This window comes from Sandaracinaceae bacterium, from assembly GCA_016706685.1.
Classification (GTDB): domain Bacteria; phylum Myxococcota_A; class Polyangia; order Polyangiales; family Houyiibacteriaceae; genus JADJJE01.
Genome location: JADJJE010000056.1, coordinates 110,700 through 168,126 on the forward strand (window position 1 = coordinate 110,700; position 57,427 = coordinate 168,126).

The 57,427-nt window shown below is 70.4% G+C and carries 49 protein-coding genes and 1 pseudogene (2 of these 50 only partly in view); 19 read left to right on the top strand and 31 right to left on the bottom strand.

The annotated features are described in order from the left end of the window. From typA to IPI43_33160, 9 genes and pseudogenes are all read right to left on the bottom strand, one after another. Window positions 1-1,789: pseudogene (gene typA / locus IPI43_33120) on the bottom strand (translational GTPase TypA) (it extends 45 nt beyond the left edge of the window). A 214-nt stretch (window positions 1,790-2,003) separates the two neighbouring features. Further along, window positions 2,004-2,759 (bottom strand): helix-turn-helix transcriptional regulator, encoded by a 756-nt coding sequence (locus IPI43_33125; GenBank protein ID MBK7778903.1) that lies wholly within the window; start codon window positions 2,757-2,759, stop codon window positions 2,004-2,006. Window positions 2,760-2,974: 215 nt separating this feature from the next. After that, window positions 2,975-4,966, bottom strand: a complete 1,992-nt coding sequence (locus IPI43_33130; protein MBK7778904.1) for a fatty acyl-AMP ligase — start codon at window positions 4,964-4,966, stop codon at window positions 2,975-2,977. Continuing rightward, window positions 4,963-6,558 (bottom strand): hypothetical protein, encoded by a 1,596-nt coding sequence (locus IPI43_33135; GenBank protein MBK7778905.1) that lies wholly within the window; start codon window positions 6,556-6,558, stop codon window positions 4,963-4,965. The genes IPI43_33130 and IPI43_33135 overlap by 4 nt, the downstream gene beginning before the upstream one ends. A gap of 2 nt (window positions 6,559-6,560) precedes the next feature. Then, window positions 6,561-7,199: an isoprenylcysteine carboxylmethyltransferase family protein gene (locus tag IPI43_33140; GenBank protein MBK7778906.1), complete on the bottom strand. Its 639-nt coding sequence runs from the start codon at window positions 7,197-7,199 to the stop codon at window positions 6,561-6,563. Further along, a complete protein-coding gene (locus tag IPI43_33145) occupies window positions 7,196-8,743 on the bottom strand; it encodes a GH3 auxin-responsive promoter family protein (protein ID MBK7778907.1) in 1,548 nt (515 codons plus the stop codon). The genes IPI43_33140 and IPI43_33145 overlap by 4 nt, the downstream gene beginning before the upstream one ends. Beyond that, window positions 8,740-9,546 carry a hypothetical protein gene (locus tag IPI43_33150; protein ID MBK7778908.1) on the bottom strand — a complete coding sequence of 269 codons (807 nt, stop codon included), beginning with the start codon at window positions 9,544-9,546 and terminating at the stop codon, window positions 8,740-8,742. Before IPI43_33150 ends, IPI43_33145 begins: the two co-directional genes overlap by 4 nt. Window positions 9,547-9,595: 49 nt before the next feature. Next, entirely contained in the window at window positions 9,596-10,678 is a 1,083-nt protein-coding gene (locus IPI43_33155) for a hypothetical protein (GenBank protein MBK7778909.1), read from the bottom strand. A 7-nt stretch (window positions 10,679-10,685) separates the two neighbouring features. Beyond that, window positions 10,686-12,203, bottom strand: coding sequence for an amidase (locus IPI43_33160; GenBank protein ID MBK7778910.1), 1,518 nt, complete (start codon window positions 12,201-12,203; stop codon window positions 10,686-10,688). 289 nt (window positions 12,204-12,492) lie between these two features. Here IPI43_33160 and IPI43_33165 point away from each other — a divergent pair, with 289 nt between their 5' ends. Then, window positions 12,493-13,851, top strand: coding sequence for a sigma-70 family RNA polymerase sigma factor (locus IPI43_33165; protein MBK7778911.1), 1,359 nt, complete (start codon window positions 12,493-12,495; stop codon window positions 13,849-13,851). Window positions 13,852-14,016: 165 nt separating this feature from the next. Here the strand turns inward: IPI43_33165 and IPI43_33170 are convergent, their stop codons facing one another. From IPI43_33170 to IPI43_33180, 3 genes are read right to left on the bottom strand one after another with little or no spacing between them, the layout of a single operon-like run. Next, the gene (locus IPI43_33170; GenBank protein MBK7778912.1) at window positions 14,017-14,868 is read right to left on the bottom strand and encodes a radical SAM protein; all 852 of its coding nucleotides are present in this window, start codon (window positions 14,866-14,868) and stop codon (window positions 14,017-14,019) included. After that, window positions 14,865-15,932: a tRNA-dihydrouridine synthase family protein gene (locus tag IPI43_33175; GenBank protein ID MBK7778913.1), complete on the bottom strand. Its 1,068-nt coding sequence runs from the start codon at window positions 15,930-15,932 to the stop codon at window positions 14,865-14,867. Before IPI43_33175 ends, IPI43_33170 begins: the two co-directional genes overlap by 4 nt. Next, on the bottom strand, window positions 15,929-16,570 hold the full coding sequence (locus IPI43_33180) for a TetR/AcrR family transcriptional regulator (protein ID MBK7778914.1): 642 nt from the start codon (window positions 16,568-16,570) through the stop codon (window positions 15,929-15,931). The genes IPI43_33175 and IPI43_33180 overlap by 4 nt, the downstream gene beginning before the upstream one ends. 103 nt (window positions 16,571-16,673) lie before the next feature. Here IPI43_33180 and IPI43_33185 point away from each other — a divergent pair, with 103 nt between their 5' ends. From IPI43_33185 to IPI43_33195, 3 genes are all read left to right on the top strand, one after another. Beyond that, entirely contained in the window at window positions 16,674-18,068 is a 1,395-nt protein-coding gene (locus IPI43_33185; GenBank protein MBK7778915.1) for a cytochrome P450, read from the top strand. Between the two features lie 152 nt (window positions 18,069-18,220). Next, a complete protein-coding gene (locus tag IPI43_33190) occupies window positions 18,221-18,982 on the top strand; it encodes a hypothetical protein (GenBank protein MBK7778916.1) in 762 nt (253 codons plus the stop codon). Window positions 18,983-19,098: 116 nt separating this feature from the next. Further along, window positions 19,099-19,410, top strand: coding sequence for a polyhydroxyalkanoic acid system family protein (locus tag IPI43_33195; GenBank protein ID MBK7778917.1), 312 nt, complete (start codon window positions 19,099-19,101; stop codon window positions 19,408-19,410). A 36-nt stretch (window positions 19,411-19,446) separates the two neighbouring features. On the opposite strand, the gene IPI43_33200 is transcribed toward IPI43_33195, so the two are convergent. Genes IPI43_33200 through IPI43_33210 form a run of 3 tightly spaced genes read right to left on the bottom strand, consistent with a single transcriptional unit; the run spans window position 19,447 to window position 21,395 of the window. After that, entirely contained in the window at window positions 19,447-20,211 is a 765-nt protein-coding gene (locus IPI43_33200; GenBank protein ID MBK7778918.1) for a type III pantothenate kinase, read from the bottom strand. Window positions 20,212-20,220: 9 nt separating this feature from the next. Continuing rightward, the gene (locus IPI43_33205) at window positions 20,221-20,853 is read right to left on the bottom strand and encodes a hypothetical protein (protein MBK7778919.1); all 633 of its coding nucleotides are present in this window, start codon (window positions 20,851-20,853) and stop codon (window positions 20,221-20,223) included. Further along, a complete protein-coding gene (locus IPI43_33210; GenBank protein ID MBK7778920.1) occupies window positions 20,850-21,395 on the bottom strand; it encodes a hypothetical protein in 546 nt (181 codons plus the stop codon). Before IPI43_33210 ends, IPI43_33205 begins: the two co-directional genes overlap by 4 nt. Before the next feature lie 55 nt (window positions 21,396-21,450). Here IPI43_33210 and IPI43_33215 point away from each other — a divergent pair, with 55 nt between their 5' ends. Beyond that, the gene (locus tag IPI43_33215; GenBank protein MBK7778921.1) at window positions 21,451-22,887 is read left to right on the top strand and encodes a hypothetical protein; all 1,437 of its coding nucleotides are present in this window, start codon (window positions 21,451-21,453) and stop codon (window positions 22,885-22,887) included. 27 nt (window positions 22,888-22,914) lie between these two features. Here IPI43_33215 and IPI43_33220 read toward each other — a convergent pair whose 3' ends face one another. Beyond that, a complete protein-coding gene (locus IPI43_33220) occupies window positions 22,915-24,657 on the bottom strand; it encodes a hypothetical protein (protein MBK7778922.1) in 1,743 nt (580 codons plus the stop codon). Window positions 24,658-24,751: 94 nt separating this feature from the next. On the opposite strand from IPI43_33220, the gene IPI43_33225 reads away from it, so the two are divergent. After that, entirely contained in the window at window positions 24,752-25,423 is a 672-nt protein-coding gene (locus IPI43_33225; protein ID MBK7778923.1) for a hypothetical protein, read from the top strand. On the opposite strand, the gene IPI43_33230 is transcribed toward IPI43_33225, so the two are convergent. From IPI43_33230 to IPI43_33245, 4 genes are all read right to left on the bottom strand, one after another. Next, window positions 25,417-26,220 (bottom strand): hypothetical protein, encoded by an 804-nt coding sequence (locus IPI43_33230; GenBank protein MBK7778924.1) that lies wholly within the window; start codon window positions 26,218-26,220, stop codon window positions 25,417-25,419. The genes IPI43_33225 and IPI43_33230 overlap by 7 nt on opposite strands. Further along, complete coding sequence (locus tag IPI43_33235; protein MBK7778925.1) at window positions 26,217-27,785, bottom strand: TRAP transporter large permease; 1,569 nt, start codon at window positions 27,783-27,785, stop codon at window positions 26,217-26,219. Before IPI43_33235 ends, IPI43_33230 begins: the two co-directional genes overlap by 4 nt. 1 nt (window position 27,786) lies before the next feature. Next, on the bottom strand, window positions 27,787-28,512 hold the full coding sequence (locus IPI43_33240) for a TRAP transporter small permease subunit (protein ID MBK7778926.1): 726 nt from the start codon (window positions 28,510-28,512) through the stop codon (window positions 27,787-27,789). 103 nt (window positions 28,513-28,615) lie between these two features. After that, window positions 28,616-30,013 carry a hypothetical protein gene (locus IPI43_33245; protein ID MBK7778927.1) on the bottom strand — a complete coding sequence of 466 codons (1,398 nt, stop codon included), beginning with the start codon at window positions 30,011-30,013 and terminating at the stop codon, window positions 28,616-28,618. Between the two features lie 113 nt (window positions 30,014-30,126). Between IPI43_33245 and IPI43_33250 the strand changes: the two genes are divergently transcribed. The 6 genes from IPI43_33250 to IPI43_33275 all read left to right on the top strand — a co-directional run bounded on the left by IPI43_33250 (window position 30,127) and on the right by IPI43_33275 (window position 35,013). Continuing rightward, a complete protein-coding gene (locus IPI43_33250; protein ID MBK7778928.1) occupies window positions 30,127-31,275 on the top strand; it encodes an acyl-CoA dehydrogenase family protein in 1,149 nt (382 codons plus the stop codon). 29 nt (window positions 31,276-31,304) lie between these two features. After that, window positions 31,305-32,276, top strand: a complete 972-nt coding sequence (locus tag IPI43_33255; protein ID MBK7778929.1) for a hypothetical protein — start codon at window positions 31,305-31,307, stop codon at window positions 32,274-32,276. Window positions 32,277-32,671: 395 nt separating this feature from the next. Further along, window positions 32,672-33,028, top strand: coding sequence for a hypothetical protein (locus IPI43_33260; GenBank protein MBK7778930.1), 357 nt, complete (start codon window positions 32,672-32,674; stop codon window positions 33,026-33,028). A 24-nt stretch (window positions 33,029-33,052) separates the two neighbouring features. Then, window positions 33,053-33,463, top strand: a complete 411-nt coding sequence (locus IPI43_33265) for a YbjN domain-containing protein (GenBank protein ID MBK7778931.1) — start codon at window positions 33,053-33,055, stop codon at window positions 33,461-33,463. Between the two features lie 53 nt (window positions 33,464-33,516). After that, on the top strand, window positions 33,517-34,047 hold the full coding sequence (locus IPI43_33270) for a hypothetical protein (protein ID MBK7778932.1): 531 nt from the start codon (window positions 33,517-33,519) through the stop codon (window positions 34,045-34,047). Between the two features lie 45 nt (window positions 34,048-34,092). Further along, window positions 34,093-35,013: an acyl-CoA dehydrogenase family protein gene (locus tag IPI43_33275; GenBank protein ID MBK7778933.1), complete on the top strand. Its 921-nt coding sequence runs from the start codon at window positions 34,093-34,095 to the stop codon at window positions 35,011-35,013. On the opposite strand, the gene IPI43_33280 is transcribed toward IPI43_33275, so the two are convergent. Then, the gene (locus IPI43_33280) at window positions 34,982-36,595 is read right to left on the bottom strand and encodes a serine/threonine protein kinase (protein MBK7778934.1); all 1,614 of its coding nucleotides are present in this window, start codon (window positions 36,593-36,595) and stop codon (window positions 34,982-34,984) included. The genes IPI43_33275 and IPI43_33280 overlap by 32 nt on opposite strands. 177 nt (window positions 36,596-36,772) lie before the next feature. Here IPI43_33280 and IPI43_33285 point away from each other — a divergent pair, with 177 nt between their 5' ends. After that, window positions 36,773-38,206, top strand: coding sequence for a protein kinase (locus IPI43_33285; GenBank protein MBK7778935.1), 1,434 nt, complete (start codon window positions 36,773-36,775; stop codon window positions 38,204-38,206). A gap of 25 nt (window positions 38,207-38,231) precedes the next feature. Here IPI43_33285 and IPI43_33290 read toward each other — a convergent pair whose 3' ends face one another. Together IPI43_33290 and IPI43_33295 are read right to left on the bottom strand one after the other, a co-directional pair. Further along, a complete protein-coding gene (locus tag IPI43_33290; GenBank protein ID MBK7778936.1) occupies window positions 38,232-41,216 on the bottom strand; it encodes a lamin tail domain-containing protein in 2,985 nt (994 codons plus the stop codon). Between the two features lie 72 nt (window positions 41,217-41,288). Then, window positions 41,289-42,188 (bottom strand): SDR family oxidoreductase, encoded by a 900-nt coding sequence (locus IPI43_33295; GenBank protein ID MBK7778937.1) that lies wholly within the window; start codon window positions 42,186-42,188, stop codon window positions 41,289-41,291. Window positions 42,189-42,248: 60 nt separating this feature from the next. Here IPI43_33295 and IPI43_33300 point away from each other — a divergent pair, with 60 nt between their 5' ends. Continuing rightward, window positions 42,249-42,917, top strand: coding sequence for a hypothetical protein (locus IPI43_33300; protein ID MBK7778938.1), 669 nt, complete (start codon window positions 42,249-42,251; stop codon window positions 42,915-42,917). Window positions 42,918-42,923: 6 nt separating this feature from the next. Here IPI43_33300 and IPI43_33305 read toward each other — a convergent pair whose 3' ends face one another. Together IPI43_33305 and IPI43_33310 are read right to left on the bottom strand one after the other, a co-directional pair. Beyond that, window positions 42,924-43,424 carry a GreA/GreB family elongation factor gene (locus IPI43_33305; protein MBK7778939.1) on the bottom strand — a complete coding sequence of 167 codons (501 nt, stop codon included), beginning with the start codon at window positions 43,422-43,424 and terminating at the stop codon, window positions 42,924-42,926. 16 nt (window positions 43,425-43,440) lie between these two features. Further along, window positions 43,441-44,619 carry an acyl-CoA dehydrogenase family protein gene (locus tag IPI43_33310; protein MBK7778940.1) on the bottom strand — a complete coding sequence of 393 codons (1,179 nt, stop codon included), beginning with the start codon at window positions 44,617-44,619 and terminating at the stop codon, window positions 43,441-43,443. A 193-nt stretch (window positions 44,620-44,812) separates the two neighbouring features. Between IPI43_33310 and IPI43_33315 the strand changes: the two genes are divergently transcribed. Together IPI43_33315 and IPI43_33320 are read left to right on the top strand one after the other, a co-directional pair. After that, window positions 44,813-45,565, top strand: coding sequence for a hypothetical protein (locus IPI43_33315; GenBank protein MBK7778941.1), 753 nt, complete (start codon window positions 44,813-44,815; stop codon window positions 45,563-45,565). After that, the gene (locus tag IPI43_33320; GenBank protein MBK7778942.1) at window positions 45,562-46,038 is read left to right on the top strand and encodes a PIN domain-containing protein; all 477 of its coding nucleotides are present in this window, start codon (window positions 45,562-45,564) and stop codon (window positions 46,036-46,038) included. The genes IPI43_33315 and IPI43_33320 overlap by 4 nt, the downstream gene beginning before the upstream one ends. 51 nt (window positions 46,039-46,089) lie before the next feature. Here IPI43_33320 and IPI43_33325 read toward each other — a convergent pair whose 3' ends face one another. The 3 genes from IPI43_33325 to IPI43_33335 form a co-directional block, all read right to left on the bottom strand. Further along, entirely contained in the window at window positions 46,090-46,932 is an 843-nt protein-coding gene (locus tag IPI43_33325) for an alpha/beta fold hydrolase (protein MBK7778943.1), read from the bottom strand. Window positions 46,933-46,975: 43 nt separating this feature from the next. Beyond that, window positions 46,976-48,292 carry a penicillin-insensitive murein endopeptidase gene (locus IPI43_33330; GenBank protein MBK7778944.1) on the bottom strand — a complete coding sequence of 439 codons (1,317 nt, stop codon included), beginning with the start codon at window positions 48,290-48,292 and terminating at the stop codon, window positions 46,976-46,978. A gap of 74 nt (window positions 48,293-48,366) precedes the next feature. After that, window positions 48,367-49,008, bottom strand: a complete 642-nt coding sequence (locus IPI43_33335; GenBank protein ID MBK7778945.1) for a non-canonical purine NTP pyrophosphatase — start codon at window positions 49,006-49,008, stop codon at window positions 48,367-48,369. 106 nt (window positions 49,009-49,114) lie between these two features. On the opposite strand from IPI43_33335, the gene IPI43_33340 reads away from it, so the two are divergent. From IPI43_33340 to IPI43_33350, 3 genes are read left to right on the top strand one after another with little or no spacing between them, the layout of a single operon-like run. Further along, window positions 49,115-51,073, top strand: coding sequence for a DUF3604 domain-containing protein (locus IPI43_33340; protein ID MBK7778946.1), 1,959 nt, complete (start codon window positions 49,115-49,117; stop codon window positions 51,071-51,073). Between the two features lie 47 nt (window positions 51,074-51,120). Further along, entirely contained in the window at window positions 51,121-52,038 is a 918-nt protein-coding gene (locus IPI43_33345; GenBank protein MBK7778947.1) for a peptidyl-prolyl cis-trans isomerase, read from the top strand. Continuing rightward, window positions 52,035-53,111 carry a HupE/UreJ family protein gene (locus IPI43_33350; protein ID MBK7778948.1) on the top strand — a complete coding sequence of 359 codons (1,077 nt, stop codon included), beginning with the start codon at window positions 52,035-52,037 and terminating at the stop codon, window positions 53,109-53,111. The genes IPI43_33345 and IPI43_33350 overlap by 4 nt, the downstream gene beginning before the upstream one ends. 7 nt (window positions 53,112-53,118) lie before the next feature. Here the strand turns inward: IPI43_33350 and lon are convergent, their stop codons facing one another. The 3 genes in view from lon to IPI43_33365 are tightly spaced (at most 43 nt apart) and all read right to left on the bottom strand, a layout consistent with a single transcriptional unit that may run on beyond the window. Then, window positions 53,119-55,524, bottom strand: a complete 2,406-nt coding sequence (gene lon / locus IPI43_33355; protein MBK7778949.1) for an endopeptidase La — start codon at window positions 55,522-55,524, stop codon at window positions 53,119-53,121. Window positions 55,525-55,562: 38 nt separating this feature from the next. Then, on the bottom strand, window positions 55,563-56,954 hold the full coding sequence (locus tag IPI43_33360; protein ID MBK7778950.1) for an MFS transporter: 1,392 nt from the start codon (window positions 56,952-56,954) through the stop codon (window positions 55,563-55,565). Between the two features lie 43 nt (window positions 56,955-56,997). Beyond that, on the bottom strand, window positions 56,998-57,427 hold the final stretch of the coding sequence (locus tag IPI43_33365) for a cation:proton antiporter (GenBank protein ID MBK7778951.1). 1,589 nt of this gene lie beyond the right edge of the window; the window shows 430 of its 2,019 coding nt (coding positions 1,590-2,019); its start codon lies beyond the right edge, outside the window; the stop codon is at window positions 56,998-57,000.

The following is a 57,427-nucleotide window of genomic DNA, read 5'->3' on the forward strand; positions in this document are numbered from 1 at the left end:
GTCGAGGATGCGCTTCCGCAGGCGGATGGCGTCCGGCGTGATCTCCAACAGCTCATCGGAGTCGAGCCAGTCGAGGCCGGTGTCGATGCTGAGGACCCGCGGCGGCGTGAGCACCACGTTCTCGTCCTTGCCCGCCGCGCGGATGTTGGTGAGCTTCTTCTCGCGGACCGCGTTCACGTCCAGGTCGTTGTTGCGCGCGTGCTCGCCCACGATCATGCCTTCGTACACGTCGGTGGCCGACCCGATGAAGAGCTCGCCGTGGGTCTGGAGGCCGAAGAGCGCGTACGGGGTGGTGACTCCCTTGCGGTCCGAGACGATGGCGCCGTTCTTGCGGCGCATCATGGCGCCCGCGTAGGGTTCCCAGCCGGCGTGCAGCGTGTTCAAGAGGCCGGTGCCGCGCGTGTCCGTGAGGAACTGCGAGCGGAAGCCGATCAGGCCGCGCGAAGGCACCGTGAACTCCATGCGCGTGCGCCCGGGCCCGAGGGCGGCGAGCTTGCTCATGCGACCGCGGCGCTCACCCAGGATGGACTGGGTGACCGTTCCCACGTGTTCGTCCTGCACGTCCACGACCACGTTCTCGAGCGGCTCGGAGAGCACGCCGTCGATCTCCTTGGTCACGACCTCCGGGCATGCCGAGCGCCAGCTCGTAGCCCTCGCGGCGCATGGTCTCGGCCAGGATGGAGAGCATCAGCTCGCCACGGCCGTAGACGTCGAACGACTCGGTGTCGTCGGTATCCTGCACGCGCAGGGCGATGTTGCGCTGGGCCTCCTTGTAGAGGCGCTCACGCAAGTGGCGCGAGGTGACGAACTTGCCCGACTGGCCCGCGAATGGCGAGGTGTTGATGAGGAAGCGCACCCGAATGGTGGGCTCCTCCACGGCGATGCGGGCGAGCGCCACCGGATTGGCCGGATCCGCGAGGGTGTCGCCGATCTCGACCTGATCGATGCCCGAGAGCGCGATGATGTCGCCGGCGTAGGCGCCGTCGCTGACCACGCGGTCCGTCTTCTCGAAGGTGAAGAGGTTGCTCACCTTGGCGAGCATCGACTTCTCGGCGCCGATCAGCATGACCTGCTGGTTGCGCTCCACGCGGCCGGCGCGGACGCGCCCGATGGCCACCTTGCCGATGTACTCGTCGTGGATGGTGTTGTGCACCAGGATCTGGAGCGGCGCGTCCACCGGCTCGGAGGGCGCCGGGATGCGCTCCACGATGGTCTCGAACAGAGCGCTCAGGTCGGTGGCCGTGTCGGCCAGCTGGCGCTTCGCGATGCCTTCCTTGCCGATCGCGTAGATCGTGGGGAAGTCGGTCTGCTCGTCGGAGGCGCCGAGGTCGCAGAAGAGGTCGAAGGTCTCGGTGAGGGCCTCGTCCGGGCGGGCGTCCTTACGGTCGATCTTGTTGATGACCACGATGACCGGCATGCCCAGCTCGATGCTCTTGCCGAGCACGAACCGGGTCTGCGGGAGCGCGCCCTCGGCGGCATCCACCAGCAGCAGGGCGCCGTCGGCCATGCGCAGGATGCGCTCGACCTCGCCGCCGAAGTCCGCGTGGCCCGGCGTGTCGATGATGTTGATCTTGTAGTCGCCCCAGCGCACCGATGCATGCTTCGCCAGGATCGTGATGCCGCGTTCGCGCTCGAGGTCACCGCTGTCCATCACGCGGTCCTTGATGACCTCGTGGGCGTGGAAGACGCCCGTCTGCTTGAGCATGGCGTCGACCAGGGTGGTCTTGCCGTGGTCGACGTGCGCGATGATGGCGATGTTGCGAAGTTTGTCGCGAGAAGTAGCGGTCATGTTGGGAGGATCCTGGGGGCCTCGCGGCCGGCACCGTGCGCTCTGCGCGGTGGGCTCGGACAGCGAGCCAGACGAAAACCGCCCGCCAAGAGGAATCCGTGGCCGGGCGGGCGAGCCTTTGAAAGCGGCAAGCTCGGCCTGCTGCTAGCACACCCCCGCGCGCTCGGCACACGTACGGGGTCCCGCTGGCCGGGAACCCCGCCTGGGAGGCCCGTCAGTTGTCGTCGTCGTCGTCGTCGTCGTCGTTGGCCTGTCCGCGCAGCAGCTCGGCTTCGATCATCTCGGGGGTGATGCCCGCCTGGGGCGTGAGCTCCGCCAGGGGCATGCCCTCCACGCAGGCAGCCTGAGCGATGTGCAGCGCCCGGACCATGAGCTGACGCGCCCGGCTGACGCCCGTCTTGCGCAGGATGCTGCTGACGTGGTGCTGAGCGGTCTTCTCGGAGATGGTGAAACGGTCGCCGATGCGCCCCACGTCAGCGCCTTCCAGCATGAGCTCCAGCACCTCGGCTTCGCGGGGGGTCAGCTCGTGGCGCTCGGCCAGGGTGCGGGCGGCCCACTTGCGCGCGATGCCCGGCGTGGGCTGGCGCCGCAGGTGACACTGCTCCCGGAACGCGGTCATGGAGGCCTCGTTCACGGGCTGGAACACGATGGTGATGGCGTGCTGGGACGCCTCACGCAGCTGCGTGAGGGTGGGCTCGCTGGTCACGAGGGCGGCGGCCACGTCGGCGCTGCTGTGGCTCACCAGCCGCTTCAGCAATTCCAGCCCGGCGGTGTCGCCGATGGTCGGCCCCACCACCACGCCCAGCCAGCGGTGCGAGCGGTCGTTCTCGAGGGCCTCGGCCTCGTCACGCGCCCACCGCACGGGAATTCCGGGGTCGAGCGCAGCGCGAATCTCGTCGATCACGGACTCGTTGGGGTCCACGGCGAGGATGAAGACACGCTGAACGTCGAGAGGCTGACCCCTGGCCACGCGGCAGCCTACCCCAGCGGAACGGCGAGCCCCCCCACAATTCGTCCCTCAGGGAGTAATCTCACTAACACGTTGTCTGGGTAGAATTGCCCATGGACCCCAGGGGGGCGTGCCACCACACTGGGGACTCCTACCGGTCAAACAGTGCGAGGGACTGACGGGACGCCAAGAGCCATAAAAAGCCCAAAGCGTCCCGTTTTCTATTTAACTCGCCGTCAGTCATCGGTGAGCAGGCGGCGCAGCCGGCGCGTGCCCATCCGCACCGCCCCGGCCTGGCTGCGCACGAAGGCCATGCCGAGGGCCAGCTTGCCCTCACGGTGCGCTCGGAGCGTCCCGTTTAGGTATTGTAGCTTACATGCCTGCCGCTGGCGCTTGCCGCTCGAAGTCTTCGGGATGGTGGAGGGGGCCACCATCACCACCTCGTCCACGGGCAGCCCGGTGCCCTCGACCACGGCCTCGCTGACGCGCTGGGCGATGAGCTGACGGGCCGCCTCGTCCTCCTCCTTGGTCTCGGCCACCACGATGACCCGGTCGGTGGCCGCCTGCTCGTCGAAGACCCCGAAAGCCACGACCGCGCCGCGCCGCACGCCGACCACGTCCTCGGCACACTGCTCGAGGTCCTCGGCGTGGTAGTTCTTGCCGCGCACGATGATGAGGTCCTTGGCGCGGCCGCACAGGTAGAGCTCGCCGCCCGTGACGAAGCCGAGGTCGCCGGTCCAGAGCCAGCCCTGTCGCAAGCAGTCTTCGGTGGCGCCCGGGTTCATGAAGTAGCCGTTCATGACCGAGTCCCCCGTGACGATGACGTGTCCGACGATGTCCTCGCCCACCTCGCTGTTCTGGTCGCTGACCACGCGCACGCTGTGCCCCGGGATGGCGCGCCCCACGCAGGTCAGCGTGGTCCCGCTGGGCGCGTTGGCCGCCACCTGCACGGCGAGGCCGTCCGCCAGCTTGGCGCGGTCCACGGTCATGTACCGCACAGGCGTCCCGAGGTCCGGGAAGCTCACGGCCAGCGACGACTCGGCCAGTCCGTAGACCGGGAACATGGCCGTGGGCCGGAACCCGTAGGGGGCGTAGGTGTCCTGGAACTCGCGCACTACGCCCTCGGTGACCGGCTCGGCCCCGTTGAGCGCCACGCGCCAGCGGGACAGATCGAGCCCCGCGCGGTCGGCCTCCTTCACGCGCTTCACGGCCAGCGCGTAGCCGAAGTTGGGCGCCGGCGAGATGGTGCCGCCGTAGTCCGACATGGCGCGCAGCCAGCGCCGCGGCTTGGTCAAGAACGCGCTGGGCGACAGCAGCACCAGCGGCAGGCGCCAGTAGACGGCCGAGAGGAACGTCCCGATGAGCCCCATGTCGTGATAGAGCGGGCACCACCCGACCAGCACGTCGTTGTGGTCGATGTGCAGCGCCTGCCCCATGCCGTGGATGTTGGTGATGAGGTTGCGGTGGCTGAGCAGCACCCCCTTGGGGTTGCCCGTGGAGCCGGACGTGTACTGGATGAACGCGGGTTCGTCGCGTCGCGTGGCGTGCAGCTCGGGCAGGCGGCCACCGCGCAGGTCCTGCACGTTCACCACGCGCTCGAGGCTCTTGGCGGTGTGCGCGATCTCGCTGATGAGCGGGCCGACCGTGCCCCACGTCACGCACAGGCGCGAGCCCGAGTGCTGGGCAATGTGCGCCAGGCGCTTGAGCCCCGTCTCGATGCGGAAGCCGCTGGGCGGGTACGCCGGCACGGGAATGGCGCCCACCATCTGGCACGCGAAGAAGACGGCCAGGAAGTCCATGCAGGTGGGCAGCACGATCAGGATGCGGTCGCCACGCCCCGTCCCCAGCTCGCGCAGGCCGTTGGCGATGCTGCGCGCGTCTTCGTAGAGCTCGCGGTAGGTCATGACCTCGGGCGCGTCGCGCTCACGCTCCGGCAGCACGGTCACGCCGAAGTCACCCTCGAGCTTGGCCGCCGCCACGAGCGCGTGCACCAGCGTGGGGTGCAGGCGCTTGCTGAGCACGTCCTGGCGGTCGAGCGCGCCGGCCTTCCACGCCGACGTACGGAAGTCGGGGGCCCAGAACTCGCTCGAGTAGTTGAGCGGAAGGGAGCCGCTCACCGTCGGGTCGAAGTGGTCGACGCTGTCACGGCTCATCACGTCGTTGGCGGACGTCTGCACCGCGCTCTTGGCGGGCGGCAGCTCCGAGTCTCGGCGTTGGTCGTGGCTCATGACGCGGGGCGGCTCTCGGGGACAGAGGATTGAAGGTCGGGCGGGAGGACCGTGGCGCTGATCGCGTTCAGCTTGCCACCCTCACGATTGAAGTGCTCGGCGCTCACGACGTGGATCTCCACGCGCGGCAAGAGCTCGGTCACGGCGCTGCCTTGGTCACGGGTGAGCTCGGCCACCGCTCGGCTCGCGGCCTCGCGCAACGCCGCCTCGCCGCCCTCGCGCGACACCACCAGCGTGAGCTCGAGCCGGCCCACCTCGGCGTAGCGCACGCGGAAGCCCAACACGTCGGGCAGGCCCACCAGCGACTCCTTCAGCATGCGCGCGTTGAGCGGCACCCAAGCTCCGGTGTGCTGGTGCTGCGCCCACACGAACGCGGGCTCGCGGCCCGCCACGCGGATGCGGCGCGTGCGCCAGGCGCAGCCGATGTCCCCCAAGAGCTGGATGCGGTCGGTCATGGCGTAGCGCACCACCGGCGTCACGCGGTTCCACATGCCGGTGCAGTAGACCTCGTGCGCGAACTCCCCCTCTTCTAGCGGGCGCCCACCCTCGCCGTACAGCTCGAGGTGTACGATGTCCTCGAGCACGTGCAGCTCGCCACACTCCCCGCAAGCGGTGGCGATGGCCTTGGTCTCGGTGGCGCCGTAGGTGTTGATCACCACGCTGCGGGGCCAGGCCTTACGGAAGAGGTCCAGCAGCTCGGCGTGCAGCGTCTCGCCGCCCACGTAGACGGCCACGGGGTCGATGGCCAGGCGCCCCTCGAGCTGCGCGCGCGCCAGCCACTCGATGCGCGACGGAAGCCCGAACATGAACTCGGGCTGCTGCCAGCCGGCACCCGCCAGGATGGACTCGAGGCTCTCCTCGTGAGACAGCACGCGCACGTGCAGCAGCAGGCGCGCCCAGAGAGGCTGCGAGTGCGAGGTGGTGCCGCGGTACACCGAGCGGTTGCCGCGGTGCACGAAGACCAGGATGGACGGCCGGAAGAAGCGCGTGACGCGCTCCAGCAGCCCGGGCGCTCGCGGCGGGACGGGTGCACTGCCAGGCGCACCGTGGGCCACGGGAGCCCCGCGCAGCACACGCCGGAAGAAGCGGTACCAGGGCCGCATGAGCGGGAGCAGCACCGGCCACATGCGCGCCGTGACGAGCACGCGCACCAGCGCGCGGTAGAGCAGCAGCGACATCACCTGCTTGATGGTGTCCACGCGGTCCACGATGTAGACCAGCGTCCCGGACGTGCCGCTGGTCTTCAGCACCTGGTGAGCGCCGCGCGCGGTCTCGAGCACGCCCAGGCCGTCGGTGTGCTCCCCATCGAAGCCCTGCACGCGCGCGAGCGTGATCTCCGGGTCGGTGACCACGCGCTCGAAGTCGCGCACCAGCGTGTCCTTGGTGAGCGGCGGCAGCGCGGCGAAGCCCTCGAAGAAGCGCGCGTCGTCCAGCTCGCTCAGCAGCGGCTCGATCTGGCTGCGCAGGTCGCCGTAGTGGCGGCTCTCGGCCACGCAGTGCGCGAGGAAGGGCTGCAGGCGCTCGCGCACCAAGGTCCTTCGCGCGGGGGCCTCGAGGCGGTCGAAGCTGCGGGCGTCGAAGAGGCGGCCCACGCTCAGCCCTCCCCTGCCGTTTTGGACAGCCGCCCCACGCCCGGCAGGAAGCGCCCCACCCGCGCGGCGAAGGCCCGGTACGCGGCGCCGTGCAGCCGGATCAGGTGGGCCTCCTCGAGCCGCGCCTGGATGCTCACGAACATGGTCCCGCTGAAGATCAGGCCCGCCGACCAGGGGCTCGGCGCCAGCAGGAAGACGCCCCACAGCAGGATCAGCGTGCCCAGGTAGATGGGGTTGCGCACCACCCCGAACAGCCCGCTGGTGACGAGCTGCGTGTGCCCCTCGTCGATGCACATGCGCCAGCTGCGCCCCATCTGCGCCTGCGCCGTGACGATGAGCGCGATGGCGAAGAGCAAGAGCCCGAGACCGAGCGGGCCCAGCCACGCGGGCACTCCCGCGAACACGTCCATGCGCTCGGCGCCGAAGGCCGCGAAGGCCAGCGCATAGGCGCCCACGAAGTTGCTCTGCGTGGTCATGGCCACACCCACCGCCTTGCCCACCGGGTCGCGCACGTCGGCGATGACGAAGCCGGTGCCCTGACCATGCCGCAGGCGGTGGCGGATCATGGGCAGGATCAGCCCGGCGAGCGCGAAGCCCATGACCCCAGCGGGCAGCGCCACGCGGCAAAACAGCTCGTTCATGACTCGGACTCCGGCGAGGCGCTCGCGAGGCGGTCGGCGAGGGCGAAGATCTGCTCGGGCACGGCGCGCGAGCTGTAGAGATGCACCACCTTGCCCTGCCCGAAGGTGAGGTGCTCGAGCACGTAGCGCTCGATGGTGCCGCGCGGCATCACGCGCAACACCGGCGGCCGCATGATGGCGTCTCCGCGGCGGCTGGTCTGGTACATCTTGTTCCCGGCGGCCAAGCGGGCGTCCACCTTGGCCACGAAGCGCTGCGCGTCGAAGCCGGCCGGCGCAGGGGTACCGAGCTCGATGGCGTATTCGTGCGTGAGCAGTTGCTGTGTGGAGGGCGCCGTGGGGCACACCAGGAATTGGTGGATGACCAAGCCTTCGTCCGCGGCGCACCCCATGAGGGCCGCGCGCACGTCGGTCAGCGCGAGACGCTCCACGCCGATGTTGATCTCCTCGCGGTCACGGCCGGCGAAGCGAATCACGTACGGGTCGCGCGAGAGCACCTCCACACGGTCGCCCAGCTTGTAGGCGAAGATGCCGCCGGGCCCGGTGACCACGATGTCGTAGAGGCCGCCCACCTCGAGGTCGGACACCCCGACGCGCACTCCCGCCGGCCCGCCCACGGGCTCGAACTCGTGGTAGCCGGTGAGCAGGTCCAGCAGCAGCCCGGGCTCGCCGACGCGGTGCTGGTAGGCCACGGGCGCCTCGGTGGACGAGTACACCTCGAAGAAGGCCACGCCCTCCCCCAGCAGCTCGCGCAGCCGCGCCTCCCACATGGTGAGCGTGGAGCCGCTGTAGGCGTAGACGCGCAGGTTGGGCCACACGTCCTTGGCGCAACGCACTTCGCGCCCGCGCGCACGCGCCGTGCTGAGCAGCTGCTCCAGCAGGGGCACCACCGAGTTGGGCACGCCGGTGAGCACCCGGATGTCGAGGTCGATGGCCTCGTCCACCATCGCGCGGATCTTGTCGCCCCAGGCCGGGATCTCGAGCACGGCGCGCGTGGGCCGCACCAGCTGCCGCGCGAAGCGGGGCGCCTTCAGCGTGGCGAGGCCGCTGCCGTAGCCGATGGTGATGCCGCTGGGCGTGACCTCGCGGATGGGCGGCCCGCTGGTGACCAGGATGTTCTTGGCCAGCAGCGTCGCGTCGTTCAGCGCGTGGAAGGCGTGAAAGAAGGCGTGGTTGGTGAACAACCGAAAGTTGGCGAACTGCTCGTCCGGAAATGGGATGAACTTGTCCACGCCACTGGTGCCGGAGCTGAGGCCCATGAACTCGAGGCGCTTCGGGTGCACCATCCCCGGGCGGTTGTGCTCCTTCGCAGCGTTCCATCGCGGGACGTAGTCAGCCGGCAGCTGCGTGCGCACCACCCTCCGAAACGACGCCACGTCGTGCACGCTCGAGAGCCCCAGCTCGCGGCCCAAGTCCGTGTCGCGGTAGCGGGCCACGATGCGCGCGAGCAGCTTGGCCTGTTGTTGCTCGGCGTTCGCGTGCGCGCGCTGCTGGGTGCGCTCGAGGTGCTGGGCCACCTGGCGGATGACGAAGGGCGGCGGCCTCATACCCGCTTCTCCCGCTCACTGGCCAGCCCGACACGCACCGCGGGTGAGCCCTCCCAGCGCTCTCCGGCGGGGATGTCGCACGTGACCACGGACCGCCGAGCGATGACGGCGCCCGCGCCGATGCGGACGTTGCTCTTCACGAACACCTCGGCGCCCAGCACCGCGCCGGGCTCCATCGACACGCCCATGGAGAGCGTGCAGCGATAACCCACCACCGCCCCGTCGCCCACGCTGACGCCCGGCCCGATGGACGTGTGCGCGCCAATGAGCACCCGCTCGCCGATGTCCACCGCAGCCTGATGATGCGTCTTGCCGTCCACGTTCACGTGGCACGAGAGCGAGGCGCCGATGCCCACGACGCTGCCCTTGCCGACGCGGATGAGCTCCACCTGGCGCAGCACCACGCCCGTGCCCAGCACCACCGACGGGTGCAGCTTCATGCCCATGCCGCGGTAGTAGAGGAAGCGCAGCCAGAACAGGAAGTGCACTTGATCATGAAACGGAGACGCGATGAAGATGCCTTGGAAGACCGAGTTGAGGCCCCACGCCAGGAAGCCGCGCGTGGCCCCCACCTGGCTGCTCCCCACCTGCAAGCGCGGCTGCACCAGGTTCTTGAGCAGCACCAAGGACACCACGAACGTGTGCAGGAACGTGACGTAGCCCAAAACGAGAGCGAGGGCCGTCTGCCACACCGCCGCGCCGTCGAGCGCCTGCGCCACGTAGAGCCCGCTAGCCGTGCTCGCCCCGTAGACCAGGACGAAGAACAGCCAGTAGAGCCCATCGAAGAGCGTTGGAAGCAGCAAACCCACGAGACTCCTGGACGAGGACCGCTCCCATGTAGGTGCGTTCCTTCTAGCTGACCACCCCGCCCGAGCAGCGGGCGATGCCATCTACGATGCCCAGCATACTGCGCAGCTCACGGCCCGCGTCCATCAACGCGAAGCGAGAGCTGCCCGTGTGGCCGTACATCCCCGTGAGGTGCAGCCGACTGTCGCCGCCCGCCGCCGAGAGGGCCGTGTGCAGCGCGTGCGCTTCGCCGATGGGCACCACGTCGTCGTCACGCCCGTGTACCACCACGCTTCGGCCCTGATAGCGCGCGATGGACTCGCGCGGATCCATGCAGTCGAACATGTCACCGGATGCCGCGAGCGCGCGCAGGCCGATGACACCCGTGGGGTCGTCCGCGCCCGTGGCGCGCCGAAAGATGGCACGCGCGGGCCCGCTGAGCTCCGTCTCCACGCGGTCCGAGACCGTGCGCCAGTGACCGTCCACCTTCATCTCGGCGCGGCCCCAGGTCTGCTCCACGTAGCGCCGCAGCGCGCGCTCGAGCGGCGCGGTGTCGGCGGGCGTGTCGGGCATGAAGGGCAGCAGGTTCAAGTACACCACCGGGCGGTTGAGTGGGTCGGCAGGCACCACGCCCCCGCCGCTGGTCAGCGAGAAGCGCACGCATTCGGCGAAGTCGTGGTAGCCGCCGAAGACCACCCAGCCGCCTACATCGCGCGCCGCGCACACACGTGCTGCGGGCAGCGAACCGGTGGAGATGCTGAACACACCGGGGCGCAGGCCGCGCGCCGCCGGCAGCTCGGTGAGGGTGTCGTAGGCCGCGATGGCGTCCGGGCCGAGCGCGGCGTTCACGTGCAGCCGCGCGAAGCTCGGCAGGAACGGGGAGAGCACCAGCACGCCGGACCTGGCCAGCACACGGTTGAAGCGGTCGAGGCGCGGATCGGCAGGGCCCAGGTAGTGCAGCCCGGGCAGCAACAGCAGCGCGCCGCGCACGCGCCCGGCGCTCGGCTGGTAGACCCACGCGTCGAACACCTCACGCTTGCCCTGCACGCGCACGCGGCTGCGGCGCACACCCGCGGGCACCTCGGTGGCCGGCGTCAGCGGCCCGAGCCAACGAGCCAGCGACGCCATGATGCCTGCACGCCCCAGCACGCGCCCCTCAGCTCGCGAACACCGGCGGCCGGCGTTGTGCCCACGGGCGCGCCTGCTCGAGCTGCCGCGCCAGCTGAAAGAGCGTCAGCTCGTCGCCGAAACGCCCCGTGAACATGGTGCCGATGGGCAGCTCCGCGGCGTTCCAGTGCAGCGGCACGTTCATGGCGGGCTGCCCCGTGAAGTTCTGCACGGGGCAGAACGGCGAGAACGCGAAGATGTCCTTGGCGGCCTTCTCGATGACGCCCGGAAGACGCAGCGCGCTCTTGATGCCGCGCGTGGCGATGAAGCGCTCGAGGGTGGCCTCGAAGCCCTTCTTGAACATGGAGCCCACGGCGACGGGGGGCTGCGCCAGCGTGGGCGAGAGCACCACGTCGTAGTCCGCGTACAGCTCCTGCAGGCGCCGGCTCTCGGTGTGGAGGTCCGAGAGCGCGAGCGAGAAGTCCCCCGCGGTGAAGATGCGCCCCAGCAGCGCGGCCAGCTGCGTGCCCACCTCGAAGTCCTTGCTGCCGGGCTTGCGACCGCGCTTGCGTTCGGCCTGCACCAGGTCCGCGGCGGTGTTGCCGCCGATGACGGTGAAGAACGCCATGGAGATGCGCTCCACGTCGTGACCGGGCCGCACCTCGCTCACCTCGTGGCCCAGCGACTCCAGCAGCTTGGCCACGTCGCGCACGGCGGCGTCGCAGTCCGCGTGCACCTGTGCGTGGAACGCGGGTTCCACGTGGAACGCGATGCGCAGCGGCCGCCCACCCTTGGGTGCGCGCTCGAGCTCCTCCAGCCAGGAGCCATCGAAGTGCGGCGCGTGATAGGGCGCGAACGGCTCGGGCCCGTGCGTGGCGTCCAGCATGGCTGCGCTGTCGCGCACCGTGCGGCTGATGACGTGCTCGATGGCGAAGCCGTTCCAGTGCTCACTGGCGTCGGGGCCTGCGGGGGTGCGGCCGCGGGTGGGCTTGAGCCCAAAGAGACCGCAGCACGCCGCGGGGATGCGGATGGACCCACCGCCATCGCCGCCGCTCGCCATGGGCACGATGCCCGCCGCCACCGCCGAGGCCGAGCCGCCGCTGCTGCCGCCCGCGGTGCGATCGAGGTCCCACGGGTTGCGCGTGGGCCCGAACAGCTCGGGCTCGCTGATGGGCATGAGGCCGAGCTCGGGCGTGTTGGTCTTCGCCACGGTGACGAGGCCCGCCTCCTGGAAGCGCCGGAAGAGCGTGCCCTCGTGGTCCACCGTGTGCCCCTGCCAGAAGCGCGAGCCCGAGTTGGTGGGCACTCCCGGGATCGTCTGCAGCAGGTCCTTCAGCAGGAACGGCACGCCCGCGAAGGGTGCCCCCGGGTCGTCATCGGCCACCGTCTGTGCGCGGGTGCGGGCCATGTCGTACATGGTGTAGACCACGGCGTTGATGCGCGGGTTGAGCTGCTCGATGCGCGCGATGCACGTCTCGACGAGCTCGAGGGAGCTGACTTCGCGCTTGCGGACGAGCTCCGCGAGCCCCAGCGCGTCGTAGTCGGAGTAGGAATCGAAGCCGGACATGGCGGCGAGCTTACCCAAAGACGCTGGCGCTGCGTGGACTCAATCGCGCACGCGAGCTGACAAGCTGTCTGCGCAGCGCGAAGACTTTCTCGCGCACGGCCTGAAACGATCTCCGTCCTGCGGCATCCAACAACGAGTATACGGAAATAGTGGCATCACCGGTCTTGCGGTGACCCACACGAGCCATATGTTCGACATGCTGTGCGCTGCGGCTTTCTGACCAACCTCGGAATAGCCGCCCACTAAGCGCGTTTCTCCTTATATAGACTGCGAATCACAAGGGGTGCCCATGACGGAACTCAGCCAGGACCGCCCTCGAAGCCACCTAGACACCCTGCTCGGCGTCGGTCTCGAGAAGGGCTTTGTAACCTACGCCGACGTAAGTGACGCGCTAGCGCACATGGGCCCCACCGACCGAACGATCGGGTGGCTGTTGAAGAAGCTCGACGCACTGCGCATCGAGCTGCTGGAAGACGACCGGGACCCACGGGGAAGCCTCGCCAAGAGCCGCAGCAAGCGCGAGCGCGGCGAGGCCCGCGACGCCAAGAAGCTGTCTTCGGGCGAGGCGATTCAGACCTACCTCGACTGGATGGGGTCGGTGAGCCTGCTCACCCGCGAGGGCGAGGTGGAGCTGGCCCGGCAGATCGAGAACGGCCGCGGCCGCATGTACAGCGCCATCACCGGGGCCAAAGTCGCCGGGCTGGGGCTGGACGCCGTGCACGAGCGGGTGGCCCTCGGTGAGCTGCGCCCGCACCAAGCGGTGCTCACGCCGGAGTTCGAGGTCGCCATGACCACCATCGACGACTACTGCCGCGCCGCAGAGCGCTCGGACGTGGAACGCCGCCGCGTTGAGAAGGACGTGGGCGCCACGTTCGCCAAGCTGGTGGCCCTGCGCGAGGAGCTTGCCGCGCGTGACCTCGAGGTGGAGCGCGCCAAGGCCGAGATGGTGGAGGCCAACCTGCGCCTCGTGGTGGCCATCGCCAAGAAGTACATCAAGCGCGGCCTGCCGTTCCTGGACCTCATCCAGGAGGGCAACATGGGGCTCATGCGCGCCATCGATAAATTCGACTACCGACGCGGGTACAAGCTCTCCACGTATGCCTCGTGGTGGATTCGCCAGAGCATGGCGCGCGCGGCCACCGACCAGGCCCGCACCATCCGCATCCCGGTGCACGCCACTGAGCTGTTGAGCAAGCTCATGACCGCCACGCGCCGGTTGGTGCCCAAGCTGGGCCGCGAGCCCACACCGGCGGAGATCGCCGAGGTGATGGCGCTGCCGGTAGACCAGGTGCGCAACCTGCTCACCATCTCGCGCGACACCGTGTCGCTCGAGACGCCGGTGGGCACCGACGGAAGCAGCGAGCTGCGCGACCTGATCGCGGACGAGACCATCGACACGCCCATGGACAGCATGGTGCGGGCGGACCTCACGGACTCCATCATGAAGGCGCTCAGCACGCTGAACGAGCGCGAGCAGCGCATCCTCTGCATGCGCTTCGGCATCGGCGACAAGGAGACCTACACGCTGGCCGAGATCGGACGCGAGTTCGGACTCAGCCGCGAACGCATCCGGCAGCTGCAGGCGCTGGCGCTGCGCAAGCTGAGGAACGCGCAGGGCGACACGTCGCTCAAGGCGTTCGTGAACTAGAGCGTTGGCAACGTTCGCCCCCTCCCACGTAGTCGTTGACCTTGACGGCGACGGCGACGAGAAACACCTCCGGGCGACTTCAGCCCGGGGTGGCCCGTGGCTCTTGGGTGAAGGGGGTTCCGTCGCCGTCGCCGTCAACGACCAGGTCAACGTGGACATGAACGCTCACGAAGACGTTCGTTCGCGCCCCCGACGCAGCGTCCCCGCCGCCACCAACGTCCCGCAGCCGCCGTTGGCCTCGATACGCGCCTGGCTCGACATGCGCACCACCAGCCCGGTGGCGCGCAGCTGCTCGTACGCGCGCTCATAGGCTTCGCGCGTGGCCCCATGCAGGCTGGAGCTCGCCACCGCGTTGTGCTGGTAGAGATGCACGGCCACGCCGAGCGGACGCGCGAGCGCAGCGAACGCGGCGAGCTCATCGGCCGAGTCGTTCTCGCCCGCAAGCAAGAGGTACGCGAGCGCCACCTTCTTCCGGCGCTTGCGCGACAGCTTCGGTAGCTCTTCCCCGAGCGTCCCGAAGAGCGCCTCGAGGCTGGGCCCCTTGGGCACCAAGCGCGCGCGCGTCCCCGGCAACCCCGCGTGCACCGACACGGTGGCCCCGTTGTGCGGCGCGCTCAGGAACTGCACCAAGCGTGGCAAGGGTCCGCCCGACGTGGTGAAACTGGCGGGCGTTCCGCGCTCCCTGCACCACCCCAAGAAGGCCAGCACCGCGTCCGGCGCATGCAGCGGCTCGCCCACTCCCGACGCGGTCACACGTGCGAGCGGCAGACCCAGCGCCTCCACGGCGAGCACCTGCGCACACAGCTCGGGGAGCGTGAGCGCACGCGACAGCCCCTCGGCGCCGGACGCACAGAACGGGCAGGCCACCGCGCAGCCCACCTGCGTGGAGACGCACAGCGTGTCGCCGCGATAGAGCACCGCCTCCACGCGGCTCTGGTCGGCCAACGTCACCACGAAGCGCCGGTTGAAGTCCGAGCGCGCCACCTCCTCGAGCGTGAGAACGCCCTCGGCGATCACGCCGCGTGCTCCGAAGCCTGCCCTCGCTCGGCGCGGCCGCTCTGCTCGAGTCCCAGATGGCCATCCGCGCGCAGGTCCAGCTGCTCACTCGACAGCTCGCCGAGATGCCGGCGCGCCACCTCCAGCAACGCCGCCACGTCTTGTGCGCGCAACGCCTCGCGCTGGAACGCGAAGTCGTCCGGCACGGCGCGCCCGATGTAGCGCGCGATCTCCTTCAGCCTCCCGATGGGCCGCCCGTCGAACGCTGCGCCAATGCGGAGGGCGGCCTCTTCGAGGTACGCCACCACGTCATGACCGCTGGGCGCGAAGGGCTCTTGTCCCGCTTCGAGCGCCGCCGCCTGCGCGAAGATCCACGGGTTGCGCAGCGCGGGCCGGCCCACCATCACGCCGTCGCAGCCCGTCTCGCGACGCATGCGCGCGAAGTCGCTGGCGTACCAGATGTCGCCGTTGCCGATGACCGGGATGGAGAGCGCGTCGCGCAGCTCGGCCACGATGCGCCAGTCGGCCACCCCGGTGTAGAAGTCCGCGCGCCGCCGCGGGTGCACGGAGATGAAGTCGACGCCCGAGTCTTCCACCACGCGCGCGATGGTGACCGCGTGCTGCGAGGCGTCGCAGCCCGGGTCGAAGCCCGCGCGGATCTTGGCGGACAGCACCCCCGGCACCGCTGCGCGCATGGCCCGCAGCACGCGCCCCAGCAGCACGGGGTCCTTGAGCATGGCGGCGCCCACACCCTTGCGCACCACGCGCGGCATGGGGCAGCCCAGGTTGATGTCCACCACGTCGGCGCCCGCGCGTGCGGTGATGCCCGCGGCCTCGGCCATGAGGTCCGCGTCGTTGCCCATGACCTGCACCGACAGCGGGATGCCCGGCACCTTCACGATGGCGCGCTGCAGCAGCACCGGGTGCACGGCCCCGCCGTGGATGCGCACGAACTCCGTGCAGAGCATGCCCACGCCGCCGCGCTCCGCCACCATGGCGCGGAACGGTGGGTGCCCGGCGCCTTCCATGGGAGCCAGCATGGTGGGGTGGGCCCAGCCGAAGCGCGCGAGCCGTCCGGCGCTCATGGCTCGCGCTCCAGGTACCCCATGTACATGCGGTGCAGCTCGTCCACCAGCTCGGGCGGGTCGCGCCAGACGCTGTCGTCGAGCGCCAGGCGGATGGCATAGGTGTCCATCACGGCGAACGCGGCGTGCGTGGCGAAGCGGATGGCCCGCTCGGGGTCCGGGTGACGAATGGCCTCGCGATGCTGCGGCACGATCAGGCGTAGCACGACCTCGATCATGGCGTCGCGCCGCTGCACCGTGTCGGCCCACTCGCGCGGGTTCTGGGCCGCCGCCGACACGAAGGCCGCGATGAGCCGGCGCCGCTCCGTGTAGTGGCGCACCAGCTCTTGCAGCAGGCCGCGCACCATCAGGCTCAGGGGCACGTCGCGCCAGCGCTCGGGGTCGGCGATGGTCTCGAGCATCTGCTGCACCACCACCAGGCGGCGCTCTTGCAGCGCGCGCAGCAGCGCGTCCTTGTCCGGGAAGCGCGAGTAGAAGCCGCCGATGGACGACCCCGCGCGCCGCACGATGTCGGCGATGGACACGTCCTGCGGGGGGTTCTGCAGGAACAGCTCTTCCGCCGCGTCCAGCAGGCGCGTCAGCGTGGCCTGGCTGCGCGCCTGTTTGGGGGTGGTGACGGATTTGAGGTTGCGTTCCATGGCGGCAGTGACTAGAAAAGAAAATCCGAATCTCATTCTCTTTAGCACAGCCCGACCTGGTCGCCATGCGAGAGAGCCCGAGCCTACACGGAGAACGCCCATGATGAGAGTGCTCGACCTGCTGGCCCCCTCCCCGATCTTCACGGGTCGCCCCATCGCGCCCCCCGCGGCACGGCTGGCCCCCAGCCCACCGGCAGACCCCATCATCGGCCACCAGCGTCTGGCGCGAGACCCGCTCGCGTCGTTCCTGCAAATCCGCGAGAGCCACGGTGACGTGGTGCGGCTGCAGTTCGGCACACTCACCGCCCACTTGGTCTCGGACCCGGCGCTGGTGCAGGCGGTGCTCCAAGACCGCGCGCGCATCTACGGCAAGCAGACGCGCGGCATGCGCCAGCTGCGCCTGTTCCTGGGGGACGGGCTGCTCACCAGCGAGGGCGACTTCTGGCTGCGTCAGCGGCGCATCGCGCAGCCTGCGTTCCACAAGAAGCGCATCGACGCGCTGACCCCCGCCATGACCGTGGCCGCCGAGCACGCGCGCGACGCCTTCGTGCCGGGGCGCGTGTTCGACATGCACGACGCCATGATGCGCCTGACGCTCGAGGTGGTGGCCACCACGCTGCTGGGCAGCGGAATCGTGGACCGCGAGGCCGAGATCGTGGGCGCCGCGGTGGACTTCATCACGGCCGAGACCAACCGCCGGCTGCGCAACCCCTTCCAGCTGCCGCTGTCGGTGCCCACGCGCCACAACCGCGCGTTCCTGCGGCACCGGGGCAACCTCGACGCCATCGTGTTCCGCATCATCGAGGAGCGCCGGCGCAGCGGCGAGGTGGGCGACGACCTGCTCAGCCTGCTGCTGCACGCGACCGACCCGGAGACGGGCGAGCGCATGAGCGATACGCAGCTGCGCGACGAGGTCATGACGATCTTCCTGGCCGGCCACGAGACCACCGCCAACGCGCTCAGCTGGGCGTGGGTGCAGCTCTCACGACATCCCGAGGTGGCGCAGCGGCTCACGGCAGAGCTCGAGACCGTGCTGGCGGGGCGCACGCCCACGCTCGAGGACATCCCTGCGTTGGTCTACACGCGCCAAGTGCTGGACGAGGTCATGCGGCTCTACCCGCCGGCCTGGACCATCGCGCGCTCGCCCACCGAAGACGACACGCTAGGCGGCTACTTCATCCCGCGCGGCAGCCTGGTGTTCGTGAGCCCGTGGGTGGTGCAGCGGCATCCCGGCCTGTTCCCGAACCCGGAGGGCTTCGACCCGGACCGCTTCGCCCCCGGCACCAAGCTGCCGCATCGCTTCGCGTACTTCCCCTTCGGCGGCGGGCCGCGCCTGTGCATCGGGCGCACCTTCGCGCTGGTGGAGGCCACCCTGCTGCTGGCCACCCTGGCCCAGCGCCACCGCTTCGATCTGGTGCCCGGCCACACGGTGCTGCCCGAGTCCGCCGTCACGCTGCGGCCCGGCGGCGGCGTGCAGATGGTGGCCGTGCCGCAGTAGCTCACGTCGCGCGTGCGTCCCCGAACACGGGCATGGATTTTCCAGTAGGGATGTGCGAGCTTGCGCTCCAACTGGGTGGGGGCACCCAGAGGAGGAATCGGTACATGTCTCGCTATTTCCGCGTCTTCAGCTTCATGGGTCAGGTTCTGGGGATGGTTAAGCAGAACACTACCCTGCTGTCGCCGCTCCTGCTGAACCTGGTGCTGGCCATCCCGGCCATGATCGTCTTCACGATCCTCTATCACTTCACGCAGGACTCCGCGCTCGGGTACGTCGTGGCGGCGGTCGGTCTCACCGGCCTCTACTTCATCGACTACTTCTGCAACGGCCTCACGGTCTCGCTCATCTACGACCAGGTCACCACCGGCAAGGCCGAGTTCAAGCCGGCGCTCTCCCGCACGTTCGCGGCGTCGCCCGGCATCCTCATCTTCGCGGCCATCTCGGCCGCCTTCGAGCTCATGGCCACCTACGCCCGTGAGCGCGACGACATCCTCGGCAGCATCCTGGCGGGCATCGTGCGCGCCGTCTGGACCGCCGCCACCTACGTGGTCATGCCGGCCATGGTCATCGAGAACACCGGCTTCTTCAACGCGTTCAAGCGGAGCAAGGAGCTCGCCGAGAACGACCCCACGCAGGTGGGCTCGGGCATCATCGGCATGGGGCTCGCCACCTATCTGCTGGGCCTCGTCTGCTGGGGCCTCGGCGTGGGCTCGTTCAACGTCCTCGGCAACGTCAGCCCCGTGCTGGGCATCTTCGCGTTCATGTTCTTCGTGAACCTGTACTGGGCCGTGGGCGGTTACCTGAAGATCACGTACTTCACCTGCTTCTACATGTGGGCACGCGAGTGCGAGCGTCAGGGCTCGTCCGACCCGCGGCTGGCGCCGGCGCCGCTGCAGGCCGCCATGGCCAGCTGAGCCCCTCCACGCACCGACACCTGCGGGGCCTCCGAGGCCTCTTCGCTTTCCGTCATGGCACCCAGTGCACCCTAAAAGGTTGCGCTGAGGGGAGTTCATCCCCACTCTGTCGGGCCATGAAGCATGCGATCCCCCACGATCTCACCATCGAACGCGCGCGCCTCGTCACCGACAAGGCCTGGGAGGCGTACTCGCTGCGCTTCGCGGAGTACTCGCCCAAGGCCACGTGGACCACGCCCACCGAGGCCGACGTTCAGTTCACCGTGAAGGGCATCACGCTGCGGGGCTCGCTGGGGCTCACGCCCAAGGCCATCGAGATGGACCTCGACGTGCCCTTCCTCTTCCGGCCGTTCCGCAGCAAGGCGCTCAGCCTGGTGGAGCGCGAGGTCAACGTCTGGCTCGCCAAGGGCAAGGCCGGCGAGTTCTGAGCTGCCCAGCGGCCGCAGGGCCTCCGGGCAGCAACCCTAGCGGTTGCGCTCGTACAGCAGGCGCAGGCCTTCGAGCGTGAGGTACTCGTCCACCTCGTCGATGGTCTCGCTCTCGGGCTCGATCAGCCGGGCCAGGCCGCCGGTGCCGATGACCGTGCAGGGGCTGCCCATCTCGCCCCACAGGCGGTTCACCAGGCCGTCCACCAGCGCCACGTAGCCGAACACGATGCCGGACTGCATGGAGTGGATGGTGTTGCGGCCCACCGCCTTCGGCGGGCGCACGATCTCGGCACGCGGCAGCTTGGCCGCACGGTCGAACAGCGCGTGGGCGCTGATCTGCATGCCCGGCGCGATGGCCCCGCCCAGGTACTCGCCCTTGGCGCTGACGCAGTCGAAGGTGGTGGCGGTGCCGAAGTCCACCACGATGACCTGCCCGTTCACCCGCTCGAACGCGGCCACGGCGTTGACGATGCGGTCGGCGCCCACCTCGCGCGGGTTCTCGTAGAGGATGGGCATGCCGGTCTTGATGCCGGGGCCCACCACCAGGATCTCGTGGTCGAAGGCGCGGTCCACGGCCTCGATGAGCGTGTCGTTCAGGTTGGGGACGACCGACGCGAGGATGCTGGCGCGCACGCTGGCGCGGGGCACCTCGGCCACCTGCAAGAGGTTGAGCAGGAGGACGTGGTACTCGTCCATCGTGCGCCCCTTGGCCGTCTCGATGCGAAAGTCGTGAACGAGCGTCGTGTCTTCATAGAGACCCAACACCGTGTGCGTGTTCCCCACGTCGACGGCCAGCAGCATGGAGGAGCCTTAGCGCGTGGTCAGAGACATGGCCAGCCCCACGAGCTCGCCGAAGGAGAGCGCATGGCGCTGCGGGGTGCCGACGAAGCTGGCGATGGGGCCAGAGGCCACGGGCAGCGGCGCCTGCATGATGACGGGGCCGGTGGCTTGCGCCACCACAGGCGGAGCGGCAACGGGCTCGGGGACGACCGGCGCCACGGCCACCGGCGCCACGGGCTCGTCCAGCTGCATGATGGGGGCCGGACGGGCGACGGCGGTGATGAGCGCGTCTTCCGAGGGCTCGATGGGCTCGAGCTTGGCGGGCAGCGGAGCGGCCACGGCGGCAGCCTGAGGCACGTCCACTTCGATGAGGTCGTCCAGCTCGGGGTCCACGTCCAGCGTGGTGCGTGTTCCGACCGCCGGGGCCGCGCTCTCCACCGGAGCGGGAGCGGCGGCCGTGAGAATGGGCTCGTCCAGGGTGAGCAGAGACGACGTGGAGGCAGGTGGCGGGATGGTGGCGGGCTCGTCCAAGCCAACGTCTGCGTCACTGGAGACGACGTGCGCGGAAGCGGGGGCGTCCACCAAGCGCAGGCCGGGCTCGAGCCGGCGGCTGTGCACGCGCGCCAAGAGGGCCTCGAGCTTTGCGACCTGCGCGGAGCTCATGACGCCTCGGCGAGGATCAGCTGATCCACGATGGTGCCCAGCTCCACGCCGTCATTGGCCCAGAGCCAGACGGACTCGGCGATGGCGGGGTTGCACACCAGGAACTTGCCGCCCACCGGCACGCACGCGACCTCCAGCTTGGAGAGCGACGAGATGACGCCCCCCAAGAGGGCCGCGATGCCGAGGCTGTCTTCGTCGAGCGCGGGCACGCCCTCCATGACGGCCACCAGGGCTTGACCCCAGCGCTCGAAGCCGAGGCGACCCCAGCCGAGCACGCCCAGCCAGCCGGACGTGTGGGCCAGCACCTGCTCGGGAGAGTCGTCGAAGACCGCGCCGCCGAGGGAGGCGACCACCTGGGCGCCGATCTGCTTGCCGAGCTCGCGGAGCACGGTGAGGTCGCCGGTCTCGACCGCGGCCGAGACCAAGCTGGCCACCACGGTGTCGGACAGGACGATGACGCGTGCGCCTCCGCGGGTGCTGACGGCACCGCGCGCGAGGTCGAACTCGTAGAAACCTTTGGGATCGAAGCCAATGTTGGACACAGAATCCTCCGAGCACGATGTAGAACCTCTTGTGCGATCGTGTCAAATGTTTGCCATGCAGCGCGTCCGAACGAACGAGGGCTGGGCAGCGCTGCTGATGGCGGCTGCGGTTGCGTTGGCCAGCTCCGGCTGCGGGGGCACGCCGGTGGTAGAGGACGCGGGGCCTCCCGTGGATCCGCTCGGGCTGCACGACTGGGCCGACGCCGTCGTGCGCAGCTCCGGAAGCCGCTGGGTGGGCGAACGCCTGCTGGAACACGATCCGGAGCCCCGCCCCGAGAGCGCGCTGCGCGCCGTATCGAGCCGGGCCGAGCTGCACGTGCACGCTCCCGAGGGGGTGCCGGACAGCACGGTGGCGAGCGCGTTGAGGGGACTCGAGGCCATGCACGACATGCTGGCCGTGGAGGGCTGGCCAGCCCCGCTGCCCGACGGCGGTCGCGGCGGGACCCTGGGCCTGGACCTGTACTTGGTAGACGAGACGGCGCCCTCGCGGGCCGGCTTCGACGAGCGCGCCCTGCACACCTACATGGACCGCGCGAGCACCTTCGCGCGGCTCTCGGCGGCCACCTCGCCGAGCGACCTCGCCGCGTGCGCGGGGGTTGCCTATGCCGAGGCGCTGCTGCTGTCGGCGGACCCGGCCGAGTCCGAGAGCTGGCGCCGCGCGACCGCGGCGTACCTGAGTGAGCGCCTGACGGGCCGCTGGGGCTGCGAAGACGAGGCGCTGAACAGCCAGCGCGAGGCGCACGAGGCCTATGTGGCCTACGCCGACGAAGAACCGCAGGCGGGCGGCGCGCTCTTGCTGGCCGCGCTGGCCGAGCGTCACGAGGAACAGCCCGGGGACTTCGTTCGGTCGCTGTGGGACCTGGCCAGCCAGCGCACCTGGGAGGGCGAAGGCTACCGCGGCTCACCCGACCTGTGGGAGGCGCTCGAGACGGTGCTGCGCGTCAGCCACGACCCGTTCGCGACGGCGCTCGAGACCCTGGCGCTGGACCGCTTTCTGGCTGGGCCACGCGCGTCCACCCGCGCTCCCGCGTGGGCGCGCCGGCTAGGCCCCGACGCCCTGCCCGATGCCACGCTGCGCATGTCCACGGACGCGCTGCGCACGCACCCACCGTCCACGGGCGAGCTCGACCCGCCCATGGAGTTGGAGCCCACAGGCACCTACTACGCGCTGGTGGACGTGCGGAGCGCGCCGGCCAATTCACGCCTGCGCGTCTTCCTGCGGGGCGAGTTCGGCGTGGCGTGGTCCCTCTCGGTGGCGCGCCTGGGAGCGAGCGGCGAAGAGCTGGGTCGCATGAGCGCACCGCCGCGTCGCGGGACGCCGCGCAGCTACCTGCCTGTCGAGCTGGGCGCGGGGACGGCCACGGTGCTGGTCGCGCTCACCAACCTGGGCCGTGAGCCGCGCGACGCGCTGCACTTCCCGGTGCCCAACGTGGACGCGGCGCGCAGCGAGGCCCACGCGGCGCGCCTGGTGTTCGAGCTGGTGTCCGACTGACGCAGCGCCGCCACGTGCGGCGCGTGGTCAGCGGTTCTGCTCGAACACTTGGTAGAAGTACTCGCCCGTGCCCGTGCGCGCGGTGACCTCGAGGGAGTAGTCGCCCGCGCGGTCGGTGCAGAAGCGCAGGTCGGGGAAGGCGTTGTGCGTGGTGTCTCGCGCCAGCTGCGACCCGCCGATGCTCAGGCTGGCGTCGATGTCGTGCACGCCGTCACCGCCCACGGTCAGGATGGACAGGCAGCGGCCGGCGGGCAGGTTGATGGAGTGCCGCGCGGTGGCTCCCGACGCGCGCCAGCGGCCGTTCTCCGGCATGAAGTCCGCGCTGGGCTGGTAGCCGTCCACGTTCAGCAGCGACGTCACCTCGGCGAGGCGCACGTAGATGAGACCGTTCAGGTTGAACGGGCCACGGGTGCCGCGCGGCCAGCGGTAGGCCGCGTAGCGGAACCCGCCGCCCCCGTTGGCCATGCGCACCTGGATGCGGCTCTCGCCCGAGCGCTCCGGGCACACGCGCACCACGGGGCGGGCGTCGGCCTCCACGTCGCGGTCGATGGCCTGCCCGCGCCCATCGAGCACGGCCAGGTCGAGGTCGCGCACGCCCGAGTCACCTACCGCGAGGATGGCGTAGCACTTGCCGCCCTCGAGGCTGATGCCGAAGTCCTGGGTCTGCCCCTGGGTGAGCTCGCCGGCCGCCGGCTCGCCGTAGTGCTCGTAGCCACGCGCCACCATGTCGGCGTCCAGCAGGCGGTAGTTGTCGTCGAGGCTCATGGCCGCCGTGGACACGCCCACCACGCTGCCGGTGGGGTTGGAGCCCACGGGCGCCACGGCCACACCGCTGCTGGCGTCAGGGCGCGCCCAGGCCGCCACGAACACCGCGCCCGCGCCATCGAACAGGCGCGCGCGCAGCGTGTAGGCGCCTGGCACGGGCGGGCAGAACTCCACGAAGCCATCACGCGCCGTGGCCTGGTCCACCACCAGATCGTTGCCGTTGCCGTCCACGATGAACACGTCGGTGTCCCCCGTGCCAGGGCCACCGAAGGTGCCGAACGCGTAGCAGTACCCGGCCTGCAAGTTGAGCGGGAAGTTGCGGTCCTCGCGGCTGCCCAGGCGCACACCCTGCGGCTGCGTCACGCTCTGGTAGCGCTGCGAGCGGAGCCGCGTGTCCACGGCGGCGACACGCGCCTGGGTGTCCCCGTCGAGCGTGGCGGCCTCCACCTGCGTGGCCGCGCCGTCTCCATAGAGAGCCGCGATGTTCGCCTGCTGGCTGCCGCGCTTCGCGTACACGGCGTAGTAGTACTCGCCGCTGCCGCGCACCATCTGGAGACGCACCACGTGGCGGCCGCGGCTGGCCGCGCAGATCTCCACCCACGGGTGGGCGTCGGGCTGGACGTTGTGGGCCACGGCCGCGCCGCGCGGGTCGATGACCACCATGTTGAGGTCGGTGCCGGGCGGGCTGACGGCCACGGCCACGAAGCACTGCCCCGCGTCGGCGTCCAGCGCGTAGGCCACCAGGCCGTTCTGCGGCATGTTGCTGTTGTGCACGGCCGGGCCGGTGCGCACGTAGCTGCTGGACGTGAGGTGCGCCTCCACGCGCTCGAGCGCGTCACGCGGCGCGATGTCGTTGGCCGGCGCGGCCGTGCCGCCACCCACCGTGGCGCCTGCCGTGTACCCCGCGGGCCGCACCACCACTCGGGCGGGTTCGCGGCGGAAGAGGAAGCAGCCCGGGAGCACCAGACCGCAGAAGAGCGAGAGGAAGAGTGCGTGACGAAGCATCGATGACCTCGGCGGAGCCTACACCAGAAAGCGAATGACGAGTCGTAGCGCAATACGGCCGCACGTCAGCCGACAAGCGGCGGTGAGACGCACCATGCCGGCCCTTCATTCATCTGCCTCCCGGTTCCACTTCATCCCCTGGCTGCTGGTGAGCGCGTGGCTCGCCACCGGGTTGCCCCCCACGGATGCAGCCGCACAGGCCGGCCCGGGCGCACGTGCTGTGAACAACTCGGACACCACGGTGGGTGTTGAGCAGAGCGCCGAGGGAAGCGCTCCGGCCGCCGAGTGCGAGCTCGGGAGCGAGAGCCCGGAGTGCGCGCCGGATCAGCGCCTCGAACTGGACGCCGCGCGGCCTGCCCGGCGCTTTGCGAGCTACTCGGACCTCGTGGCCCTGGTGCGTGGTCGCGTCAGCCTGGGCCTCACGCTCTCGCCCTTCACAGGGGGCCCGCTGGCTCGCCTGCGGTTCGAAGCCGAGGTGATCACCCGGTTGCGCGGCCAGCGCGGGGTGGAGCTGACCGCGCGCGTGAGCGCGCTGCTGCTGGGCGAGGGCCTGGACGGCTTGTTCGTGGGGCTGACGGGCAGCTACCTCGCGCGTGTCCAGCCGGGGGGGCAGGTGCTGCTGGGCGCCGAGCTGGGCTACGCGCGCCACTTCGCCTCGCTCTACGTGTGCGCCGCCGCCGGGCTGAACGTTCTGGTCTGGGCGCGCGCGCCAGACCACCAGGTGGCCCCCAGCGTGCGGCTGCTGCTGGGACACGCGTTCTACTGAGGCCGCTCGTAGGTGTTCATCAGCCGCACCAGCGCCTCGAAGAACGCGGGCTCGGTGCCGTCGAGCGAGCGGCGCAGCCAGAAGCCGACCGCCGTCTTGGTCACGTTGCCGTCGTAGCCGCCGTCGATCTCGGTTCCATCGAAGACCTCGTAGTCCGCGCGCCGGTGGTCGCAGTACATGGGGTTCATGAAGAAGAACCAGGGCTCCACGTAGTCCTGGGTGGCCCCCGTCGCGATGGCGTCGCGGTAGTCGCGCAGCTCGGCCTCGAAGCACTCGGGGTGGTCCGCCAGCTTCTCGTGGGTGGCGTGCATGATGCGCGCGAGGGGCCGCACGTACGTGTCGTAGTGCGCCTGCGTGGCGGCACGGAACGCGGGGTCGCTCACGGCGGGCACCGCATGGTCCGAGAGGAACTGCACGAACGCGGGGTTGTAGTGGCCGAAGTCGCTTCTGGCGGTGAAGTCGAGGCCTTGTGTGTGAGGGCCGCTCACGAAGGGGCGCAGCCCCGACGCCGACACGATGCGCTCGAAGCTCACCAGCGAGAACAGGTGGCAAGCGAAGATGCGCGCGCCACCGTTGGGGAAGTAGTCGTACTGGTCGTCACAGGTGTTGGTGGTGGTGTCGAGAGCGCTCCAGACCTCGCGGGCCAACGCCACGGCGCGGCCGTCGAGTGACCGAGTGCTGCTGCTGCCTCCGCTGGACACGGGCGCCGAGGTGGGTGCCACCGTGGCCGCGCCGCCGCAGCCCAGCAGGGCGAGCAGACAGCCCAGCGCGGGCAAGCCACCTCGAGCGTGGGTCACGGCGCGCCCTCGAGCGCGTCCAGGTCTTCCGTGCCGCCGTCTTCGAGGTCGTCCAGGTCGTCGAGACCGTCCTCGCCCTCGAGGTCGTCCAGGTCGTCGAGACCGTCTTCGCCCTCGAGGTCGTCCAGGTTCAGGGGCTCGTCGTCTTCGCCTTCGAGGTCGTCCAGGTCGAGCGGCTCTTCGCCCTCGAGGTCGTCCAGGCTGTCGCCGCTGTCATCGTGCGCGGCACCGGTGTCGGGCGCAGCGTCAGGGTCTTCCATGGCGTGCATGCTGGCCGACGGCACGTAGCCCATGCGCTCCGGCAGCCACATGGAGAGCTTCTCGCCATAGGTGGTGATGAGCAGGGCGATGATCAGCAGCCCGATGAAGGGCAACACCGCGCGGTACAGCTGCGTCACCGGCTTGTTGAAGCGGAAGCTGGAGATGAACAGGTTGAGCCCCACCGGCGGCGTCATGTACCCGATCTCGAGATTGAGGAGGAACACGATGCCGAGGTGCACGGGGTCCACACCGAAGCGGGTGGCGATGGGCACGATGAGCGGCACCACCACCACGATGGCGCTGAAGATGTCCATCAGCATGCCCACGATGAGCAGGAACACGTTCAGCAGCAGCAGGAACGCGAGCTTGCTGTCGATGAACGCGCTCATGGCGTCCAGGATGAGGAAGGGCACGCGCGCCTGGATGAGGAACGACGTGAAGCCCACCGCCGTGGCCAGGATGATGAGGATGGCGCCCACCAGCGTCATGGACTCGCGGATGATGCGCGGCAGGTCGTTGCGGAACGAGACGTCCTTGTAGACCCACACCTCGATGATGAGCACGTAGAGCGCCGTGAAGGCGGCCGCCTCGTGGATGCGCAGGGTGCCCGTCATGATGCCGCCGAGCAGCGCCACCGGGAGCAGCACCTCCCACTTGGTCTCCCAGAGCGCCTGCATGGCGTCCTTCATGACGAAGGGCGTGCGCGGCATCTTGGTGGAGACGCCCACGAACACCGCGTAGACGCCGATGGCGATGAGCGTGACCACACCGGGGATGATGCCGGCCATGAACAGATACTCGATCTGCACGCCGGCCACGACGCCATAGATGATGATGGGCAGGCTGGGCGGGAACAGCAGGCCGAGCGAGCCACCCGTGGTCACGAGGCCGAGCGAGAAGCGCTCTGGGTAGCGGTCGGCGATCATGGCCGGATACAGCAGGCCACCGATGGCCACGATGGTGATGCCGCTGCCGCCCGTGAAGGTGGTGAAGAACGCGGACGCCATGAGGCACACGATGGCGAGGCCACCGGGCATCCAGCCGAGCCACGCTCGGGACATGTTCACGAGCCGGCGCGGGGTCCCCGACTCGGCCATGAGGTAGCCGGCGAAGGTGAAGAGCGGGATGGTGACGAGCAGCGGCGAGTTGGCGAACTTCTCGCTGAAGACGTCGTTGGTGGCACCCGTGATGGGCGTGTCGGGCATCTCCGAGAAGAGCAGCATGGCGGCCGCCCCGAAGATGGCGAAGAGCGGCGCGCCGAGGAGCGCGAGGCCCAGGAGGAAGAGGATGATCCAGAGGTCCATCTCAGGCCTTCCCGTCCGTGCTGGGGGTGGCGCTGGCGGCTGCGGCGGCGGCGGCGGCTGCGGCGGCGGCGTGGGGATCCGGCTCGCCGCCCTTCGGGATGCTCAGGAACGAAGCCACGCCCTTGATGAAGAAGCGGATGGCCATGAACATGAACATGGTGGGCACGATCAGGTCGAGCGCAGCCTCGGGCGTGGCCACCGGGACGTTGAGCGAGGCGAGGACGCCCCGGATGCTGCAGAAGATGTCGGGGCGCACCAGGTCGCCGATCAGGGCGCTGGCGGGCGCGTCACAGATATGCGCGCGGCCGGCGTCCAGGATGACCTCGTAGTCGAGCGGCACCTCGCTCGCGTTGTTGAGGATGGTGCGCATGATCACGCGCCCGTAGTAGACGCAGATGATGCCCACCGTGACGCCGATGATGCCGCGCATGGCCGCGCGCACCTTGGGCGGCGACAGGCGCGGGAGGATGTCGATGGCGATGTGCTTCTCGTCGTGTGTGGCCAAGGACGCGCCCAAGAAGGCGAGCCAGAGCGTGCCCTTCATGAGGAACGGGTCTGCCCAGGCGATCGACGGCAGCGCGTTGCTGGCCCACACCATCCCCATGTCGGAGCAGTTGCGGAGCACGGCTTGGGCGCTGGCGACGACGATCATCGCCAGCAGCACGGTCGCGGTCAGGGCGGCTTCGCCGCGCGCCAGCCCTTCGTCGATTCGGCGCAGTATGGTCACGGAGTCCTCCGGGGAAGTTTCGGGCGCGCACGGTGACGCGAGCGCGGGAGGCTATCAAGTCGCGGCGCCGCGCGAAACACCGGCGTAACATGCGACCGTTCGGTCAGGGCTCCGCGGACGCGAAGCCGAGTTGCTCGGGGAGCGCGGCAGGAGGAAGGCCGGCTCGCAGGGCGGTGACGGCTTGGGCAAAGCCGCGGTCTCCCGAGCGAGCCACGAGCTGCTCGATGGCGAGGCGGGCGCGCGCGTAGGCGGCACCTGCCGTGGTGCCATCGCTGCCGAGGCCGAGGTCGCGGTCGATGCTCTGAAGCTCTGTTGACGTGAGCGGCGCGCTCCCTCGTGTGGCGTTGGGGTCGAAGGGCTCCTCGGCGAAGCGCTGCGCCAGGCCCTCTTGCAGCCAGCGCGGCGCGAGCGGGGTGAGGAAGTCGAGCTGGGCGTGCAGGGCCTCGTGGCGCGCGCTGCGCAGGAGCGTGGCGTCCAGCTGCTGGCCCACCAGGACCACGTGCAGGACGCCGTCGTAGAACGCCTGGGACCAAGAGGTGCCGCAGGTGGCCGCGCTGAAGTCGTCGAGGGAGGCGTGGACCCACACCACCAAGCGGGGGCGAGCCGGCCCACCCAACAGGCGCGCCGCGGCGTCGAGGTCGGCTCGCACGGCGCGGGCGAGCTGCGTCGAGGCGTCGTCCGGCAGAGACGAAGCGGCCCACACCGTGATGCCCGAGAGCTCGCTGCGGTGGAGCGCGGAGAGAGCGAGCTGAGTGGCCTCGGCCCGCTCGCGCAGCGCTGCGCCCAGCGGTGGGTCCTGCGCCGCCGGGCCTGCTGGGGGCAACGCGTTCAGCGCGGCGAGGGCTGCGGCCGCGTCGCCTTCGCGCGTGGCCGCTCGGGCGAGCGCCAGCAGCAGCGCCGGGTCGCGCGCTCCGGCCGCAAACGCCTCGTCCAGCAGGGCACGCCGGCCGCCACGCTCCGGCACCAGCAGCGCCTCGATCCACGGGATGGCCGCGTCACCCGGAAGCCAGCCACGCGCCTGCGCGAGCAGCGCCACCACGCGCGCGTTCGACCCGGGTGGAGGCGCCGCGTCAGTGGCCACCAGCGCAGCCAGCGTGGCATCCACGGGCAGCGTGGGGTCCGCGGCGAAGTCGGCACGGGCATCGTGCAGCGCCAAGAGCGCCATGCTGCTGGTGCGGTCCTGCAGCAGCGCCTCGAGCGCGCCTCGCGCGGCGGGCGACACGTCCGTGCGCGTGAGCCAGGCGCGCGCGCGGCCCTCGAACGACGTCACGCGGGCGTGCAGCGGAGCCCCCAGATCGAGCGCGCCGCGCTCTGCATCGAGGCGCTGGCACAGGGTGGTCGCGCGGGGCTCGGGGGCAGGGTCAGCAACGGTCGGCGGGGGGTCGCGCCGCACGGGCCGGGGGGCAGGCAATGGACCCACCGCCGGAGCCGCGCCGCGGTCGCAGGCGAGCGCGGTGAGCAGCAGAAGCGCGGCGAGCGGCAGGTGGAATCGGGGCAGCACACGGGCACACTAGCGCGGCCTCGCGACCCGCGTGAACGCATACAACGTACACGTACCGCCCCCCTCGCCCATGGGCTATGGTCCCTGCCCGTTCGACCCCCACGGAGAGTGACATGCTGAGTTTCGAGCTTACCGAAGAGCAGAAGGCGCTGGTCGACGAGACCCGCCGCTTCACCAAAGAGAAGATCATCCCCATCGCGGCGGAGTGCGACCGCAAGCACACGTTCCCGAACGACGTCTTCAAGGAAGCCTGGGAGATGGGCCTCGTGGCCCCCGGCATCCCCACCGAGTACGGCGGCAACGGCGTGGGTGAAGTCGAGCACGTGCTCATCACCGAGGAGCTGGCCTACGGCTGCACCGGCATCCAGACCAGCTTCACCGCCAACACGCTGGCCGCCACGCCCATCCTGGTGGCGGGCACCGAGGCTCAGAAGAAGAAGTACCTGGGCATGCTCACGGCCGAGCCCATCTTCGCCGCGTACGCGATCACCGAGCCGGCCGCGGGCTCCGACGCCGCGGGCATCCAGTCGCGCGCCGTCAAAGACGGCAACGACTACATCGTGACGGGCAGCAAGTGCTTCATCACGAACGGCGCGTGGGCCACCTGGTACACCGCGTTCGCCACCGTCGATCCGGCCCTCGGCCACAAGGGCATCATCGCGTTCATCGTGGACCGCGACGCTCCCGGTGTGAGCGTGGGCAAGACCGAGGACAAGCTCGGTCAGCGCGCCAGCAACACCGCCGTCATCAACTTCGACGAGGTGCGCATCCCCGCGGCCAACATCCTCGCGGAGCCGGGCCATGGCTTCAAGGTGGCCATGCAGACCTTCGACCGCACGCGCCCGGACATCGCCGCCGGCGCGTGCGGCCTCATGCGCCGCGCCTTGGACGAGAGCATCGCCTATGCGCTCGAGCGCAAGACCTTCGGCGTGCCCATCGCGCAGCACCAGATGGTGCAGGCCATGATCGCCGAGATGGGCATCGCCTACGAGGCCACCCACCTGCTCATGCTCAAGGCCGCGTGGATGATCGACCAGGGCAGCCGCAACTCGCTCACGGCCAGCTACGCGAAGGCCTTCGGCGCGGACCAGGCCATGCGCGTGGCCACCGACGCCGTGCAGGTCTTCGGCGGCAACGGCTACATCACCGAGTATCCGGTGGAGAAGCTCATGCGCGACGCGAAGATCCTGCAGATCTACGAGGGCACCTCGCAGATCCAGCGCATGGTCATCGCCAAGAACCTCTTCGCCGGAGTGCGCTGATACCTCGCTCGGGGTCGGCTGCGCGGAGCGTGGCCCGGGCGCTCTGCGCGCTCGGGCTCTTCTGCGCGCTGGGCGCGGCAGCAGGCCTCGGTGCCCGCGTGGCCACCGCCCAAGCCGGCCTCGTGTTCCCGGGGGGAAGCGTCACGCACGAGGCGCTGCTCGGGCGCTTGCGCAGTGAGGCCATCACGCAGGTGCGGCCGGTGGGCACCACGTCGGTGGTGCTGCGGGTGCGCAGCGGTGAGCTGACCCTCGGCGCCTATCGCCCGGCGGCCAGCACGCACCCGCGCGGGCACCTGCACGAGATCGCCGCCTACCGCGTGGCCGAGCTGCTGGGCCTCGACAACGTGCCCCCCACGGTGAGCCGGGTGGTGTCCACCAACGAGCTGCAGCGCACCCTCGACCCCAATTTCGAGGACCGCTGGCCCGACCTGCGCCAGCGCATGACCGCCGACGGCGAGGGCCGCGTGCGCGGGTCGATGACCTACTGGATCCCGGAGATGCGCGAGCTGGGCCTCGACCAGCCCGACGCGCTGCGCGAGTGGTCCGCCAAGCTGCGCCAGGGCTCGCGCATGGAGAGCAGCGATTACCCGCTCACGCTGCTGCGCGACCTGTCCAACTGCGTGCTGTTCGACTACCTGATCGGCAACACCGACCGCTTCAGCGGCGCCAACGTGCAGGGCCTCGCAGACCGCTCGCGGCTCTTCATCCGCGACCACAACCTGGCCTTCTTCTCCGAGCTGACGCCCACGCGCCGCGACCGGCTGAGCGCCGCGCTCGAGCGGTCCCAGCGCTTCTCGCGCCGCACCGTGCAGCAGCTCACGGGCATGACGCGGGCGTCACTCGAGGCCGCCCTCGCGCGTGACCCGCTGCACACGCAGGCCACGCCGCTGCTGGTGGCGTCCCAGGTGGACGCGCTGTTCGCGCGGCGCAGCACCCTGCTGTCGTATGTGGGGGCGCTCATCGACGAGCACGGGGCCGACGCGGTGCTGGTGTTCGAGTAGTCCCACGTCGGCGTGGGCGTCGAGTGCGACGTACGTAGAAGTGAACGTGAACGTGGACGTGGTCGTTGACGTGCTCGTCGCCGCTCAAGGCCCCGATGGCGTGCTTGCCAACCACCCGCTTGGACGAGCTACTATGAGAAGAGCTCGGATAGCAGGTGTCGAGGCTAAGCTCCGAGGCGGAGCCCGGTGGGAGGTGGTTGGTACACCAGGCAGAGCACGAGCACCAGCCGGGGCGCCGACGAGCCTTGATACGAGCTTCGGCCGACCACGTCGGCCAGGTCCTGGCCGGCTCCGGTGACCATGGGCCGAACTTGTGATGAGTCGTTAGACGTCCACATCTCCACTGGGTACCGCAGCAGCCCGAGCGCCCGCCGCGTTCCTGCTATGCTCGCCCGATGCACGGCTGGGAAGCAGTGATGGCGGCCCTCGGCGGGCTACTCTTGGGCCTCGGGCTGGGCGTGGGCTCCGTGCGGCGCCGCGAACTGCGCGAGACCGAAGAGCTGGCCAAGCGAGTGCGCGAGCTGGAGCAGGTGGCCGTGCCTTGGCTGCGCGCGCGGGCCGAGCTGCTGGGGGCTCCGCCGCACGCACTCGAGCAGGACAGCGCGCGCGACCCGCTCGCGGCCACGCGCGCGCTGCTGGACACCGTGCAGCGGCTCGAGCGCGAGGACCTGCTGCCCTACAACGACACCATGGAGCTGGAAGCCATGGCGCTGACGCGTGATGCGGCGCCCAAGAGAGGGCTCCCAAGATGAGCGCGAATGAGGCATCATCCGCCCATGCTGGATGACGCGACCCTCGCTCAATACCTCGACAGGCTCGGCTGGGAGCGCGTTCCGCATGGGGCAGGCACGCTGCGGGCCGTGCGCGACACCGAGCAGGGTGACGTGGCCGTGTACGTGCGCCTCTCGCAGAACTGGCTGATCGCCAGCGTGGTGCCCTTCTTGGTCACGGGCGGCGACAACCCGCACGACCTGGCGCGCTGGCTGCTGCGCATGAACCGCGACATGGCCATGACCAAATTCGCCTACGACGACGACGGCGACGTGGCCCTCACGGTGGAGGTGCCCACCGAGTCGCTGGACTACGAAGAGGTGGCCGCCGCGCTCAACGGGCTGGTGCAACACGCGGTCATGCACCGCGCCACTTTGCGCGGCGCCTCCGATGGCGCTACCAACGCATCGTCCTGAGGGGCGAGTGAGCGGTCTGTCGCTGCGCGCCCGGCTCCGGTCGTACACCAGCGATGCAGATCGAGGCCGACGCCGTCATACCGTTCCCGCGTGAGTCCGTCTTCCGGACGTATCGCGACGACCTGCCCGCGTTGATCGAGTTCTTGCCGCACGTGCGGCGCATCGAGGCCGTGGACCGCCAGGACGTCACGGGCGGCATCGAGACCCGGCACACCTGGCACGGCGGCGGGGACATCCCCATCCCCGTGCAGCGCGGCCTGGGCGACAACACCTTCCGCTGGGACGAGCGCGCGCTCTGGTCCGAGGAGGACTGGTCGTGCGCCTGGTCCATCGAGACGCGCGCCTTCCGCGACGCGGTGCAGTGCGCGGGGCGTCACACGTTCGTGGCGCTGGGCCAGCGCACGCGGCTCGAGATCAAGGGCTCCATGAGCATCGACCTCGGCGCCATCAAGGCGCTGCCCTCGTTCTTGGCGGACGGGCTGGCCAAGACCGTGGAGCAGTTCGTCTCGCGCCAGATCACCGCCAACCTGCTGAGCGTCAGCGACGCCCTCACGCGGTATCTGGACTCGCACACGCAGGCCTGACGCGGAGTCTCCTCGCCAGAGCGGATGTGGCGTAGACTGCCTTTCGTGGAAGCCCTCTTGCGCCATCTCCTCGGTGAAGACCCTCGCGACGTCGAGGTCCCCGACCTGTCCACCTGGTGGGATCATCACGACGCCATCCGTGCCCGCTTCGACCGCCCCTTCGAGGCCGCCGTGGCGGGCGGCTTCCACGCCGACCGCCTGGGCTATGCGTTCGCCTCGGGCTACGTGGCCGCGCTCGAGCACCTGCTGCCGGAGCTGGGCGGCGCGCCGGCTGCCCTGTGCGTGACGGAGCAGGCGGGCAACCGGCCGCGCGACATCGAGACCACGCTCACGCCGGAGGGCGATGCGTTTCGCCTGAGCGGCCAGAAGACCTTCGTGACGCTCGGCTCGGCGGCCGAGCAGCTGGTGGTCATCGCGCGCGACGCGTCGCAGACGGGGCGCATCGCGCTGGTGGCGGTGCGCATACCCAGCAACCGCGTGGGCGTGTCGCTCGAGACCCGCGAGCTCACCGCGTTCGTGCCCGAGATCCCGCACAGCAAGGCCACCTTCGCCAGCGTGCGCGTCACGCCGGACGAGCGGCTCCCGGGCGATGGCTACGTGAACGTGGTGAAGCCCTTCCGCACCGTGGAGGACGTGCACGTGTACGCCAGCATCCTCGGCCTGCTGGTGCGCTACGGGCGTCTGGCCATGTGGCCGCATGGCGTGGTGGAGCGCCTGGTCAGCACGGTGGTCACGCTGAGCGGAGTCGCCTCACTGCCCCCGCTGTCGGCCACCACGCACATCGCGCTGGCGGGCGTGCTGGAGACCACCGGGCGCTTCCTCGATGGCGAGCTGCCGGCGCTGGCGCAGCAGCTGCCCGAGCCAGCGCGCGAGCGGCTGTTCCGCGACGCCGCGCTGTTCGGGGTGGCGGCGCAGGCGCGGGCTCAGCGGCGCATCACCGCTTGGGCGACGTTGGCGCCGACTTAGAACCACCGGCCGGTGGCAGCGAGGGGGTGGCGGGCAGGTGCTTCGACCACCAGGCCTCGCGCTTGGCCACGGTCCAGGCGTCTTCGAGCCCGGTGGCGGCCAGCATGGCGGACAGCGCCGCTGCGCTCGCCGGCCGGTCGCTGGGTGACTTGGCCAGCAGCTGCATGATGATGGCCTCGAGGTCGGCCGGGACCGACACGCCACCGCGCCGAGAAGGCGTCTCGGGCTGGTCGTGCGCGTGCGCCGCGATCATCTGGAGCGACGGCCCCAGCGGGAAGACCAGCTTCCCAGTGAGCAGCCAGTAGGCCACGCAGCCAAGGCCGTAGAGGTCGGCACGGCCGTCCGCCTCCGACACCTTCCCGAGCGCGATCTCGGGCGGCAAGAAGGCGGGCGTCCCCGTGTGCGCGCCCTCGCGGGTGAGCGACTGGTGCTCGAGCCCCGGGGGGTCGCCCTTCACCAGACCGAAGTCCAGCACCTTCACGAAGTCGAGGTCCAGCCCGTAGCGACACACGAAGATGTTGGCGGGCTTCACGTCGCGGTGCACGAGCCCCGCGCGGTGCGCCTCTTCGAGCGAGTGGCAGATCTGCCGCAGGATGAACACCACGCGCGACGGCGGCTGCGCGCCGTGCTCCTGGATGAGCGAGTGCAGGTCGATGCCGTGCAGGCGCTCCATGGCGTAGAAGAACGTGCCGTCGTGGGCGCGCCCGAAGTCGTAGACCGCGATGGTGTGCGGCGAGCAGAGCGTGGAGGTGGCGCTGACCTCGCGCTGGAAGCGCTGCAGCATGGTCTCGGCGCTCTGACGGTCGTCCTCGAGCCACTCGGGGCGCACCAGCTTCACCGCCGCGGGGCGGGCCAGCATGCGGTGCTCGGCCTCCCAGACCTCCGCCATGCCACCGCGCCCCAGCAGCACACGCAGCTTGTACGACCCGAGGCGCCGGGCCTCGTCGGCCTGCTCTTCGAGGCGCGTGATGAGCCTGGCGATGGCGTAGGCCAGCCCAGCGCAGACCAGCGTCGGGAAGAAGCGCCAGAACTGCAGCACCGTGCTGGGCATGGGCAGGTGGTCATCGGCGAACACCATGAGCCACAGGCCGAGTGGGTCCATGAGCGCGGCGAGGAAGGCCCCCAGCAGGGTGGCGCGCGGCGGCAGCGGCACGAGCGCGGCGTACACCAGCAGCCAGATGGCGATGGGTGACACACCCAGCAGCGACGGCTCCTCGGACCAGGGGCGCCCGTTGACCAGGCACGCCACGAAGAGCGCCGTGAGGACCTCGTAGGCGATGCCCGCGACCAGCGTGGCCTGCGACCGGCGGAAGCGGGTGCGAACCAGCTCGGCGAACGAGAGCGAGAAGACCAGGAAGCAGGGCGCAAGCCACAAGCGCAGCGGGCTGGCTTGCCCCTGCCAAGACGTGAAGCGCGGGTCCACGTTCAGGAACGCGAGCGAGTAGCTGACCGCGAGGAAGATCACGGTGAGCGCCGCGCTGATCCACGCGGCCTGCGCGAGGCGACGCCCGAGGCGGTCCCCGAGCCGCAGCGCGCCGATGGAGCGCGAGACCAAGGTGGTGGGTGCGGGCGCTTCCGCCATTCCGCAGCGTACCAGGCAGCCCCCCGAAGACGGAACAACTGACGCCACGACCCAACGTGAGCGCCTTGTTGGACCTCCCTGATTGGGGTAGTGTCCGAGCGTGCTGGAACTCTGCTTGGCGACGCCGAGGATCGTCCTCCCGAAGACGTGCTTCGATCGCGCGAGCGAGGGCCGCTGATGCCTTCCAAGCGGGACACCCTGCCGGACGAGTCGGATGACCTGCTGCCGCACGAAGACGAGCAGAGCTCGACGACGCGGAGCCGGGACGCGCGCGCGGACAAGAGCGTGACCGCTCGTGTGGGGGGCCTGCGGGATCCACGGCACGTCACCACGCTCACGGACGAGACCGGCAGCCTGCCGCGGCCGGACCGCTGGCGCCCGCCCGTGCCGGGCACGGTGGTGGGCTCGTACGAAGTGCGCAGCAGCCTCGGGCGTGGCTCCATGGGCGTGGTCATGAAGGCGCGCGACCGCCACCTGGACCGGCTGGTGGCCATCAAGTTCATTCACCCCAGCCTGGCCAACCGCGCGGGCGTGCTGCAGCGCTTCGAGGCCGAGGCGCGCGTGATGGCCAAGATCCGCCACGAGCACGTGACCGCGGTGCACGCCTTTGGCGAGCACGAAGGCGCGCCCTACTTCGTGATGGAGTACGTGGAGGGGCACGACCTCGAGGAGCTGCTGCGGCGGCGCCGGGGCTCACCCTTGGTGCTGGACGAGGCGCTGGCCATCCTGGACGCCATCTGCCGCGGCGTGCAGGCGGTGCACTCGGCCGGCGCGGTGCACGGCGACCTCAAGCCCGCGAACGTGTTGCTGGGCGACGCCAACCGCGTGGTGGTGAGCGACTTCGGCGCGGCCCGCACCATCCGGGACCGCAACGCGTCCAGCGAGGCCGTGCACGGGACCCCCGCGTACCTGGCGCCCGAGTATGGGCTCAACCACACGGGGACGGTGGATCACCCCCAGCGAGCCGACCTCTACAGCCTGGGCGTGATGGCCTTCGAGCTGCTGACCGGCCGGCTGCCGTTCGCCACCGACGACGTGCTCGAGATGCTGCACCTGCACGCCAACGAGCCGCCACCGCAGGCGAGCGAGGTGAACCCGGGGCTGCCCTCGGTGTTCGACCCCGTGCTGAAGAAGGCGCTAGCCAAGGAGCCCGCAGCGCGCCATGCCAGCGTGCAGCGCTTCCGGCAGGAGCTGAACGCCGCACGCCTCAACATGAGCGCCGACGGCGTGAGGCGGCGCTTCGTGGTGGCCGACGACGAGCCCGTCTTCCGCCTGCTGGGGCAGACCATCTTGCGGGCGGGGTTCCCCGGTTCCGATGTCGTGTGCGCCGAAGACGGGCTCACGGCCTTCGACGCCATCGTGTCGGACGAGACGGCGGTGGCGCTCATCGACTTGGACATGCCGGGCCTCGATGGCCTGGCGCTGGTGGGCAAGCTGCGCGAGGACCCGCGTGGTCAGCGGGTGCCCATCATCGTCATCACCGGGGCCGGCGGCGACGACGACTGGCGCGCCCTCACGGAGCGTGGCGCGTCTGCCTTCTTGGTGAAGCCAGTGGACCCGGACGCCGTGCTGTCGCTGGTGCGGCGCCTGCTGAACGGCGACGGCGCGTAGGCCGCGCGCCCGCTTGGCGCCTCGCTCAGAACCCGCGGCAGTCGGCTGGCAAGAGCTCGGCCTGGAAGGGGTACGGGCGCGCCTGCTTCACGTAGAGCCGGCGCGTTCCGTCCAGCAGCTTCACCTCCACCTCCATGGCGAAGTACTGGTTCTGGTCGAGCGGGTCCACCAGCGCGCGGTAGTGGTCGTGGATGGCGCGCATGGCCATGGCGATGTCGCACGACTCGTCTTCCGACACGAGCGACGCCGCCGGCGAGAACGTGCTGAACGAGCGGAAGACCCGGCGCGGCGTGCGCGCCCAGCGGTAGTCGAACTGCTCGGACGTGATGCCCGGTGCGGGGTTGGCCACGCTGGCTTCGCCGCGCTGCACGTTCATGGTGTAGATGTCCGAGCGCGTGGGGTCGTGAAGGCTGCGCGAGACCACGATGGCCGAGCCCTCCTCCGACACGAAGGCCGCGTGCACCAGCACGCCCATGGCCACGGTGGTGGGGTCGATGCGGAAGAAGCTGCGCTCGTCGTGCGCGCGGTCGCTCCACAGGCTGGCCCACACGGTGCGGAGCGCGAGGGCCAGCGTGCCGTCTTCCGAGAGCTGGGCCGCCTCGGACACGTAGAGCCCGGCGCCGTTGAAGCCGGCGAGGTCCTCGGTGTTGCTGCTGCTGCGCAGGCGCACGCGCCGATCCCCGCCCCAGCGCGCGCGGATGGCCTGCTCGATGGAGGTGAGCAGCGCAGGCTCCACCGGGTGGTCGTTGATGGCGTCGCGCACCGACCCGAGGGCGGCCCGGCGGAAGAGGGCGTCGCTCTCGAAGCGCGCGTCCATCATGGCGGCGTTCAACAGCGCCTCGGCGCCGCTGGCCTGGAAGTGGTCCACGTAGTGAGCGAGCGGGATGGCGAACGCTCGATCGGGCACCAAGGCCACCTGGCTGCAGCCCGCCGGGAACGTGATGCGGTACAGCTCCGCGAATTGCGCGGCCTTGCCCCCGATGGACGGGATGTCGGTGAAGTCGCGGTCCAGCAGATCTTGGATGCCACGCACCGTGAGGTCGCGTGCGGGCGTCTGCGCTGGCCCGGGCGGCATGATGCTCGCCCAGTGCGCCTGCGCCTCGGCGAGGTCGGCCAAGCGCACCGTGAAGCCGCTCTCGCTGACCTCGAGGCGCACCAACTCGCCGAAGAACGGCTCGAACTCAGAACGATTGCGGGCATCCAGCACGGCCAGGTTCGGGGTGCCGCGGTTCTGGCTGAGCACGTTCACGTGAGCCAACGGCGTCTGCAGCGCCTCGGTCACGAGCCCCCCCACGAAGCCGATGTCGTTGGGGACACTGTCCGTGACCAGCACCACGCGCGGCCCCAGCACCGCCGTGGCCAACTCGCTGGTGGGAATGAAGGTGAGCGTCCCGAACGCGACACCCGGGTTGAGCGCCTGCTCCGTGATGCCCACGAAGGGCGCGTTGCGGCCCACGATGGGCAGCTGCCCCTCCACGGTGCGCAGCTTGTCCACGGCCGACTGGCTCTGCGGGCGGAACACCCAGCGCGTGGGGTCGTCGCTGAGCGCGGCGCCATCGAAGAACGTGGCCACCATCTGCGCAGGGCTGGCGCGGTCGCCGCTCACCATCTCGAGCGTGTGCAGGTCGGGCCCCACGTGGTGCACCAGCGTGCCCATCATGTAGCGGCGCTGCGCGTCCGAGCACGACAGCTCCTCGGGTGGTTGGGTCTCTCCGCAGTAGTACTCGGCCACCGAGAAGGCCGTCCAGCGCGCGCGGTGCTGCGCGTTCATGGCGGCGTCGCAGCGGTCGAACACCGGGCCGCCCGCGAACAGCTGGTCCACGAAGTCGAAGTGCAGCGGGTAGTCGTCGCTGCTCATCAGGTAGCCGAGCGTGCCGCCCACCACGTCCACGTCGAGCAGGAACTTCACGGCCTGCTGGTCCAACAGCGTGCCGCCGCGCGCGAGGGCGGCGAAGTCCCCCGGCGTGTAGAGGTGGCGCACGTAGGTGCCCACGTCGCGCGAGGCCAGGATGGGGGCCGTGTTGGCGGCGGCCGGCGTAGTGGCGGTCACGAAGCGCCAGGTCCCTGCCGGGGTCTCCGCGCGAGCCAGCGCGTTGCCCACGGGCCAGCGCATGAAGTCCACGCGGTCCACCAGCGTGCCGTTGGGGGCAAACACGCTGACCACCCCTTCGAAGAGCGGCAGCGTCAGCGCTGCGACGTTGGCCGCCGTGACCGTCACGGTGGTGCGCTCGCCCGGGTTCAGCGTGCCCGTGAGCGGCAGCCCCACGCCGTCGGTGGGCCCGGGCCAGGGCAGGTTGGGGCCGTGCGGGGCGATGCGCACCTCGTAGCCCGCGAGCGAGAGGGCCGCGCTGCTGGTGTTGCGCACCTCGATGAAGGTGGCCGGGGAGAGCGCCAGCTCCGAGAGCGTGAGCGGCGTGGTGGGCGTGGGCGTGGGCCAGGTGTAGGCGGCGAAGACGTCGTCGGGCGGCGTGGGCGGCGCCTCGGGCGGACCACAGCGCGGTCCGTTCACACGGTCCGGGCTGGCCCACGTGCAGCGCACCCACTCGTCGTCGTCGCCATAGCGGCCATAGGCCTCGTTGGGCAGCAGCTCGGTCCAGCTGACCTCGTCCACGCGGCGCCGCCCACCGGACCCGTGATAGACGAGCGTGAGCGTCTCGCCCCCCGCGCTGAGCTTGAAGTCGAGGTGCAGCTCGCCCTGCTCGACGTCGTCGTCGGCAAACAGCACCACCACACCGCCGGGAGGGATGGACCGGCTCGGCAGCCGCCCGCGCTCGTTCGAGTCGTTCAGCGAAAAGTCGCTCAGGTCGATGGGCTCGGCGCCCACGTTCACCAGCTCGACGAAGTCCTCGGCCTCCCCCTGTTCGTCCAGGTGGGCGCCGTCGTTGCTGGCCATGACCTCGCTGAGCTGCAGCGTGGAGGGGCCCGGTGTGTGGAAGCCCCCGCAGCCGCTGGCCGAAGCCATGAGCAGCCAGGGGACGAGGGAGGAGAGGGGCGACGCGAGGCGAGGCATAGGGTGTTCAGCAAGCAAGAAGACCTGCTCAGCGTAACACCCCGGTCGCCGCGCTGCCCTTGGGCTCGAACTTCACTTTCCGAAGGGAAAAGGCACGCCCGTCAGCTGTTCGGACACGTCCCACAGGCGGCGGGCATCGTCCTCGTTGCGGGCGCGGCCGCTGGCGCTCGCGCGCCCGGGGTAGCCGCGCATGCCCCCGAAGGACTGCGGCCCGTAGTAGCCACCCTGGACCACGTCGGGGGACACGGCGGCGTAGAGCGACGGCAGCGCGCCCATGGCGGCCGACTGCGCGGCCACGGGGTTGAGCGTGCGGCTCATGAGGTCGTGCACCTGCAAGTTGGTGGCCGCGTAGCCCGGGTGGGCCGCCAGCGACAGCACGTGGCTCCCGGCGCGCGTGAGCCGGCGCCCGAGCTCGAAGGTGAAGAGCAGGTTGGCGAGCTTGCTCTGGCCGTAAGCCAGCCACGCGACGTAGCCGCGCTCGAAGCCCAGGTCGTCGAAGCGCATCTTGCCGAAGCGATGCATGATGCTGGACACCGTGACGATGCGCGCGCCCGGGGTCTTCTCCAGCAGCGGCAAGAGCTGCGCGGTGAGCGCGAAGTGCCCGAAGTGGTTGGTCCCCAGCTGCGTCTCGAAGCCGTCACGCGTGCGGCCGCGCGGCGGCACCATGACGCCCGCGTTGTTCACCAGCACGTCCAGCCGCGGGTACGTGGCCAGCACACGCGTGGCGCAGGCGGACACCGACGCGAGGTCCGACAGGTCGAGCGCCTCGAAGTGCAGCGCGCCCGTCCCGCCCGCAGCGCGCACCTCGTCCATGGCGGCCCGCGCCTTGGCTTCGCCGCGACACGCGAGGATGACGTCGGCGCCGTGCGCGGACAGCGCCTTGGCGGTCTCGAGGCCGAGCCCGCTGTTGGCGCCGGTGATGAGCACGAGGCGACCGCGCTGGTCACCGATCTGGTCCGCCGTGAAGTCCATCGCCGAGGGATACCACACCGCCGGCGCGCGAGATCGCCCGACGCGTGCTAGGACCAACGCGTGGCGAGACCCTCGTTCGAACCGCACTGGGCCCTCCTCGGGCTGCCAGCCGACGCCTACCCTCCGGCCCGGTACCGGCTGGTTCCCATGGAGGGCGACGCGCTGCGCGACTGCGTGGAGGTGAAGGAAGCGCGAGAGTACGACGACGACGGTCAGTTCTTCGCGCGCGGGCTGGCCTGCCCGGAGATCTTCGGCCGCTTCGAGCCCACGGCGCGGCGCCCCTGCGAGCGGGACAGGCGCTTTGGTCGCATCCCCCTGCGGCGACCGGTGGCACACCCCCTGCGCGGACCGCTCGACTCGCTGCGGGAGCTGCCCGTGCTCCCGCCGGGGCTGCGGCCGGCCGCGCCGGGGGAGCCCACGCACCCCGTGACCGCCCGGTACACGCGCGTGGTGCGCGCCAACGCCGCGCTGGCTCAGGCAGACCACCCGAACGCGTTCCGGGATGCCTACGCCGAGCTGTGCCATGCGGTGGCGGACCTGTTCGTGGCGCCCGAGGGCTCGCTCGTGGCGCTGTTGGGCACCACGCCCGCGCTGCGCTGGGAACGGCTCGTGCGCCTCGACGCGCGCGCCGCGGAGAAGCTGTTCGACCCGGTGTGGGCCGACGACGAGGACACCCACCTGACGCTCGCGGTGCTGGCCGCGCTCGGGTTCATGGTGTCCCCGCGCTGAGCGGCGCTAGCTAATGGCAACGATGTCGTAGTGGCGCATGGCGCCCGCGCGGGCGATCTTGACCTCGTCTCCCACGGAGCGCCCGATCAGCGCGCGCCCCACCGGCGAAGACGGGCTCACCACCCACACGCTGGGCTCGCCGGGCGCCAGCATGAGCTCGGTGCCGCCCGCCACGTCCAGCAGGAAGAAGGTGCGCGCCTCGCCGTCTTCGAGCTCCGTGCGCACCAGCGCCCCGAGGCCCACCGGGTCGTCTTCCGTGAAGGTGCGCGGCGAGAGCAGCCGCACGCGATGCAGCGTCTCGGCCAGCTCCTCGGTGCGCATGGCCTGCCCGCGCGCCAGGTACGACGTCTCGAGGCCGCGGGTGTCCTTGTCGTTCTCGGCGCGGGCCTCGGCATGGGTGGCGTCGACGCGCGCTTGTTCGGCGCGCGCGGCGGCGCGCTCGATGTTCTCCTCGAGCTCACGGCGGAGGGCGGCGATGACCAGGAGCTTGTCGGGTAGTGCGTTCATGGGGGGCGCCCGTGGGCTAGAGGATCTTCTCTACGCTGGCGAGGTCCCGCGTCATGTTCTTGTGGTGGGCTTCCAGGGTGCCGCCGCCGATCTCGAGCAGCTTCGCGTCACGCCACAGGCGCTCCACGTGGTACTCGCCCATGTAGCCGTAGCCGCCCAGCACCTGCATGGCGCGGTCGGCCACGTTCTTGGCCATGGTGGCGCAGTAGAGCTTCACGCCGTCGGAGTCCAAGCGATGCCCCGGCGCGGTCAGGTTCATGTGCGCGGCGGTGTTGTAGACATAGGCGCGCCCCGCCATGAACTCGGCGTAGCTCTCGGCGATGTGCCGTTGGATCTGCCCGAAGTGGTCCAGCGTCTTGCCGAAGCTCACGCGCTCGCGGGCGTAGCGGTTCATGATCTCGATGCTGCGCCGCGCGATGCCGAGGCTCATGGCGGCCAGCGTGAGGCGCTCGAGCTCCAGGTTGCGCATCATGCAGATGGTGGCGTGGCCCTCTTGGCCCACCAGGTTGGCGGCCGGCACCACGCAGTCCTCGAACACCAGCTCGGCCGTGGACGACGCGCGCATGCCGCACTTGTCCGACAGCTTCTGCCCCAGGGAGAAGCCCTGCATGCCCTTCTCCACCAGGAACATGGACACCTGGCTGCGCTCGGCGCCCTTGATGCGCGCGTAGACCAGGAACACGTCGCCCAGCTCGGTCTTCGAGATGGCGCCGTTGGTGATCCACATCTTGGCGCCGTTGAGCACGAACGTGTCGCCCTCGCGGCGCGCCTCCGTGCGGAGGCCCATCACGTCGGTGCCCGCGCCCGGCTCGCTCATGCACATGCCGCCGATGCGCTCGCCCGTGCAGGCGGACGGCAGGTAGCGCATGCGCTGCGCCTCGTTGCCGTTCACGTACAGGTTGTTGGCGAACAGCATGGAGTGCGCCAGGTACGACAGCGTGAAGGCCGGGTCGGCCGCCGCCAGCTCCTCGTGCGCAATGACCGCGGCGGTGGCGTCGAGCCCTGCGCCGCCCACCTCTTCGCCGAGGGTGATGCCCAGCAGGCCCAGCTCGCCCAGCTGGCGGAAGAGCGGCACGTTGAAGGTCTCGGTGCGGTCGTGCTCGAGAGCCTGGGGCTCCACGTGGCGCTCCACGAAGGCGCGCAGCATCTCGCGCAGCTGTTGATGCTCGGGGGTGGGATTGAAGATGTCGTTCATGAGTGGGCGAAGTTTGAGGGAGAGCGAGCGGGCCCAGAGCGTAGCTCAAGAATCGCCGACCGATGGCGAGGAACACGTCGACCTGGCAAATCCTGCGCCCGAACGCGCCTTCGACGACGCAAACAGGCGAATGAACTGCCCTCGCTCATCGTTGACTGATCCGACATAATGCAGTCTCTCCCGGGAGGTTCTCGTGACCGCCGCCCTTGCCCAGACACTTCACGCGCCCACCTTGGGCATCGCTCGGCTGTTCGACCGGCTGCCTGCCGCCGCGCGCGCCGAGCTTCTCTGGACGCGCAAGCCAATCCAAGACGCTTTGTCGTCCGTGATCGCCGCGCCCAGCGATGTCGATACTCTCGACTCGGCGTCCCGTTCGGCCATGTCGCTTGTCCAAACTGTCATGGCCAGAGTGCTCGCGCTCCAAGGCAGCGTCGTGAATCTGACGACCAGCCGAGCGACGGTCATGTCCGACCTAGCCGCCGATCGCGAGGAACTCGCGTCTTTCGTAGACGATGCGTGTTCGGTGGACACGCTCGATTGGTGCGTCGCATTCATCAAGGACTTCTATCGCGAGGTGTGGGTTCACGTGGAGCACACTCTCAAGGACCCGGTCATGTTGGACGCGGTCCTCAACATGGATGACGAAGCCAACGTGAAGGAGCCGTTCCAGCGTGGCATCTTTGCCCTGATGGCAGCTCTGGAGTGCACGCGCCGCACCGACGAGGCGGGGACCGCGCGGACTCTCATCGACGTGGCGTTTCTAGAACTCGAGACGTTGCGAGAGCGCCTCGCGCGAGTGGGCCTCGTGCTCATTCCCTACGCTGACGACACACTCGAAGAACGCCAAGGCCGTCTTCTCCGCTGCGCCGGCCAGGCAAAGGACGCGATGACGCCTGTGGACGTACGCGACCTTGAAGACGCACGACTTCTCTCGTTGGGCGAATGATCCTCGACACCAACCTGGTCTCCGCGTACCTCTTTCCCAAGGGCCCTAGCGATCCTCGTCGTGCGTTCGTGGTAGCGCGCTTGAAGGAGGAGCCCGTCGGTGTCGCATTCGTCACTCGCTACGAAGTTGAGCGTGGATTCGAAGCAAAGGTGCGGCGGGGCGAGGCTGGCGAGCAGGTCGCTGCGCGACGAAAGCTCGTTATCGCGAAACGCTTCTTCGGAATCGCGCCTGTATACGGCTTGGATGGCTACAGCGGCGAAGGATGGAGCGTGGCTGCCCGCATTTGGGCGGCTGGGAAGGCACGCTCGCCAGCCGTCAACTTCGCCGAGAACGACCTCCTGATTGCCGCCACAGCCGCATACCACGGGCAAGTACTCGCCACGGCCGAGACGAAACCTGCATTCCACCAACTCTCGGAGCTCGTCGCACAAGTGGGCGGCGAACTCCGGATCGAGTTTGTCCCCACAACGTGAACGCATCGGCCGCGCCGGGCGTGCGGGCACCATCGTGCTGGCACGCGGGGCCTAGTTCCAGACCGCTGAGGCCGACGGGCCGTCCGCGAGTCCTTCGGCCGCGGCGAAGTGCGAGAGCAACATGGCGTTGAGCGCGTCCGCGCACTGGAACGTGACACCGTGGCCCGCGTCGTCGAGGCGCACGAGCGTGGCACCCGGGATCAAGCGCGCCAGGTCGTCGTTGCGCGTCTTGTCCACCAGGCGGTCCTTGCCGGGCCGCACCACCAGCGTGGGGACGCGCAAGCGCGGCAGGCGGCTGCGCGTGTCGTGGCGCATGACCGCGGAGATCTGGCCCAGCATGGTGCTGCGCGGCGCGGGCGTGCCGAAGCGCACCTGCAGCTGCTCCCGCATCTTGCCGGGGTCGAGGGTAGCCACGAACTCGGGCGGATAGAGCAGCGCCTGGAGCGCCGCCAGGCGGCCGCCACCGCCGGCAAACGTGCGCGCGAAGTTCACGGCGCCGTCGGCCGGGGGAACCCAGCCCGTGGGCCCGCCCGCCTGCGTGGCGATCAGCGTGAGGCTCATGAAGCGCGTGGGGTGGAGCAGCGCGAGCTCCTGCGCCACCATGCCGCCCATGGAGACGCCCACCAGGTGCGCGCGCTCCCAGCCGAGGTCGTCCATGACGCGCGCGGCGTCACGGGCCATGTCCTTCATAGTCCAGAGGGGCGCCGGAGACAGCTCGCTGCCCCCCACCCCGCGGTGGTCGAAGGTGGCCACGCGGTGCCGCTGCTGGAGGGCCGCCACCTGCGGCGCCCACACGTCGCCGCGCATGCCGAGGCCCATGATCAGGAGGACGTTGGAGCCCGAGTCTCCGTGCACGTCGTAGGCGATGCGGGGGCGGGTGGCGGTGCGGCGCATGGTGGGCGGCAGCATACGCGATCCGCAGGGCCCCGGGCAGCGCTCAATGCGCGTGATGGAAGCGCCAGCCCGCGCGACACTCGGCGTCGGTGTCGGGGCAGACGAAGCGCACGTGCAGGTGGTCCCGGTGGTGCGCGAAGTGCCGGATGATCCCGAACCCGTGGCCCTGCCCACGCGGGTACTGAAACCAGTCGCGCAGCTGCGCCGGGGTGGCGCCCTGCGAGCGCGCGTACTCGTAGAGCGGCTGCTGCAGGCTGTAGTCGATGAAGATGGCCTCCACGCGCCGGTTCACGAGCCAGCTGTGCAGCAGCGCCCACTGGCGGCGCACGTCGAGCAGACCCGGCGTGGTGTTGGCAAAGCCGCACTCGTTGCTGCCGCAGCGCCGCCGGAAGAACGCGATGTCCACGTCGCGCCCGCTCTGATGGCTGCGGTGGTCGCGCATGGCGCCACCGTCGCGGTCGCTCAGGTCGTGGACGCGCACGCGCGGTCCATCGGGATGCTGGCGGCGCACCGCCTCGAAGCCCTCCTGGATCCACCGCACCGTCTCGAGCGTCCCGTAGGCACGCGACGACTCGCGGATGACGTAGAGCGGGTGCGACGGCAGCTCGACCGGGTGCGCCAGCGACCCGTTGTAGGGCAGGCCGATGGACTCGCTGCGGCTGAGCGGCACGGTGGTGTAGAGCCGCAGCACCCGGCCCGCGCGCAGGCCGTTGCGGCGCACGCTGGGGTTCCAGCGCAGGATCTCGGACACGGTGACCTCGTGCCGCGCCGCGATGCGCGCGAGCGAGTCCCCGCGCTGCACCTCGAGGTCCACCGCCGGACGAGCCTCCGGGACGAAGAGGCGCTGCCCGGCGCGCACACGGTTGGGGTTGAGCCCCTCGTTGTGCTCGAGGAGCGTGGCCACCGGGACGCCCAGGCGCACGGCGATGGCGCTCAGCGTCTCACCGGGGCGCACCTCGATGGTGACACCAGGCGGGCGCTCGGCGCGACGGCGCTCGGGCTCCGGCTGGGTACGGGCGGCGGGCGCCGCCTCGGTGGCAACAGGGGCCTCGGTGACCGGCTCCGCGCTCGCAAGCACCTCGGGCGTGACGTCCGCGGCAGGGGTGGTGGTGCTGGGAGCCGCCGCGTCGCCGCTGGGTGCGAGGCGCAGCTCCTGGCCCACCAGGATGCGGTCGCCCTCGATGCCGTTCCAGGTGCGCAGCTCTTCCACCGAGATGCCGAAGCGCTCCGCGATGAGGCTCAGCGCGTCGCCCGGGCGCACCGCATAGAGCAGCGGTCGATCGGCGCGCGCCAGCGCAGGGAGCAGCGCGATCGCCAAAAGACAGCTGACCAGTAGCCGCTTCGAGGGTCGGAAACGCATCACCTCGACGTCTAACCGAAGGGCACGGGAGCAGGCAAAAAAGCGGCGCACGGGGTGAACCGGCGCGCCCTGGCTCAGGGCGCCGAGGGCGGCGCCTCGAGCGCATCGGGCAGGCGCGCCACCAGCATGCGGAACGCGGCGGCGCGGTGGTTGATGGCGTGGCGTGCCATCGGCTGCATCTCGCCGTAGGTGAGGCGCTGACCCTGGGCCACGAACATGGGCTCGAAGCCGGCTCCGAGGTCGCCGCGCGGTGGCCACACCAGCACCCCGGGGACGCGCGCCTCCGACGTGACGTACTGACCGTCGGGTGCGGCCAGCGCGAGGGCACACACGAAGCTCGCCCCGCGCGCGGACGGCAGCGCGGCGCCGCGGTCGGCCAGCTCGAACTCCACCCGCTTCATGGCGCGCTTCCAGTCGCGCGGCTCGCCCGCCCAGCGCGCGGTGTAGATGCCCGGTGCACCGCCCAGCGCGTCCACGCACACCCCCGAGTCGTCGGCCAGGGCCACGCGGCCCGTCTGCGCCGCGGCCAAGCTCGCCTTGAGCAGCGCGTTACCGGTGAAGGTCTCCTCCGTCTCGTCCGGCTCGTGCAAGCCCAAGCTCGCGGCGCCAACGCCCGTGACGCCCAGCGGGGCCAGGAGCGTGAGCAGCTCGCCCACCTTGCCGGCGTTGTGCGTGGCCACCACCAGCGGCGTCTTGCGCAAGCGCGCGAGCGTGATGCCGGGGGCGGGCAGAGCGGGGGGTGGTGCGGTGGAGGTCATGCTCGCGCTGCACCATGCATCGAAGGTGGCAATCCCCGCAACCATCCCGCAGACTCGATGTTTCATGGCTGGAACCCCCCCCACTTCGCGTTCGCTCAGCGGATGGCACCGTCGGATCTCGCTCGCGTCTCTCGTCATCGTCGCGCTCGTGGGCCATGGCTGTGGCGGCGACGGCGGGCCCGACCCGCGCATCGAAGAGCTGGGCCGCTGCACGGACTTCAACCCGACCACCCGCAACGCGTACTTCGGCGACACCCACGTGCACACGGCGGCCTCGCTGGACGCCAACCTGCAGGGCACCCGGCTGCGCGCGTCCGATGCCTACCGCTTCGCGCGCGGTGAAGAGCTGGGCATCCAGCCGTACGACGCAGACGGTGTGGCCCTGCGCACCCTGCAGCTGGGGCGCCCGCTCGACTTCGTGGCGCTGTCCGACCACGCGGAGTTCCTGGGGACCATCTATGCGTGCGAGCACGAGTCCGACCCGGGCTACGACTCGGAGCTCTGTCAGCAGTTCCGCGCGGACCCCGAGAACACGTTCTTCTCGCTGAACCTGCGCCTGGCCATCGGCGCCAACTACCCCAGCATCTGCGGCATCGGTGGCGTGGACTGCGACGAAGCCACCGTGGCGCTGTGGGGTGAGATCCAAGAGGCGGCCGAGACGGCCTACGACCGCAGCGACGCGTGCACGTTCACGTCGTTCGTGGGCTACGAGTGGTCGGGCTCGCCCGGCACGGCCAACCTGCACCGCAACGTCATCTTCCGGAACCACGTGGTGCCGCGCCGGCCGGTCAGCTACTTCGACGAGCCCACGCCGCAGGGCCTGTGGGCCGGCCTGCGCAGCGGGTGCACGGACGCCGCGGGCGGCTGCGACGTGCTCACCATCCCGCACAACAGCAACCTGTCGAACGGCATCATGTTCGAAGAGGAGCAAGCGGACGGCACCCCCTTCGACGAGGCGTACGCGCGCGAGCGCGAGGCCATGGAGCCCCTCGCCGAGATCTTCCAGCACAAGGGCGCGAGCGAGTGCGACCGCACCGTGGACTCGGGCGACGAGCTCTGCGACTTCGAGTCGCTGCCGTACAGCAACCTGAGCAACCCGGTGTTGGGGATCACGTCGGACCCGCAGGAGCACGACTTCTTGCGATACGCTCTAGGGCGTGGTCTCCACTTCCAGGAGACCATCAACGCGAACCCCTATCACTACGGCTTCATCGGCAGCACCGACACGCACCTCGGCACGCCGGGCGCCACGTCGGAGACCAACTTCCCCGGCCACGGCGGGGCCGGCACCGGCGCGCGCGACCTGATCGCGGCGGTGCCCGACGTCATCGAGTTCAACGGCGGCGGCTTGGCCGTCATCTGGGCCGAGGAGAACTCGCGCGAGTCGCTCTTCCTCGCCATGCGGCGGCGCGAGGCCTACGCCACGTCTGGCCCGCGCATCCTGCTGCGCTTCTTCGGGGGCTGGGAGTACCCGGCCACGCTGTGCGAGGCCAACGGCGAGGCGTTCGCGACCGCGGGCTACGCAGACGGCGTCCCCATGGGCGGCACCCTGAGCGCAAGGCCCAGCGCGGGTGGCGCGCCCACGTTTGCCATCTCGGCGCTGCGCGACGCGGGCGATGCCCAAGACCCCGCCACGCCGCTCCAGCGCCTGCAGGTCATCAAGGGCTTCACCGACGACCTGGGCGTGCCCCAGACCGTGATCTACGAGGTGGCCGGCGACGCCACCAACGGCGCCAGCGTGGACGTCACCACCTGCGAGCAGTCCGGCACGGGCTTCGACTCGCTCTGCACCGTGTGGACCGACCCCGACTTCGATCCCGCGGTGCCCGCGTACTACTACGTGCGCGCGGTGGAGAACCCCAGCTGCCGCTGGTCGACGCGGGTGTGCAACGACGCGGGCGTGGACTGCGACGTCCCGGCCACCATCACCACGGGCTTCGAGACCTGCTGTCGCGACACCATCGCACCGGTCATTCAAGAGCGCGCGTGGAGCTCCCCCATCTGGTACCTGCCCGGCAGCTGAGCGTGACGTCGCCCGTCAACGGCCCCCCGCCAGCATCGCGTCGGCACGTGCGCGCGCTCGTGCGGTCGCCCCTGCTGCACTTCTTCGCGCTCGGGCTGCTGGCGCTCCTAGCCGAGCGGGCGCTGAGCCGGGCAGACGCGCCGCGCCCCGCGCTCACGGTGGTGGTGCCGAGCGGGCTCACGGACGAAGAGCGCGACGTGCGCGTGGACGCGGCCATCCTGGTGGAGGAGGCCATCGCGCTGGGCTGGCCTCGCACGGACCCGGTCATCCGCGCGCGGCTCATCGAGAACCTGCGCTTTGCGCGTGGGCAGCAGGGCACGCCGCCCTCGGCCAACGACCTGGGGCTGCTCGAGGAGGCGCTGCGCCTCGACATGCACCGCACCGACCTGATCGTGCGCCGCCGCATGGTCATGCGCGCGGAGCGCATGCTGGCCAGCGACGTGCGCAACGCGCCGGTGGACGACGCCACGCTGCTCGCGTTCCGGGACGCACACCCCGAGCGCTTCCGGGCGCCTGCGCGCTTTCGCTACAGCGACCTGTTCCTGGGCCGACAGCAGCGCGGAGAGGCGCTCGCCACGGAGGTGTCGGCCATGCAGCGCCGGCTCGCCGCGGGTGGGGTCACCCCGGCCCAGGCGGGGGCGCTCGGTGACCCCCTGCTCTACTCGCCGGGGGACCGCCTGGTGAGCGCCGACGAGGTGGCGCGTCGCTTGGGAGGCGCGCTCTCCCAACAGCTCACCGAGGCCCCGCTCGAGACGTGGGCGGGCCCCTTCGAGTCGTCGTTCGGGTACCACTTCGTGTGGGTGCACGAGCGCCGCGAGGCCGCCCTGCCTTCCCTCGACCACTCGCGCGCACGCGTGCTGGGCGCTTACCGCGACGCCCGCCAGGCCGAGGCGCTGCGCGCACGCATGGCCGAGCTGCGCGCGGGCTACGACATCCACGTCGAGGTCCGCGAGGGCGCGCCATGAGGCGTTGGCAGCGACACCGCCCGGCCCTCGCCGTGCTCGCGCTCACGCTCGCGCTGGTGTCGGTGGCCCCGCTGGCCCACGCCCACCCGCTGGCGCCGGCGGCGCTGCTGCTGCACGAGGTGGAGGGCGCGCCGCCGGGCACGCTGAGCATGACGTGGCGCACCTCGCGGCTGCGTCCACGCGGCGAGACGCTCGTGCCCGCGCTGCCCGAGCGCTGCGTCACGGTGCCCGACAGCGAGCGCGAAGAGCTGCAGGCCGACGTGCTGGTGGTCACCTCGCAGGTGCGCTGCGGCAACGGTCCGCTCGCCGGCCTCGGCGGGCAAGAGCTCACCATCGAGGGCCTCGCCCGCACCGAGACCAACGTCTTCGTGGAGCTCTTGCTGCTCGACGGTCGCCGGCTGAGCGCGCTGCTGCACGCGCGCTCGCCCTCGCTGCGCTTCACGGAGCAAGAAGCCACGCGCACGAACACCGCCGACGGCTTCGTGCGCCTGGGCGTGGGCCACCTCTTGAGCGGCGCGGACCACGTGCTGTTCGTGCTGGGCCTGGTGCTGCTGGTGGGTGGCCTGCGCCAGCTGGTCTGGCTGGTGAGCGCGTTCACGGTGGGCCACAGCGTGAGCCTCGCGCTCAGCGCCACGGGCGTGGTGCAGCTGCCCAGCGCGCCGGTCGAGCTGGTCATCGCGCTCAGCCTGCTGTGGCTGGCGCTGCGCGTGCTGCACCGCCGCGAGCGCCTCGCCGAGCCGCCCCCGCCCGTGCGCCGCGCCGCGCTGGTGTGCGCCGCCTTCGGCCTGTTGCACGGGCTCGGCTTCGCTTCGGCCTTCGCCGAGACGGGCGCCTCGGGAGACGCCCTTCCCCGCGCGCTGCTGGGCTTCAACGTGGGCGTGGAGCTCGGCCAGCTGGCTGTCGTGGTGCCCACCGCGCTGCTACTCGGGGTCCTGCGCAAGCGAGACCCCGAGCACCGCAGCGAGCCGCGCGTGATGCTGGCCGGCGCCTATGTCATCGGCAGCGCCAGCGCCTACTTCGTGCTCGAGCGCTCGCCCAGCGTGCTGGCCGAGCTGCTCGCTGCGGTGGGCTGAGCTCGCGTCAGAGCGCGATGCTGCCCGGCCCGCCATCCGGCGTCCCGAGGCCGCCCGTGGGCGACATCAGGCTGGGCGTGGGCAGCTCGTCGAAGACCGCGTCGAAGACCTCCGACATGTCCTCGGCGAAGATGAACTCGATGTCGTTGCGCGCGGCCTCCGGCACGTCTTCGAGGTCTGCCTCGTTGGCCTTCGGGAGCACGATGCGCGTCATGCCAGCGCGGTGTGCCGCCAGCACCTTCGACTTGATGCCGCCCACGGGCAGCACGCGCCCACGCAAGGTGGCCTCACCCGTCATGGCCGTGTCCGTGCGCACGGTGCGGCCCGTGAGCAGCGACGCGAGCGCGCTGAACATGGTGACGCCCGCCGAGGGGCCGTCCTTGGGCACGGCGCCCGCCGGCACGTGGATGTGCAGGTCGTGGGTCTCGAGAAACGTGGGGTTCACGCCGTAGCGCTCCGCGTTGGCCCGCAGGTAGGCCAGCGCCGCGCGCGCCGACTCGTTCATGACCTCACCGAGCTGCCCGGTGATCTCCACTTTGCCCTTGCCGGGCATGGAGGTGGTCTCGACGTAGAGCAGGTCGCCGCCGACCGGCGTCCACGCCAGGCCTGCCGCCACGCCGGGCACGCCCAGCCGCTCGGCCTTCTCGCGGTGCATCTTCTTGCGGCCCAGGATCTCCACCAGGTCTTCCGGCCCGATGGCCCGCGCCGCGATGCTGCGCTCGTCGCCTTCGTCCGCATCACTGGTGGCGCCACGGGCCACTTCCAGCGCCACCGAGCGGCACAGCTTGGCGATGCCCTGCGTGAGCTGACGCACGCCGGCTTCCCGCGTGTAGCCCTCGATCATCTGCCGCAGGGTCTCGTCGTCGAGGGTGATGCAGTCGTCCTCGAGCCCGTGGCGCTCCAGCTGCTTGGGCAGCAGGTGCTTGCGCGCGATCTCCACCTTCTCGTCGGTGGTGTAGCCGCTCAGCTCGATGATCTCGAGGCGGTCCAGCATGGGCGGGGACAGCTTCGAGAGGTCGTTCGCCGTGGCGATGAAGAGCACCTCGCTCAGGTCGTACTCCAGCTCCAGGTAGTGGTCCGTGAAGCTGACGTTCTGCTCGGGGTCCAGCACCTCCAAGAGCGCGGCCTCGGGGTCGCCCTGGAAGCCACGGCCCATCTTGTCCACCTCGTCCAGGAGGATGACGGGGTTCTTCACGCCCGCCTTGCGGATGGCGCTGATGATGCGGCCCGGCAGGGCGCCCACGTAGGTGCGGCGATGCCCGCGCACCTCGGCCTCGTCACGCACACCGCCGAGAGCCACGCGCTCGAGGGGGCGGCCGGTGGCGTCGGCCACGGACTGCGCGAGCGACGTCTTGCCCACGCCGGGCGGGCCCGCGAGGCACAGGATGGTGCCGCGCGCCTCGGGCGCCAGCTTGAGCACGGCCATGTGCTCGAGGATGCGCTTCTTGACCTCGTCGAGGCCGAAGTGGTCGGCCTCCAGCACGGCCGACACGTCGTCGATGCTGGGGTGTGTGTCCACACGCTCGGTCCAGGGCACGTCGGCGATCAGCTCGAGGTAACGCCGGATCACCGACGCCTCGGCCTGCTGCGCGGGCAGCGAGGAGAGCCGGCTCAGCTCGCGGTCCACCACGCGCTGAACGTGCGGCGGAAAGACCTTGGCCTCCAGCTTGTTGCGCAGCTGCTCCAGCTCGTCGTCGTCGCCCTCACCCAGCTCCTTCTGGATGGCCTTCAGCTGCTGACGCAGCATAGCCTCCTTCTGGCTCTCGTGGATGCTCTTGCGCACCTCGCCGTCGATCTTGGAGCGCAGCTCCGCGCCGGCGCGGACCTTCTGGACCAGGCTGGCCACCAGACGCAGGCGCGTGGCCACGTCCAGCGTGTGCAGGATCTCCGCGCGCTCGTCGTCGCCGACCTCGAGCCACGCACCCGCCAGGTCCGCCACGCGGCCCGGGTCGTTGGTGCTGGTGAGCGACTGATGCAGCGCCTTGTCCTTGGGGACCAGCTCGATCAGCAGGTTGCGCAGGCTCTCGGCCAAGTGCGGCACCTCGGGGTCGTCGATGCCGAAGTCACTGACCAGGCGCACCTCGGCCTCGTGATACGGCGACGTGGAGACCACGCGCTCGAAGCGCACGCGCTCGAGGCCCTCCACCACCATGAGCATGCCGCGCTTGCCGCGGTCCGAGATCTTGCGGACCTGAGCGCGCACACCGATGGGGCGCAGGTCCGAGATGCCGGGGACGGAGACCGAACGATCATGCTGTGCGCCGAGCACCAGCAGGTCGCCCTCTTCGAGGGCACGAGCCAACGCGACCGAGCGTTCACGCCCGACCGGAAACGTACTGATGCGACCGGGCAGGGGGACGCCAAGGCGCAGCGGGAGGAGAGGGAGGATCTCGGTGGGGCGCGGATCGGACATAGGGTGGAACCTAAGAACGGTATCCGCCGCGTCAACGGTCAGGGACGTTCAGCGCGAACGGGCAAGAGCGCCACCGCGAGCGCGAGCCCTGCGGCAAGCGCGAAAGCGCCGCCATACGCCGCTGGCACCCCATCGCCGCCGAGCGCCTCGAGGGCTCCCAGCAGGAGGGCCATGCCGCCTGCGTTGGCCAGCGCCGTGGTGAGCCCGAGCGCCGCCGATGAGGCCCCGAGATCCCGCGCTGCGCTGTCCGACGTCACCGCAGCCGCCGTGGCCGTGGATGCCAGGGCCAGCCCTGCGCCCTGGGCCACCAGCGCCAGCGCGAGCCACAGATAAGGCATCTCCGGCGTGAACCAGGCGTGATAGGCGCAGCCCGCAGCCACGAGCGCCGCGCCCACCTGCGTGGGCAGCGACACACCCGAGCGGCGAATGAGCAGGCCCGCGAGCGGTCCCACGATGCCCATGGCGATGGGCCGCGGCAACAGCGCAGCCGCCACCACACCGGGCGACCAGCCGGCGATGCGCGTCAGGAGCACGGGAGTGATCAGGAAGCTCCCCATGTAGACGGCCTGGACCACCGAGCGTGACAACAAAGCACGGCGCGTGAGCTGGCGCTCGAAGATGGGAGGCGGCAGCACGGGCTCCTCGGCGCGCTTTTCGATGCGCCAGAACCAGGCCAGCGTGACCACGGCCACGCCCAGGGCCAGCAGCGCCTCGAGCGACAGGAAGCCCCACTGCGGCGCGCGCACCATCCACAGCAGCGCGGCCAGCACACCCAGCGCACCCACGGCGGCGCCCTTGTAGTCGAAGGCGCGCGCGTCCTCGGTGGACGGCACGTCCGTGGGCAGCACGCTCACGGCCATGACCAGCGCCACCACGGCGATGGGCAGCTGCGCGAAGAACAGCACGCGCCACGTGGCGTACTCGATGGCGAAGCCGCCCAGCACGATGCCCAGCGTGGGTGAGAAGGCCATGGTGCTGGTCCAGTAGCCGAGCGGCACCGACTGCTCCTCGCGCGACCAGGCCGACGACGCGATGGCGAGCCCGCTGGGCATGACCAGCGCGGTGCCGGTGCCCGTGACCACGCGCGCCACGATGAGCCACGGCAAGCTGGGCGCGAGCCCCGAGGCGAGCATGCCGAAGGTGGCCACGCCCACGCCGAGGAACCAGGTCTTCTTGCGGCCCCAGCGGTCGGCGATGCGGCCCGCAGCCGGTGTCACCACGGCGCTCACCACCATGGGCGCCAGCGTCACCCAGGCCACGTCGCCGATGCTCACCCCGAGGTCCACTGCGATGGGCGCCAGCGCGATGGTCAGGATGGTGAGCGTCAGGTTGGTGCTGAACGCGGCCAGCAACACCACCGCCAGCACGGCGCGGCGCGACCACTCGGGCCGTGCGGGGAGCGCCAAGCCAGCGAGCGACTCGTCATGCACGCGCCAAGCGTGGCCGCGCTTCGGGGTGTCGTCCACCCGCCCGCTACGCGAGAGAGAGCGGCTCCGGGACGGCCCCGTAGATGGCGAACACGCTGGCCTCCGGGAAGCGCTCCACCACCGTGATCGGGGTGCGCGCGGCCTCGTGACCCATGTCGCGCGTGCCCATCAGCACCAGCAGGTCGCTGGTGCTCGTGAGGTCCGCCAGCGCTTGGTTCAGGGACGCCCAGCTCTCCAGCAGCTTGTGCGACAGCTTGGCGCTGGGCTTGGCCGCTTCCAGCACGCTCGCGATGGCGTCCCAGGTGACCTGCTCGGCCAGCACCTCCACGGGTGCTCCCAGCTGGTTGGCCAGGCGCTTCACGGTCGCCGCGGCGGCCTCCAGCTCCTCGGCGGAGACGCCGCCCGTGGGGATGGCGAAGGTCACCTTCTGGTTGGTGCCGAGCGGGTGCCGGTTGCGCATGAGGACCAACGTGCTG

What these genes read in the sequence shown, in the direction of transcription:
- IPI43_33305 (MBK7778939.1), bottom strand. Translation starts at nt 43,424, where the DNA reads ATGAACGCACTACCCGACAAGCTCCTGGTCATCGCCGCCCTCCGCCGT.
- IPI43_33260 (MBK7778930.1), top strand. Translation starts at nt 32,672, where the DNA reads ATGCACGGCTGGGAAGCAGTGATGGCGGCCCTCGGCGGGCTACTCTTG.
- IPI43_33350 (MBK7778948.1), top strand. Translation starts at nt 52,035, where the DNA reads ATGAGGCGTTGGCAGCGACACCGCCCGGCCCTCGCCGTGCTCGCGCTC.
- IPI43_33265 (MBK7778931.1), top strand. Translation starts at nt 33,053, where the DNA reads ATGCTGGATGACGCGACCCTCGCTCAATACCTCGACAGGCTCGGCTGG.
- IPI43_33310 (MBK7778940.1), bottom strand. Translation starts at nt 44,619, where the DNA reads ATGAACGACATCTTCAATCCCACCCCCGAGCATCAACAGCTGCGCGAG.
- IPI43_33215 (MBK7778921.1), top strand. Translation starts at nt 21,451, where the DNA reads ATGCAGCGCGTCCGAACGAACGAGGGCTGGGCAGCGCTGCTGATGGCG.
- IPI43_33205 (MBK7778919.1), bottom strand. Translation starts at nt 20,853, where the DNA reads ATGAGCTCCGCGCAGGTCGCAAAGCTCGAGGCCCTCTTGGCGCGCGTG.
- IPI43_33130 (MBK7778904.1), bottom strand. Translation starts at nt 4,966, where the DNA reads ATGAGCCACGACCAACGCCGAGACTCGGAGCTGCCGCCCGCCAAGAGC.
- IPI43_33235 (MBK7778925.1), bottom strand. Translation starts at nt 27,785, where the DNA reads ATGGACCTCTGGATCATCCTCTTCCTCCTGGGCCTCGCGCTCCTCGGC.
- IPI43_33290 (MBK7778936.1), bottom strand. Translation starts at nt 41,216, where the DNA reads ATGCCTCGCCTCGCGTCGCCCCTCTCCTCCCTCGTCCCCTGGCTGCTC.
- IPI43_33270 (MBK7778932.1), top strand. Translation starts at nt 33,517, where the DNA reads ATGCAGATCGAGGCCGACGCCGTCATACCGTTCCCGCGTGAGTCCGTC.
- IPI43_33220 (MBK7778922.1), bottom strand. Translation starts at nt 24,657, where the DNA reads ATGCTTCGTCACGCACTCTTCCTCTCGCTCTTCTGCGGTCTGGTGCTC.
- IPI43_33160 (MBK7778910.1), bottom strand. Translation starts at nt 12,203, where the DNA reads ATGTCCGGCTTCGATTCCTACTCCGACTACGACGCGCTGGGGCTCGCG.
- IPI43_33165 (MBK7778911.1), top strand. Translation starts at nt 12,493, where the DNA reads ATGACGGAACTCAGCCAGGACCGCCCTCGAAGCCACCTAGACACCCTG.
- IPI43_33340 (MBK7778946.1), top strand. Translation starts at nt 49,115, where the DNA reads ATGGCTGGAACCCCCCCCACTTCGCGTTCGCTCAGCGGATGGCACCGT.
- IPI43_33140 (MBK7778906.1), bottom strand. Translation starts at nt 7,199, where the DNA reads ATGAACGAGCTGTTTTGCCGCGTGGCGCTGCCCGCTGGGGTCATGGGC.
- IPI43_33225 (MBK7778923.1), top strand. Translation starts at nt 24,752, where the DNA reads ATGCCGGCCCTTCATTCATCTGCCTCCCGGTTCCACTTCATCCCCTGG.
- IPI43_33145 (MBK7778907.1), bottom strand. Translation starts at nt 8,743, where the DNA reads ATGAGGCCGCCGCCCTTCGTCATCCGCCAGGTGGCCCAGCACCTCGAG.
- IPI43_33185 (MBK7778915.1), top strand. Translation starts at nt 16,674, where the DNA reads ATGAGAGTGCTCGACCTGCTGGCCCCCTCCCCGATCTTCACGGGTCGC.
- IPI43_33250 (MBK7778928.1), top strand. Translation starts at nt 30,127, where the DNA reads ATGCTGAGTTTCGAGCTTACCGAAGAGCAGAAGGCGCTGGTCGACGAG.
- IPI43_33195 (MBK7778917.1), top strand. Translation starts at nt 19,099, where the DNA reads ATGAAGCATGCGATCCCCCACGATCTCACCATCGAACGCGCGCGCCTC.
- IPI43_33190 (MBK7778916.1), top strand. Translation starts at nt 18,221, where the DNA reads ATGGTTAAGCAGAACACTACCCTGCTGTCGCCGCTCCTGCTGAACCTG.
- IPI43_33200 (MBK7778918.1), bottom strand. Translation starts at nt 20,211, where the DNA reads ATGCTGCTGGCCGTCGACGTGGGGAACACGCACACGGTGTTGGGTCTC.
- IPI43_33295 (MBK7778937.1), bottom strand. Translation starts at nt 42,188, where the DNA reads ATGGACTTCACGGCGGACCAGATCGGTGACCAGCGCGGTCGCCTCGTG.
- IPI43_33320 (MBK7778942.1), top strand. Translation starts at nt 45,562, where the DNA reads ATGATCCTCGACACCAACCTGGTCTCCGCGTACCTCTTTCCCAAGGGC.
- IPI43_33325 (MBK7778943.1), bottom strand. Translation starts at nt 46,932, where the DNA reads ATGCGCCGCACCGCCACCCGCCCCCGCATCGCCTACGACGTGCACGGA.
- IPI43_33330 (MBK7778944.1), bottom strand. Translation starts at nt 48,292, where the DNA reads ATGCGTTTCCGACCCTCGAAGCGGCTACTGGTCAGCTGTCTTTTGGCG.
- IPI43_33285 (MBK7778935.1), top strand. Translation starts at nt 36,773, where the DNA reads ATGCCTTCCAAGCGGGACACCCTGCCGGACGAGTCGGATGACCTGCTG.
- IPI43_33180 (MBK7778914.1), bottom strand. Translation starts at nt 16,570, where the DNA reads ATGGAACGCAACCTCAAATCCGTCACCACCCCCAAACAGGCGCGCAGC.
- lon (MBK7778949.1), bottom strand. Translation starts at nt 55,524, where the DNA reads ATGTCCGATCCGCGCCCCACCGAGATCCTCCCTCTCCTCCCGCTGCGC.
- IPI43_33280 (MBK7778934.1), bottom strand. Translation starts at nt 36,595, where the DNA reads ATGGCGGAAGCGCCCGCACCCACCACCTTGGTCTCGCGCTCCATCGGC.
- IPI43_33175 (MBK7778913.1), bottom strand. Translation starts at nt 15,932, where the DNA reads ATGAGCGCCGGACGGCTCGCGCGCTTCGGCTGGGCCCACCCCACCATG.